55 protein-coding genes and 1 rRNA gene (1 of these 56 running past the window's edge) are annotated in these 57671 nt (G+C 38.6%); 29 read left to right on the forward strand and 27 right to left on the reverse strand.

Features of this window, described 5'->3' with window-relative positions; all coding sequences use genetic code 11:
• Nucleotides 1-544 (reverse strand): 16S ribosomal RNA (locus FJR09_RS24700); the annotation flags it as partial.
• A 309-nt stretch (nucleotides 545-853) separates the two neighbouring features.
• Here FJR09_RS24700 and glyQ point away from each other — a divergent pair.
• The 3 genes from glyQ to FJR09_RS13365 all read left to right on the forward strand — a co-directional run bounded on the left by glyQ (nucleotide 854) and on the right by FJR09_RS13365 (nucleotide 4883).
• Nucleotides 854-1732: a glycine--tRNA ligase subunit alpha gene (glyQ, locus tag FJR09_RS13355; protein WP_015079475.1), complete on the forward strand. Its 879-nt coding sequence runs from the start codon at nucleotides 854-856 to the stop codon at nucleotides 1730-1732.
• A gap of 204 nt (nucleotides 1733-1936) precedes the next feature.
• Nucleotides 1937-2422 carry a DUF4079 domain-containing protein gene (locus FJR09_RS13360; RefSeq protein ID WP_015079476.1) on the forward strand — a complete coding sequence of 162 codons (486 nt, stop codon included), beginning with the start codon at nucleotides 1937-1939 and terminating at the stop codon, nucleotides 2420-2422.
• Between the two features lie 106 nt (nucleotides 2423-2528).
• Nucleotides 2529-4883 (forward strand): ComEC/Rec2 family competence protein, encoded by a 2355-nt coding sequence (locus FJR09_RS13365; RefSeq protein ID WP_015079477.1) that lies wholly within the window; start codon nucleotides 2529-2531, stop codon nucleotides 4881-4883.
• A 119-nt stretch (nucleotides 4884-5002) separates the two neighbouring features.
• Here the strand turns inward: FJR09_RS13365 and FJR09_RS13370 are convergent, their stop codons facing one another.
• A complete protein-coding gene (locus tag FJR09_RS13370; protein WP_015079478.1) occupies nucleotides 5003-5476 on the reverse strand; it encodes a TspO/MBR family protein in 474 nt (157 codons plus the stop codon).
• A gap of 157 nt (nucleotides 5477-5633) precedes the next feature.
• Here FJR09_RS13370 and FJR09_RS13375 point away from each other — a divergent pair, with 157 nt between their 5' ends.
• Nucleotides 5634-6920 carry a glycosyltransferase gene (locus FJR09_RS13375; RefSeq protein ID WP_015079479.1) on the forward strand — a complete coding sequence of 429 codons (1287 nt, stop codon included), beginning with the start codon at nucleotides 5634-5636 and terminating at the stop codon, nucleotides 6918-6920.
• Nucleotides 6921-7158: 238 nt separating this feature from the next.
• On the opposite strand, the gene FJR09_RS13380 is transcribed toward FJR09_RS13375, so the two are convergent.
• The gene (locus tag FJR09_RS13380) at nucleotides 7159-8544 is read right to left on the reverse strand and encodes a cytochrome P450 (protein WP_168653156.1); all 1386 of its coding nucleotides are present in this window, start codon (nucleotides 8542-8544) and stop codon (nucleotides 7159-7161) included.
• Nucleotides 8545-8618: 74 nt separating this feature from the next.
• Nucleotides 8619-9407: a TIGR01548 family HAD-type hydrolase gene (locus tag FJR09_RS13385; RefSeq protein WP_168653157.1), complete on the reverse strand. Its 789-nt coding sequence runs from the start codon at nucleotides 9405-9407 to the stop codon at nucleotides 8619-8621.
• 144 nt (nucleotides 9408-9551) lie between these two features.
• Here FJR09_RS13385 and FJR09_RS13390 point away from each other — a divergent pair, with 144 nt between their 5' ends.
• From FJR09_RS13390 to FJR09_RS24450, 3 genes are all read left to right on the forward strand, one after another.
• Nucleotides 9552-9905: a hypothetical protein gene (locus FJR09_RS13390; protein ID WP_235081973.1), complete on the forward strand. Its 354-nt coding sequence runs from the start codon at nucleotides 9552-9554 to the stop codon at nucleotides 9903-9905.
• A gap of 20 nt (nucleotides 9906-9925) precedes the next feature.
• The gene (locus FJR09_RS13395) at nucleotides 9926-10162 is read left to right on the forward strand and encodes a DNA-directed RNA polymerase subunit omega (protein ID WP_015079483.1); all 237 of its coding nucleotides are present in this window, start codon (nucleotides 9926-9928) and stop codon (nucleotides 10160-10162) included.
• Between the two features lie 113 nt (nucleotides 10163-10275).
• Nucleotides 10276-10644 (forward strand): hypothetical protein, encoded by a 369-nt coding sequence (locus FJR09_RS24450; RefSeq protein ID WP_015079484.1) that lies wholly within the window; start codon nucleotides 10276-10278, stop codon nucleotides 10642-10644.
• A gap of 87 nt (nucleotides 10645-10731) precedes the next feature.
• Here FJR09_RS24450 and FJR09_RS13405 read toward each other — a convergent pair whose 3' ends face one another.
• A complete protein-coding gene (locus FJR09_RS13405; protein ID WP_168653158.1) occupies nucleotides 10732-11634 on the reverse strand; it encodes an alpha/beta hydrolase in 903 nt (300 codons plus the stop codon).
• Nucleotides 11635-12000: 366 nt separating this feature from the next.
• Between FJR09_RS13405 and FJR09_RS13410 the strand changes: the two genes are divergently transcribed.
• Nucleotides 12001-13497, forward strand: coding sequence for an HlyD family efflux transporter periplasmic adaptor subunit (locus FJR09_RS13410; protein WP_015079486.1), 1497 nt, complete (start codon nucleotides 12001-12003; stop codon nucleotides 13495-13497).
• Between the two features lie 86 nt (nucleotides 13498-13583).
• Here FJR09_RS13410 and FJR09_RS13415 read toward each other — a convergent pair whose 3' ends face one another.
• Nucleotides 13584-15029, reverse strand: a complete 1446-nt coding sequence (locus tag FJR09_RS13415; RefSeq protein WP_168652368.1) for a serine/threonine-protein kinase — start codon at nucleotides 15027-15029, stop codon at nucleotides 13584-13586.
• A 33-nt stretch (nucleotides 15030-15062) separates the two neighbouring features.
• Nucleotides 15063-16472 carry an ankyrin repeat domain-containing protein gene (locus tag FJR09_RS13420; RefSeq protein ID WP_168654099.1) on the reverse strand — a complete coding sequence of 470 codons (1410 nt, stop codon included), beginning with the start codon at nucleotides 16470-16472 and terminating at the stop codon, nucleotides 15063-15065.
• A 92-nt stretch (nucleotides 16473-16564) separates the two neighbouring features.
• Between FJR09_RS13420 and FJR09_RS13425 the strand changes: the two genes are divergently transcribed.
• Nucleotides 16565-17395 (forward strand): alpha/beta hydrolase, encoded by an 831-nt coding sequence (locus tag FJR09_RS13425; protein WP_168653159.1) that lies wholly within the window; start codon nucleotides 16565-16567, stop codon nucleotides 17393-17395.
• 82 nt (nucleotides 17396-17477) lie between these two features.
• On the opposite strand, the gene FJR09_RS13430 is transcribed toward FJR09_RS13425, so the two are convergent.
• Nucleotides 17478-18857 carry a carotenoid oxygenase family protein gene (locus FJR09_RS13430; protein WP_174783304.1) on the reverse strand — a complete coding sequence of 460 codons (1380 nt, stop codon included), beginning with the start codon at nucleotides 18855-18857 and terminating at the stop codon, nucleotides 17478-17480.
• Between the two features lie 176 nt (nucleotides 18858-19033).
• Between FJR09_RS13430 and era the strand changes: the two genes are divergently transcribed.
• Nucleotides 19034-20008 carry a GTPase Era gene (gene era / locus FJR09_RS13435; RefSeq protein WP_168633172.1) on the forward strand — a complete coding sequence of 325 codons (975 nt, stop codon included), beginning with the start codon at nucleotides 19034-19036 and terminating at the stop codon, nucleotides 20006-20008.
• Nucleotides 20009-20024: 16 nt separating this feature from the next.
• On the forward strand, nucleotides 20025-20531 hold the full coding sequence (locus FJR09_RS13440; RefSeq protein ID WP_168653160.1) for a dihydrofolate reductase: 507 nt from the start codon (nucleotides 20025-20027) through the stop codon (nucleotides 20529-20531).
• 28 nt (nucleotides 20532-20559) lie between these two features.
• Here FJR09_RS13440 and FJR09_RS13445 read toward each other — a convergent pair whose 3' ends face one another.
• Entirely contained in the window at nucleotides 20560-21360 is an 801-nt protein-coding gene (locus tag FJR09_RS13445) for a tetratricopeptide repeat protein (RefSeq protein WP_168653161.1), read from the reverse strand.
• 160 nt (nucleotides 21361-21520) lie between these two features.
• On the opposite strand from FJR09_RS13445, the gene FJR09_RS13450 reads away from it, so the two are divergent.
• Nucleotides 21521-21820, forward strand: coding sequence for a 30S ribosomal protein PSRP-3 (locus FJR09_RS13450; protein ID WP_015079494.1), 300 nt, complete (start codon nucleotides 21521-21523; stop codon nucleotides 21818-21820).
• Nucleotides 21821-21872: 52 nt separating this feature from the next.
• Here the strand turns inward: FJR09_RS13450 and FJR09_RS13455 are convergent, their stop codons facing one another.
• Both FJR09_RS13455 and FJR09_RS13460 read right to left on the reverse strand, forming a co-directional pair.
• Nucleotides 21873-23615 (reverse strand): WD40 repeat domain-containing serine/threonine-protein kinase, encoded by a 1743-nt coding sequence (locus FJR09_RS13455; RefSeq protein WP_015079495.1) that lies wholly within the window; start codon nucleotides 23613-23615, stop codon nucleotides 21873-21875.
• Between the two features lie 895 nt (nucleotides 23616-24510).
• Nucleotides 24511-27174: a DUF3536 domain-containing protein gene (locus FJR09_RS13460; protein WP_168654100.1), complete on the reverse strand. Its 2664-nt coding sequence runs from the start codon at nucleotides 27172-27174 to the stop codon at nucleotides 24511-24513.
• Between the two features lie 251 nt (nucleotides 27175-27425).
• On the opposite strand from FJR09_RS13460, the gene cax reads away from it, so the two are divergent.
• Together cax and FJR09_RS13470 are read left to right on the forward strand one after the other, a co-directional pair.
• Nucleotides 27426-28523 carry a calcium/proton exchanger gene (gene cax / locus FJR09_RS13465; RefSeq protein ID WP_015079498.1) on the forward strand — a complete coding sequence of 366 codons (1098 nt, stop codon included), beginning with the start codon at nucleotides 27426-27428 and terminating at the stop codon, nucleotides 28521-28523.
• 339 nt (nucleotides 28524-28862) lie between these two features.
• A complete protein-coding gene (locus FJR09_RS13470) occupies nucleotides 28863-29423 on the forward strand; it encodes a peptidoglycan-binding protein (protein WP_254433109.1) in 561 nt (186 codons plus the stop codon).
• A gap of 100 nt (nucleotides 29424-29523) precedes the next feature.
• Here the strand turns inward: FJR09_RS13470 and map are convergent, their stop codons facing one another.
• From map to FJR09_RS13500, 6 genes are all read right to left on the reverse strand, one after another.
• The gene (map, locus tag FJR09_RS13475; protein WP_168654110.1) at nucleotides 29524-30351 is read right to left on the reverse strand and encodes a type I methionyl aminopeptidase; all 828 of its coding nucleotides are present in this window, start codon (nucleotides 30349-30351) and stop codon (nucleotides 29524-29526) included.
• Nucleotides 30352-30525: 174 nt separating this feature from the next.
• A complete protein-coding gene (locus tag FJR09_RS13480; RefSeq protein ID WP_371416408.1) occupies nucleotides 30526-30924 on the reverse strand; it encodes a cupredoxin domain-containing protein in 399 nt (132 codons plus the stop codon).
• Between the two features lie 104 nt (nucleotides 30925-31028).
• Nucleotides 31029-33884: a pitrilysin family protein gene (locus FJR09_RS13485; RefSeq protein ID WP_168653163.1), complete on the reverse strand. Its 2856-nt coding sequence runs from the start codon at nucleotides 33882-33884 to the stop codon at nucleotides 31029-31031.
• Between the two features lie 151 nt (nucleotides 33885-34035).
• Complete coding sequence (locus tag FJR09_RS13490) at nucleotides 34036-34458, reverse strand: VOC family protein (RefSeq protein ID WP_041458305.1); 423 nt, start codon at nucleotides 34456-34458, stop codon at nucleotides 34036-34038.
• A 115-nt stretch (nucleotides 34459-34573) separates the two neighbouring features.
• Nucleotides 34574-34717 carry a hypothetical protein gene (locus tag FJR09_RS25245; protein WP_235082058.1) on the reverse strand — a complete coding sequence of 48 codons (144 nt, stop codon included), beginning with the start codon at nucleotides 34715-34717 and terminating at the stop codon, nucleotides 34574-34576.
• A 78-nt stretch (nucleotides 34718-34795) separates the two neighbouring features.
• Nucleotides 34796-35311, reverse strand: coding sequence for a TIGR02652 family protein (locus FJR09_RS13500; protein WP_041457824.1), 516 nt, complete (start codon nucleotides 35309-35311; stop codon nucleotides 34796-34798).
• 238 nt (nucleotides 35312-35549) lie between these two features.
• Here FJR09_RS13500 and FJR09_RS13505 point away from each other — a divergent pair, with 238 nt between their 5' ends.
• The 3 genes from FJR09_RS13505 (at nucleotide 35550) to FJR09_RS13515 (ending at nucleotide 37746) form a co-directional block, all read left to right on the forward strand.
• Nucleotides 35550-36053 (forward strand): gamma carbonic anhydrase family protein, encoded by a 504-nt coding sequence (locus FJR09_RS13505; RefSeq protein WP_041457827.1) that lies wholly within the window; start codon nucleotides 35550-35552, stop codon nucleotides 36051-36053.
• A gap of 228 nt (nucleotides 36054-36281) precedes the next feature.
• Nucleotides 36282-36407, forward strand: a complete 126-nt coding sequence (locus FJR09_RS13510; protein ID WP_015079507.1) for a photosystem II protein Y — start codon at nucleotides 36282-36284, stop codon at nucleotides 36405-36407.
• An 85-nt stretch (nucleotides 36408-36492) separates the two neighbouring features.
• A complete protein-coding gene (locus tag FJR09_RS13515) occupies nucleotides 36493-37746 on the forward strand; it encodes a folylpolyglutamate synthase/dihydrofolate synthase family protein (protein WP_041457829.1) in 1254 nt (417 codons plus the stop codon).
• A 102-nt stretch (nucleotides 37747-37848) separates the two neighbouring features.
• Here FJR09_RS13515 and FJR09_RS13520 read toward each other — a convergent pair whose 3' ends face one another.
• Nucleotides 37849-38097: a hypothetical protein gene (locus FJR09_RS13520; RefSeq protein ID WP_168654101.1), complete on the reverse strand. Its 249-nt coding sequence runs from the start codon at nucleotides 38095-38097 to the stop codon at nucleotides 37849-37851.
• Between the two features lie 39 nt (nucleotides 38098-38136).
• The gene (locus FJR09_RS13525) at nucleotides 38137-39435 is read right to left on the reverse strand and encodes a sugar ABC transporter substrate-binding protein (RefSeq protein WP_168633184.1); all 1299 of its coding nucleotides are present in this window, start codon (nucleotides 39433-39435) and stop codon (nucleotides 38137-38139) included.
• Between the two features lie 368 nt (nucleotides 39436-39803).
• On the opposite strand from FJR09_RS13525, the gene pilM reads away from it, so the two are divergent.
• From pilM to FJR09_RS13550, 4 genes are all read left to right on the forward strand, one after another.
• Entirely contained in the window at nucleotides 39804-40889 is a 1086-nt protein-coding gene (gene pilM / locus FJR09_RS13535; RefSeq protein WP_015079511.1) for a type IV pilus assembly protein PilM, read from the forward strand.
• Nucleotides 40890-40893: 4 nt separating this feature from the next.
• Entirely contained in the window at nucleotides 40894-41694 is an 801-nt protein-coding gene (locus FJR09_RS13540) for a PilN domain-containing protein (RefSeq protein WP_015079512.1), read from the forward strand.
• Nucleotides 41691-42458: a hypothetical protein gene (locus FJR09_RS13545; RefSeq protein WP_015079513.1), complete on the forward strand. Its 768-nt coding sequence runs from the start codon at nucleotides 41691-41693 to the stop codon at nucleotides 42456-42458. Before FJR09_RS13540 ends, FJR09_RS13545 begins: the two co-directional genes overlap by 4 nt.
• Nucleotides 42459-42564: 106 nt before the next feature.
• Nucleotides 42565-44853: a type IV pilus secretin family protein gene (locus tag FJR09_RS13550; protein ID WP_168652602.1), complete on the forward strand. Its 2289-nt coding sequence runs from the start codon at nucleotides 42565-42567 to the stop codon at nucleotides 44851-44853.
• Nucleotides 44854-45155: 302 nt separating this feature from the next.
• Here the strand turns inward: FJR09_RS13550 and pyrR are convergent, their stop codons facing one another.
• The 4 genes from pyrR to FJR09_RS24705 form a co-directional block, all read right to left on the reverse strand.
• Nucleotides 45156-45692: a bifunctional pyr operon transcriptional regulator/uracil phosphoribosyltransferase PyrR gene (gene pyrR / locus FJR09_RS13555; protein ID WP_015079515.1), complete on the reverse strand. Its 537-nt coding sequence runs from the start codon at nucleotides 45690-45692 to the stop codon at nucleotides 45156-45158.
• 173 nt (nucleotides 45693-45865) lie between these two features.
• A complete protein-coding gene (gene cbiB / locus FJR09_RS13560; RefSeq protein WP_168652601.1) occupies nucleotides 45866-46816 on the reverse strand; it encodes an adenosylcobinamide-phosphate synthase CbiB in 951 nt (316 codons plus the stop codon).
• Between the two features lie 63 nt (nucleotides 46817-46879).
• The gene (locus tag FJR09_RS13565) at nucleotides 46880-47323 is read right to left on the reverse strand and encodes an RrF2 family transcriptional regulator (RefSeq protein ID WP_015079517.1); all 444 of its coding nucleotides are present in this window, start codon (nucleotides 47321-47323) and stop codon (nucleotides 46880-46882) included.
• 66 nt (nucleotides 47324-47389) lie between these two features.
• Nucleotides 47390-47590: a hypothetical protein gene (locus FJR09_RS24705; protein WP_217361122.1), complete on the reverse strand. Its 201-nt coding sequence runs from the start codon at nucleotides 47588-47590 to the stop codon at nucleotides 47390-47392.
• Between the two features lie 36 nt (nucleotides 47591-47626).
• Between FJR09_RS24705 and FJR09_RS13570 the strand changes: the two genes are divergently transcribed.
• A complete protein-coding gene (locus tag FJR09_RS13570) occupies nucleotides 47627-48037 on the forward strand; it encodes an AbrB family transcriptional regulator (protein ID WP_015079519.1) in 411 nt (136 codons plus the stop codon).
• Nucleotides 48038-48055: 18 nt separating this feature from the next.
• Here FJR09_RS13570 and FJR09_RS24710 read toward each other — a convergent pair whose 3' ends face one another.
• Both FJR09_RS24710 and FJR09_RS13575 read right to left on the reverse strand, forming a co-directional pair.
• The gene (locus FJR09_RS24710; protein WP_015079520.1) at nucleotides 48056-48220 is read right to left on the reverse strand and encodes a hypothetical protein; all 165 of its coding nucleotides are present in this window, start codon (nucleotides 48218-48220) and stop codon (nucleotides 48056-48058) included.
• Nucleotides 48221-48277: 57 nt separating this feature from the next.
• Nucleotides 48278-50194: a chloride channel protein gene (locus FJR09_RS13575; RefSeq protein ID WP_015079521.1), complete on the reverse strand. Its 1917-nt coding sequence runs from the start codon at nucleotides 50192-50194 to the stop codon at nucleotides 48278-48280.
• A gap of 415 nt (nucleotides 50195-50609) precedes the next feature.
• Here FJR09_RS13575 and FJR09_RS13580 point away from each other — a divergent pair, with 415 nt between their 5' ends.
• Nucleotides 50610-50987 carry a hypothetical protein gene (locus tag FJR09_RS13580; protein WP_015079522.1) on the forward strand — a complete coding sequence of 126 codons (378 nt, stop codon included), beginning with the start codon at nucleotides 50610-50612 and terminating at the stop codon, nucleotides 50985-50987.
• A 150-nt stretch (nucleotides 50988-51137) separates the two neighbouring features.
• Here the strand turns inward: FJR09_RS13580 and FJR09_RS13585 are convergent, their stop codons facing one another.
• Nucleotides 51138-52751 (reverse strand): glycosyltransferase family 39 protein, encoded by a 1614-nt coding sequence (locus FJR09_RS13585; RefSeq protein ID WP_168652600.1) that lies wholly within the window; start codon nucleotides 52749-52751, stop codon nucleotides 51138-51140.
• Between the two features lie 258 nt (nucleotides 52752-53009).
• Here FJR09_RS13585 and FJR09_RS13590 point away from each other — a divergent pair, with 258 nt between their 5' ends.
• The 6 genes from FJR09_RS13590 to FJR09_RS25875 all read left to right on the forward strand — a co-directional run bounded on the left by FJR09_RS13590 (nucleotide 53010) and on the right by FJR09_RS25875 (nucleotide 56719).
• Nucleotides 53010-54536: a hypothetical protein gene (locus tag FJR09_RS13590; protein ID WP_168652599.1), complete on the forward strand. Its 1527-nt coding sequence runs from the start codon at nucleotides 53010-53012 to the stop codon at nucleotides 54534-54536.
• A 331-nt stretch (nucleotides 54537-54867) separates the two neighbouring features.
• Nucleotides 54868-56241, forward strand: a complete 1374-nt coding sequence (locus FJR09_RS13595) for an MFS transporter (RefSeq protein WP_148761686.1) — start codon at nucleotides 54868-54870, stop codon at nucleotides 56239-56241.
• 88 nt (nucleotides 56242-56329) lie between these two features.
• Nucleotides 56330-56473 (forward strand): hypothetical protein, encoded by a 144-nt coding sequence (locus tag FJR09_RS13600; protein ID WP_158310545.1) that lies wholly within the window; start codon nucleotides 56330-56332, stop codon nucleotides 56471-56473.
• Entirely contained in the window at nucleotides 56418-56561 is a 144-nt protein-coding gene (locus FJR09_RS25250) for a hypothetical protein (protein ID WP_168694533.1), read from the forward strand. Before FJR09_RS13600 ends, FJR09_RS25250 begins: the two co-directional genes overlap by 56 nt.
• Nucleotides 56506-56649 carry a hypothetical protein gene (locus FJR09_RS25255; RefSeq protein ID WP_254433110.1) on the forward strand — a complete coding sequence of 48 codons (144 nt, stop codon included), beginning with the start codon at nucleotides 56506-56508 and terminating at the stop codon, nucleotides 56647-56649. Before FJR09_RS25250 ends, FJR09_RS25255 begins: the two co-directional genes overlap by 56 nt.
• Entirely contained in the window at nucleotides 56594-56719 is a 126-nt protein-coding gene (locus FJR09_RS25875) for a hypothetical protein (protein WP_256370255.1), read from the forward strand. The genes FJR09_RS25255 and FJR09_RS25875 overlap by 56 nt, the downstream gene beginning before the upstream one ends.
• Before the next feature lie 35 nt (nucleotides 56720-56754).
• Here the strand turns inward: FJR09_RS25875 and accD are convergent, their stop codons facing one another.
• Nucleotides 56755-57671: the 3' portion of an acetyl-CoA carboxylase, carboxyltransferase subunit beta gene (accD, locus tag FJR09_RS13610; RefSeq protein ID WP_168653108.1), read on the reverse strand. Its footprint extends 37 nt past the window's final position; 917 of the gene's 954 nt are visible here — the last part of the coding sequence; its start codon lies off the right edge, out of view; it ends in the stop codon at nucleotides 56755-56757.

Here is a 57671-nt window from a genome sequence, read left to right on the forward strand (position 1 = left end):
ATACAATGCCACCTGCGGACCCTTTACGCCCAATCATTCCGGATAACGCTTGCATCCTCCGTATTACCGCGGCTGCTGGCACGGAGTTAGCCGATGCTTATTCCTCAGGTACCGTCATTTTTTTTCTTCCCTGAGAAAAGAGGTTTACAACCCAAGAGCCTTCCTCCCTCACGCGGTATTGCTCCGTCAGGCTTTCGCCCATTGCGGAAAATTCCCCACTGCTGCCTCCCGTAGGAGTCTGGGCCGTGTCTCAGTCCCAGTGTGGCTGATCATCCTCTCAGACCAGCTACTGATCGTCGCCTTGGTAGGCTCTTACCCCACCAACTAGCTAATCAGACGCAAGCTCTTCTTCAGGCAGCAAGCCTTTCACCTCTCGGCACATTCGGTATTAGCCACCGTTTCCAGTGGTTGTCCCCAACCTGAAGGTAGATTCTTACGCGTTACTCACCCGTCCGCCACTAAATCCCTAAAGATTCCGTTCGACTTGCATGTGTTAAGCATACCGCCAGCGTTCATCCTGAGCCAGGATCAAACTCTCCATTTTGGTTCGTCTGTAGCTCTTTCTTAACCGTTTTTACAACCACGGTCAGGTTATTTTCTTTTTCTGACGCAGGGTACTTGTTGTATTCTGGCTTTCAAACTATAATATTTTCAAGGTTCGGTGCGACTTAGGCGCGGCGTTTGTTTCGCTTCGCTTCAGGCACTTATTTAATATATCGAACCTGCTTTGGTTTGTCAACTACTTTTTCAAACTATTTTGGAATTTGTTTTTTCGTTCTGTCTGAAAACTGCTTACTATGCTGGGTTTAGTCCACAATAGGTTAGGAATTGTTGACTCAAGGAAGAGTAGATAGTGAATTTTCAGTCGGTAATAGCGGTATTGCATCAGTTTTGGGGACAGCGTGGCTGCTTGATTGCCCAGCCCTATGATATGGAGAAGGGCGCGGGTACTAAGAATCCCCATACTTTTTTGAGGGCTTTGGGTCCTGAACCTTGGGCTGTGGCTTATGTTGAACCTTGTCGTCGTCCTACTGATGGACGTTATGGCGAAAATCCGAATCGGTTTCAGCATTATTATCAATATCAGGTTTTGATTAAGCCTTCACCGGATGATATTCAGGAAATTTATCTGGATTCTTTACGGGCATTAGGGATTCGTCCTGAAGACCACGATATTCGGTTTGTGGAGGATAATTGGGAAGATGCGACGGTGGGGGCTTGGGGTACTGGCTGGGAAGTTTGGTTAGATGGGATGGAAATTACTCAATTTACCTATTTCCAGCAATGTGGCGGTATTGATTGCCGTCCTGTATCTATTGAGATTACTTATGGGTTGGAGCGATTGGTGATGTATCTCCAGCAGGTAGAGGCTATTACTAAGATTCAGTGGACCGATAACATTACTTATGGTGATGTTCATCTTCAGGGTGAGATTGAACAGTGTACTTATAATTTTGAAGCGTCGAATCCTGAGATGTTGCTGACTTTGTTTGGCTTATATGAGCAGGAAGCTACTCAATTAACAGAGCGAGGATTGGTTTTACCTAGCTTGGACTATGTAATTAAGTGTTCTCATGCTTTTAATTTGCTGGATGCCAGAGGGGTAATTTCGGTGACGGAACGGACTCGTTACATTACCAGGATTCGACATTTGGCTAGAAAGGTGGCTCATTTATATGTTGAGCAAAGGGAAAAGTTGGGTTTTCCGTTGCTGAAAGATACCGTAAGATAAGATTTTTGGCGTTGCCTAATTGAAGTATGAATAAGCTCACGCAAAGGCGCAAAGTCGCAAAGGTAAGAGTTTTAAACATGAAAGCCAAAGAATTCATATTTAAATATGGCTTCGTCACGCAGGCTATCAGCAACGCCAAATTTTTCACCCCTCCAGTGTAGGAGGGTTGCAGATGTTGATGTTAACAATTGTGGTGTGTGTCAGATGATAAATGTAAGTGAAGTTTTAGAACCGATTGCGGGTTGGTTTCGTTCTCTAGGTGTTCCTGAAGCGGTTGTGCATTGGGGACATCCAGCGATGATGGGAATTGTGATTTTTGTGGTAGGGACTTTTGTGGGGGTGACGGGTTGGCGCGGAAAGTTGCTGGAGGGGAAGGATAAGGATGCAGCTATTCAAAGCCGTAATGCTCATCGTCAATTAGCTCCTTGGTTGTTTGTATTTTTGGCAGGTGGCTATACTGGTGGGATTTTATCTTTAGTGATGCAGCAAAAACCACTGTTTGAAAGTCCTCATTTTTGGACGGGTTCACTGGTACTAATACTGTTGTTAATTAATGGTGTAATTTCTCTAAGTGGATTTTTTGGAAATAAAGCTGGTTTGCGTGCAGTTCATGCTTATTTAGGGTCTACAACTCTTTTGATTATGTTTGTTCATGCTGTATTAGGGTTAAATTTAGGCATTTCTTTGTGATGTTATTATTGCCAAAGTCACCAAAGATAAATTATATCTTTCCAAAGCAAGTTAAATATTGATGCTATATTTTCTGGTTTGGGCGCTTTGGCAATTATTTTGATTTATGATGCAGACGAGTGGAATAATTATCTGTCTTAGTTATATTTTGGGTTTGCTATTTACCGCAATTCCCTGGGGCGGTATATGGATTTTGCTATTGGGTGTGGTGGGAGCGGTTTTGTTTCGCCGCATATATGCTAATTTGCGGCAATTTGCTCTCAAAAAAGAAAATGCCGTTGCGAAACAGAAAACAGTAGTTAATAACTGGGCAGGTACTCCCCATCCTAGAATATGGTTAATAGCTGGTGTGGTGGGTTTTTTGGCTACTGTTTATTTACAATTCCGAGTCCCTCAACCGGGAATCAAAGATATTAGTCAATTTGCGGCTGGGGATAATAGTAATCTTGAACAATTGGTAATTGTACGCGGTTTGGTGGATAGTAATCCCCGGATAACTCGTAGTCAACGGGGACAATTTTGGTTAGCAGTGACTCAGTTGGATGAAGTTAAGAGTGTTACAGGATCTCTAGGGAGTAGCAAGGGGGTGACGGGTAGGTTATATGTGACTGTACCGATACTCCAATCTACTGGGTTATATCCTGGACAACAAATTGCGGTGACTGGATTTTTGTATAAACCGACTGCGGCTTCCAATCCTGGTGGGTTTGATTTTCAGAAATATCTGCGGCAGGAGGGGACCTTTGCGGGTTTAATTGGTAGACAGATTAATATTCTTGATGATGAACGTCCTTGGGGATGGTGGCAAGTTCGTGAGAAAATTGGGCGATCGCAAGCTCGTTTATTAGGTGTTCCTGAAGGTCCCCTTGTCAGTGCAATGGTTTTAGGTAGTAAAGCCGTTGATTTACCTTATGATATCCGGGATTTATTTGTCAGGACTGGTTTAGCTCCTGCTTTGGCTGCATCTGGGTTTCAAACTTCTCTAATTTTAGGTGTAGTTTTACAGCTAACAAGACGTACAAATAAAGCGACGCAGATTACCCTGGGTGGCTTGAGTTTAATTGTGTTTTTGTTTTTAGTAGGTTTTGAACCTGCGGTGTTAAGAGCGGAAATTATGGGTTTTGCGGCTTTGCTGGGTTTGGCTTTGGAAAGAAATGTTAAGCAGTTGGGGTCTTTGTTAATAGCGGCTACTTTATTATTGTTGTTTAATCCTTTGTGGATTTGGAATTTAGGTTTTCAATTGAGTTTTTTAGCGACTTTGGGATTGGTTGTCACTGCATCATCTATTACTCAACGTTTAGATTGGCTACCTCCTGCGATCGCTTCTTTAATTTCTGTACCTTTAGCAGCTACAATTTGGACTTTACCTCGATTGCTGGATTTTGCTTGTGTGATTATAGTTTATAGTGTGCCTCTCAATATTTTGACGACACCATTTATTTCTGTGATTAGTATTGGGGGAATGATTAGCGGTTTGGTAAGTTTAATTTCACCAGAGTTAGGTGGCACTTTAGCCAGTTTTTTATATTATCCCACCCATTGGTTAATTCAAATGGTGGAATTTTTCGATCATTTACCAGGAAGCCAGATACCAGTTGGTAGTATATCAATTTGGCAAATGTTGACTATCTATCTTTTAATTATTTTAGTTTGGTTAGTTAAATGGTGGCAAAAACGTTGGTGGTTTGCAGGTTTAATTGCAGTTGGTTTGATACTTGTTCCTAGTTGGCATTCTGCTAATAATTTGGTGAGAATTACTTTGTTAGATACTAAAAATGAACCTGTTTTAGTAATTCAAGATCGGGGGAATATTACGGTCATTAATGGGGGGAATGAAGGGACTGGTAGATTTACTATTTTACCATTTTTAAGGCAGCAAGGAATAAATCAGATTAATTGGGCGATCGCTAGTAAGTTTCCTGGTTATACCAATGATGCTTGGTTGGAAATTATGCAAAGTTTACCAATTAAGAATTTATACGAATATACTCCTAAGTTAGCAGACAATATTACAACTCAATTACTACAAAAGGAACTGCAAAAACAGCAAGGAATCTATCAAAATTTAGCAGTTGGTCAATCTATAAATAATCCGACAATTACAGCACAATTAATTAATGATGAAGTACCGATTTTAAAGTTACAGATTTTTAATCAGAATTGGTTATTGGTAGGAAATATTAAGTCTCAACAAATTGCAGAATTGATTAAGAGTGGGGATTTATCTTCTCCCCAGGTGTTATGGTGTCCATCAGAATCTTTGCAGGATTTAGTTTTAGCACTCAAACCACAAATAGCGATTGCTCCTGCTAATAATCTAGATAGTAAAGTATTATCTTCTTTGAGTAAAGGAGAAACAAAACTTTTCTCGACTGGCAAAGATGGTGCAATTCAATGGACACCCAATGGGAATTTTCAAACTTTCATTCAGACGACAGAAAATAAATCTTCTGTTTTGTAATAAATCTTGATTTTGTTTCGCGCAAAGACGCTAAGGAGCAAAGACGCAAAGGAAGAAAGAGATATAATCTATTATCAAAAGTTGAAAGTCAAACACAAAGAGACTTTCAACTTTTCTGCTTAAGCATCTTGGGGATTAAGACGACTCATTTGCCATGTGGTGTATGTACCTATGGGACTCCAAAGTAAATAGGGCAATAATAGTAATGCTGCCCAGAAGGATACTGATAAGACTGCAAGTGTGATTAACAGACAAATGAGTAATCCTGTACCACCGAGGATTGTACCAGCGATGAGACTGCGAAAACGTAACATTACAGGGCTGTAAGCTATAGTAAATATCTCTAGTAGTAGGTACAAACCCATCATTAAACGGGTTATATCAGTATTTGGGCTGTGTTCCCAAATGATGTAAGCTGACCAAGCACCACAGATAAAAATTATAGTCCAAATCAGGGGAATTACTGATTCAAAGGTTAACCATTTGGGTCTTTGTAAATGCCGAAACCATTGGCTCTGGTTGGGTGTAATCCAGTTACCGATAAAGCCTACTAAGAATGCGATACTGCCAATTATCATCCAAGATTTAATCATTATTTCCTTAGTGTTGACTTCGGGGAAAGTCTGACGCAATGATATTACACTAGTAAAGTATTATGAACATAGATCCAAACCTACTACAGTGATCTGCGTTGAATCTATGGGGCAGTTTTCTGGTATATATCATTATAAATAAGGAGAAAACACGATTATGACTCATTATGGCTTAATGTGTCCCGCCTCAACTGGACATTGGAACACAATACTACCTCTGGGAAAAGAACTACAACAGCGTGGACATCGTGTTACCTTAATTGGTATTCCTGATGCCCAATCCAAAGCACAAGCAGCCGGTTTAGAATTTCAAGTTATTGGTGAATCTGAATGTCCCCTGGGTTCAGCAAAAGCATCTTTTGATAAATTAGGAGAATTAAGCGGACAGAAAGCACTAAAATATACCATCTCTATTTTTAGAGATATTACTAATGTTACCTTCAGGGATGCCCCAACAGCTATCAAAGACGCAGGTATAGAAGCACTATTAATAGATCAAACTATGTCCTATGGAGGGACTATTGCAGATGTTTCTGGTCTTCCCTTTATTACTGTTTGTAGTGCTGTAGTTTTAAATCGAGAGCCAAGTGTTCCCCCCTTCATGACAAATTGGTCTTATAGTCCAGCTTTGTGGGCAAAACTGCGTAATAAATTAGGTTATAAATTATTAAATCGGGCTACTCGACCTATCACAGAATTAATAGAAAGCTATCGTCGAGATAAAAATTTACCTGCATACTTTGACCCAAATCAACGTTATTCTCAACTAGCTCAAATTAGTCAACAACCTGCTGAATTAGAATTTCCTCGACAAAATTTACCTAATTGCTTTCATTTTACCGGACCATATCATAGTGCAACTGGTAGGGAAGTTGCTGATTTTCCCTTTGATAAATTAACAGGACAACCCTTAATTTATGCTTCAATGGGAACTTTACAAAATCGGTTGTTACCAGTTTTCCAGAATATTGCCGCAGCTTGTCAAGAGTTAGATGCACAATTAGTAATTTCTTTGGGTGGTTCGGCTAATCCTGAAGTTCTCGAAGGAATAGCAGGAAATCCTTTAGTGGTTCGTTATGCACCACAATTACAATTATTAGAAAAAGCAGATTTAACTATTACTCATGCAGGAATGAATACCACATTGGAATGTTTAACGAATGGTGTACCAATGGTAGCTATTCCCATTGCTAATGACCAACCAGGAGTAGCTTCGCGGATAGTTTGGTCAGGATGTGGGGAAGCTATTCCTGTGAAGAAAGTTAATGTTAATAATTTGCGGACTGCTATTAAAAAGGTGTTGACGGAAGATTCTTATCAAAAGAATGCTGCTAGGTTGCAAGCAGCAATTCAGAAATCAGGGGGAACAAAGCGAGCAATTGATATTGTCGAACAGGCTGTATCTACTGGTAAGCCTGTTTTAGCGACAATAAAGGAATCTTGATCTAATTCCAAGTATCTGCCCTAATTCTTTGAATATCTTCAAACAAAGCTGACTTGAATTCTAATCCAAGTCAGTAAGTACCATTGATCTAGCTTCTTCTGCCTGCGTTGGGCTTAACACATCAGGAATGAGAACATAACCATTTCCTTCTATAATTTCGTATGTCAAACTTAAAACGTCTTTCATGGTAAATGCTTCCCTAACAACAGGTTATTTTACTAAAAAACTCTACCCTGAACTAACGCGCTTTTTGCAAAATAGGCTGATTTTTCTCTCTTTTCCCCTTCACAATCATTTTCACACCCCCACATGGACCCAATAAAGCCCCCTTCCGTGCCGGTTGTACTGGTTGAGTATCAGCCAATTCTAGATTCCAATTAGATAGCACATTTGCCAAGACAAGTTTCATTTCAAATAAAGCAAAAGCCATGCCAATACAGCGACGATTTCCACCACCAAAAGGTACAAACTCAGTAGGAGAAAATTGCCGTTCTAAAAAACGCTCTGGTTTAAACTGTTGAGAATCAGGATATAAATCTTCTCGATGATGAGTGAGATAAATACAAGGAATAACAATAGTTCCTGCTTCTAAATTATAACCCATCAACTCAAAGGGTGATTTTACCAATCTATTTAAAGCCAACATGGCCACCGGATATATTCGCAATGTTTCTGAACAAACAGCATTTAAATAGGGTAATTTAAAAATCTCATTTGCATCTGGATTTTCACCTAAATTATCCAATTCTTGCAATAATTTTGCTCGTACCTGTGGGACATGATTAATCCAATAAAGCGCCCATGTTAAAGAAGTTGCAGTAGTTTCATGACCAGCTATCAATAAAGTAATCAATTCATCTCGTAATTCAACATCACTCATAGGTTGACCATTTTCATCTCTAGCAGCCATCATCAAAGATAATATATCACTGCGAGATGAATCGGGTTTTTCTTGACGTTCCTTAATTTCCGCATAGATAACTTCGTCAATTTCAGCTTTTAACTGTAAGAATTTGTGCCAAGGACTCCACGCACCTAAATCCTTTTGCAAGAATGGAAAAACTAACATCATGGCTCGCAAAAAAGGTTTTTCAGGATTGAGAATCTTTAATAATAATGTCTTCAATTGCTCATAACGTGAGCCATCCTGTAAACCAAATACAGCTTTTAAAATCACTTCAAAAGAGATTTCTTGCATAGAATAAAGGATATTAAATGTTTGTCCAATTTGCCATTTATTAGTAACTTGCTGAGTAATTTCGCTAATTAAATCACCATAAGCCAACATTCTTTCTCCATGTAAAGGAGGAGTTAATAATTTACGTTGACGTTGATGAGGTTTCCCTTCTAATGCTAATAAAGATTGTCTTCCCAATAAAGGGGCTTTAACTCCTGCTGGTTCACCAGAATCTAACTGTTTGGTATCTGTGGTGAAAATCTGTTGAATTGCTTGAGGATTGCTAATAAATATCTGCGGAGTGAAAACTGGACCAACTCTCAAAGTAAAAATATCACCATAGTTTTTAGCACATTCTTCCATATATCCCAAAGGATCTTTTAACCATTGATATGTCTGTATCCAAGGGTGGGTTTTTGGTCCATCAGGTAGTTTGAAATTAGACATTTTGATGAATTTCCTATGATTACAAATTAAATGAATATCGGGTAAGTAATGAAAAAAAATCTCATTGAATGAGATCACAATTCTAATTTAGAAATTGTCCTAATTGTTAATTCTTGGACATTATTCAATACTATCTTTGCCCCAGCTTGTATTAGCTTCTGTGTATAAGCTTCACATCCTTCCACTGTTTCCTGAACATGGGGAGGTAAAACTCCTACACCTAACCAAGTCCGAGAATTATCTACAGCTTTTGCTTTTTCCACAGTGTGCATATCTGCTACCGTATCACCTACATATACAACTGTTGGTTTTTGATTACTACCATTTTCTAATATATTAATAGTAGCAAAAAGTCCAGTCGGATCTGGTTTACCAGGTGCGTCTTCCATAGCAATTAAAACAGGAGATTGTAAACCCAAACGTTTTTCTAAAATGTAGTTAGCACTCAAACGAGTAGCACCACTAAAAAAACCCCAAGCAATACCAGATTTTGTTAACTCTTCAAAATAACTCGGCTGTGCTAATAAAGGTTCATGACAAATATAGCCATTCCAATTTTTGGTATCTGTACCGCGATAACGGCTTTGAAAATAAGTAACTATGTTGGCATAATCTAATTGTATTTCTTGTCGCTGCTGTCCTTGACTGATAAAATGACGGTAAATTAATTCCTGGGAGGCTTCCCAATCGTTATTCCAAATTCCTTCAGATTTGAGGTTATCAATGTCTACAGGTGTGGGACGATAGGCTTGGGTAGTGAAATACTCTACTGTATCGGAGATAGCGCGACGATATGAACCGCTCACGTCACGGATAACCCCGTCTATATCAAATATAACTATTGCTTTTGTGTTTTCGGTCATGGAAGAAATTGGCAAAGGATAATTATAAAATTCTATAGTAATCCTATTTGATTTTTTCAGCAGCGTCATGCCTCAAAATAAAAAAGATCCCCAGATAAAAAGTGACAATGCTGATATAATAGACCTACAATTTTGATTAAATCAGTGGCAAACAACATAAAAATGGTAACTATCGTTGTCCTGATTAATATCCTTATTTCCCTCATGCTCCTTTATCTAGCTCAACAATTACGAAAAGCAAAAGATACTTTAGCATTTATAACAGATACATTTAATCAATATGAACGTGCTAGTTATGCAGCCCTACATACAGTACCAGATAATATTTATATCGGTAAAGAAAAAATTCGCAATCTCCGATTAGAGAACCAAATACTTAAACAGCAAATTCAACAAATGCGCCAAATTCTTAGTTTGATTCTCTTAGTTAGGCAAATTTCCCAAGGATCATTTTCCTTTCCATCTCTAAAATTGAAAAATCCGAGTAAACTGGGATAGAATCTCCAGAGTTATCAATTATGCTTAAACGTTCTAAGTTCGAGACAACTCAGTCTCAAATCATGCACCGTGCAGAAGAATTAATTAGTGCTGCATCAAATCGCTATCGCATTACGGTACAAGTTGCAAATCGTGCTAAACGGCGACGTTATGAAGATTTTGAAAATAACGAAGATTCCATAATGAAGCCTGTTCTCAGAGCAATTATCGAAATGTCTGATGAATTAAATCAGCCAGAAATTATTGGGGAACTATAAAAGGTAAACTAATCACCGTCATACCTGTAAAGGGTTTGGCGGTATTTTGGATAATGAAGAAAATACTAATTTATTTTGAGTCTTCATGATTAAAATATTTTACTTTACTAGATATGGCGGATAAAAATTTAGAAGCTTTAATCGTCAAAATTGTCAAAAAGGTAATTAGAAAAGAGATCAAAAATCAAAATCAGGATAATTTGCCAATTGTCTTGGCTGATTCTAATTCTCCATTAGATAATTGGCAAAATGCAAATGCTACAGAAGAATTGATTGATGATTTAGAGATTAGTCCTTATACCAGATTACCTGATAAAGAAGATATAGAGCTTGAGCGTAAATTACGAGAACTCAAGTTTAAACAAGAATTGAGAAAAGATTGGATTTCCTTTTTAGTGAAAGATGTAATTGTTTATTCTGCAACTACGATTTTCATTTTTACACTTGCTGGCTTTTATCTATTTCGTATTCCTAGCCATTAGACATCTATGAAATATCAATGTGTATTTTTTGAAATTCTTATAGAGACGTTATTTGGAACATCTCTATTTTAAATTATTTACCGCCTATTATTGATTATTCACTGATTTTAATGGTACTACCACAGCAGGTAAATGTTTATCCATCCAATTAACTAAATCAGTGATTACCTCAACATAATTAATATCGTAGTGTAAATCATGATAGCCTCCAGGGTACTCAATTCTTAACTTGTCTGGATAGGTAACATTTTGATAAAAAGTTGCACTTCCTGCTGGTAAAGCGATTCTATCAGCACCACCATGTAAAATTAATAGAGGTATTTGCCATTTTTCAGCGTGAGTATGAATCCAATCTACTGTAGTAAAAAACTCTGTAGATAACCTAGCAGTAGCGAGAGTATGGCGTAATTTATCTTGAGTATAGGAATTTAAAATTTTCTGATCTCGTGAACCTGCGCTAAAATCCAAACCAATATTCAAGGAAAAACGCGGCCACACCTGGGAGAGTAACTTACCTAAAACTACACGACTCAGCGGTACTCCTACTTGACCAATACTGGGTGCAAAAGCAATCACACCTGACAACTCAGATTTATTTTGTACATAATGAAGAGTATAATCTAATGCAATCACTCCCCCCATACTATGTCCCAATAGAAAAATTGGGCATCCTGGTTGTTGTTGTTGAATCAAATTGAGGAAACTTTGCAAGTCATTACGAAATTCTGCCCAGGTATTAATATAACCTCTTTGACCAGATGAACGTCCGTGACCACGTAAATCAAAACCATAGATAGCATATTCTTTCGGTAACAAATGCTCAACTATGGTCTTGTAAAGTCCGCTGTGTCCTCCGAGTCCATGGACAATGGCTAAGATTCCTTTAACTTCACCTCCAGGATGCCAGCTTTGGTAATACAAATCAAGTCCACCCACACCTGGAAATTTGCCTTCTTGACGAGATGCAATTGTGTCGCTGTGATCAATCATAAAGTTAATTTTTACTTCCTTCGCCAGTAAGCTACTAGCTCATTAACGTATATTGTAGATAAAATTGCTTCTAACTGTAGGAAGAAATACAGATAATTTCTCTAAAAACTATTATGTATAGAATAGATCCCCGACTTCTTGAAGAAGTCGGGGATCTGGATAAAGTAGTGACTTACATGACAATATTTGATATTGAAATAGATTAATATTAAACATTTAGTAATTAGTTATTGCTCATATTAATTCTTAATGCAGCTTCACAAAATTACCAGATTAAGCCTTTTTTCCTTGAGAAATTAGTTTTATCAGGCTTACATGAAATTGGGATCACTCAATAAAAAAAACAACTAACAAAACTGACAAATTATGAAATTTTCCCTAGCTGCAAATGCTGTGCAAGCGCGTCAAACGAAAGAGAGATTTGCTAAACCAGAAGAACAATTATCCTATGAATTGGGTAAAGCTGTACAGGAATTACCACCGCTTTACACAAGATTATTAGCGGGAACAATGAGTTTTGTGATATTTGGAACAATTTCCTGGGCGCATTTTTCAGAAATTGATGAAGTAGCGACAGCAACAGGAGAATTAATTGCTTCTACTCAAGTTAGACCAGTGACAGCTTTGGGTAATGGTTCTATTTTAGCAGTGAAAGTGAAAGAAGGCGATCGCGTGACTAAAGATCAAATTCTCATTCAACGTGACCCCAATTTTCAACAAACTGATGTTAACCGTCTAGCTAAATCTAGTAAATTAATTGAAGATGATTTACAAAGATTACAAGCTGAACGTTCTGGAGGAAAAACTGCGGGAACAATTTTGCAAGATGAACTTTTAAACTCCCGGTTATTAGACTATAAAGCCAAACAAGCAGCAGCAGCAGCAGAAGCCAAACGTCAACAATCAATACTTAATCAAGCCAAAGTTCGGTTGAGTCGCTTACAAGAAAATTTGGCAAATGCTAAAGTCAGTTTTACCAATGTTCAAAAAAACTTAGAGAATGTCAAAAGTCTCCGTTCTATGTTAGATAATAATTTATCTATTGCTCAACAACGAGAAGAAAATCTTCGTACCTTGGTTGAACCAGGGGCTTTAACGAGAGTTGATTATCTGGATGCTAAAGAAAGATTAAATCGTGCCAATGCAGATATTATCAGAAATTCCGATGAAATTACTAAAAATCAAAATAATTTAACAGAAGCGAAAGATAAAATTGCTTCTTTAGAAAAAGACGCGGCTGCTCAATTTCAAGAAATTAATCAAGCAGAACAGGCTTATCAAACAGCGCGTAATCAAAATATCCGGTTAACCTCAGAACGTCAAAGCGAAATTCTCACCCAAATCAACAAACGCAAAGAAGAATTAACTACTGTTGCTGGTCAATTAGAACAAGCTAGACAACAAAAAGACGGAGAAACTATCAAAGCCCCTGTTGCCGGCACAATTTACAAAATTAAAGCTACCAAAGGTCCAGTCCAATCTGGAGAAGAACTACTATCAATTTTACCAGAAGGAGAAGAAATGCTCCTAGAAGTAAAAGTTCTTAACCGTGATATTGGTTTTATTAACCAGGGAATGAAAGCAAAAGTCAAAATCGCCACTTTTCCCTTTCAAGAATTTGGTGTAGTTGAAGGTGAAGTATTACAAATCAGTCCCAATGCCGTAATTGATAAAGACTTAGGTTTGGTTTTTCCGACAAGGATTAAGTTAAGTAAACATTCTTTGAATGTGCGCGGACAAGAGGTAGAATTTAATCCAGGTATGGCTGCTAATGCCGAAATTGTCACCCGGCAAAAATCAGTTTTGACATTCATTATTGAACCAATTACTCGACGGTTTAGCGAGGCATTTTCTGTGAGATAATTGACTGAAAACAGTAATTAATTTTGAATTTTGTAGGGTGGGCTTCTAGTCTGCCCTATTCAACAAATGTTAAAATCTCTAAATTCTTAATTTAAGGTATTTTTTATCTCCCATACTAGCCATTCTTTCTCTTGTTGTGTCAAAAATGCACCAAATCGAAAATGTCTCTTTTTTTCAAAAGTTTGAATATTTTCTCCATTTTTATCTGAAGAATAGGATCTGACAATATAAAGAATTAGAAGATTAGAAAATTTATAACCCATCATACCATTGAATCCCACACTAATAATATCTGACTTGGGAATTTTTATTTCCGGAATACACCAACCAAGTAACCATATTTCTATGCTGATATAGTCCTGATCAATTTGTAGCAGTGTAGTTGATACAGAATTCATAAAAGAAGTAATGAAAAGAGATAAAGGTTTGGAGAAGATTAGTTTATATAATAATTTTATGACAGGGATGATTAATCCAGGTATCACAAATAATGGGACTAATAATAATGATAGTAATATTAATAATCCCCACCCACCGAGATAATCAACAACTATAATCCAATAAATTAGCACAAAAACACTATAAAAAATTATAGAAAAAAATAAAAATAGAAAACTGTAATTGTTGTAAAAACACCCTGGAGGAATAGTTATAATTAAACTATTCTCCGTTTTACTCAAAACTACATTACTTTTCTTTGGTTGCCGAGGTATGAGTGCTATTTGACCTAATAATGTTGCTAAGGCTGCCGCCGCTGAAGAAAAACGGTCAGCACTGACTGGTTCTAACATTTGTTCTAACCAGTTGGCAAAATCTTTAGAAATATCAACGTAGGGACGAAAATCAATTTTGAGTTGACGCTGTGGTAAATCAGTGGGTGATTTTCCCGTTAACAAAAATAGCAATGTTGTTGCTAAACCATATAAATCAGTAGACGGAAAAGCTTGTCCACGGAACTGTTCAGGAGCCATATAACCGAAAGTTCCTACTACTGTACTGCCGCCAGTCACAGTATTATGATATGTGTCCGCTACTGCTCCGAAATCTACTAAGAATAACTTCTTTTTATCATGGCTTAAAATAATATTTTGTGGCTTAATATCACGATGAATAACTGGCGGTGTTAGAGAATGTAAATAAATCAAAATTTCTAACATTTGAATAGCTATTTGTTTGATTTTTCCTTCATCAGGAAGCCAACCATTTTCTACTAACGTTGCCAGAGAATTTCCAGGTGCTAATTGTTGAACAATATAAAAGGAACGGTCAGAGTTAGTATCTATTTGAAAATAATCCAAGTAGTGAGGAATTGCTGAATGGTTAAGTTGAGATAGAATTTTTGCTTCTCTTTCAAATAACTCTATCTTTTTCCAGTCACTCATGCGGCGTAATGATAAAACTTTCAGAGCTACTTCTTCGCTGTTTTCTAAGTCAATAGCTGCATAGGTAATCCCAACTCCACCCTGTCCCAATATACGTAGAATGCGATATCGTTGATTGATAATTTCTCCAGCTTGGTGCAATACTTCCATATTTTTGTTTGTGGTATTTCGTTAGATTGATCATTACTTTACAGTTTTGTTCCTCGCACGTTCTATCGCACGTTCTCCTCTTTCTTGCTCTGGAGTGTTACCATTGTGGTTTTTGGCATTGACATCAGCACCCCTAGCGACCAGCAGTTCTACTATGTCTAGTCGGTCTACCAAGTGTAATGGAGTGTTACCATCGTTATTCGTGGAATGGATATCAGCACCCTTAGCAATCAGAAGTTCTACTGTGTCCCTATTATCTTTTTGTGCTGCCAAATGCAGAGGAGTGTTACCATCGTTATTCGTGGAATGGATATCAGCACCCTTAGCAATCAGAAGTTCTACTGTGTCCCTATTATCGTTTTGTGCTGCCAAATGCAGAGGAGTGTTACCATCGTTATTCGTGGAATGGATATCAGCACCTTGCTCAAGCTGCTGTTTTACTATCTCCTTGTTACCTTGTTTTGCTGCTATGTGAAGTATATTCCCGCCAGCAATATCCGTAAATCTAATGCTGCTTAAAATATCCCACTTATATAAATTTAACAGCGTAACAGCAGTAACAGCAGTAATACCAACTCCAATTATTTTTTTCCACTGAAGAGAAATAGAGTCATTCGATTTTACAGTCAGCTTACCCTTACCCTGCAATACTTCCAAAGCATTCTGTGCCGAAGAAAAACGATCTTCTGTATCTGGCTCTAACATTTTCTCTAGCCAGTCGGCAAATTCTTCACTAATCTGCACATGGGGACGGAAATTAATTTTTAATCCATCACTCTCCAAATCTGCGGGGGAGCGGTGTGTTAAAAGAAATAATAAAGTTGCTCCTAAAGCATACAAATCAGTGGCAGGTACAGCTTGTGATCGAAACTGTTCGGGAGCCATATAACCATAAGTTCCTACTACTGTACTTCCACGCATAAAAGTGGTGTAATAGGTATGTTGTACAGCCCCAAAATCCACCAAAAACACCTGCCCATTGTCACCACGAATAATATTATGTGGCTTGATATCTCGATGAACTACAGGAGGCTTGAGGGAGTGCAAATACACTAAAATTTCTAATATTTGGATAGCAATGCGCCGCACCTCATCTTCACTGGTGCGCCACCCACTCTCTACCAACCCCGCCAGTGTCTTACCTTCTGCCAGTTGCTGGGCAATGTAAAAATAACGGTCTTCGGGGGTTTCTACTTGAAAATATCCTAAATATTGAGGAATACCTGGATGATTGAGTTGGGAGAGAATTTTTGCTTCTCGCTCAAACAATTCCATCATTTTCCAGTCAGTCATGCGGTGGAGCGATAAGGCTTTGAGAGCCACTTGTTTAGTGCTTTCTAACTCTTCAGCAAGGTATGTCGTCCCACTTCCACCTTGTCCCAAGGTATCTAGAATGCGATACTGATGGGCAATGATGTCTTCTTTTTGGTGCAGCAGTTCCATTCAGCTTCAATTTTGGGTTGAGGGTATTGATAAGTATATACAATAATACATTTGTGGATTCCGGTTTTCTTACTCGCCCTTGTTTAGCAGTTATGGATAAACAAAAATTAAAAAAACTACTTATTGGTGATTTAACCTGGAAGCGAATGTTAAAATCTCTAATTTTTATTTACGCATTTTTTGCTGTCTATGTTTATTTTCGTGCTGACAGCATGATTTTTGTGCCTCAACCATCTAGTTATCAAGATAATCAAGATATTCTCAAAATAAAAACCGCAGCTAATAAAAATATTTCGGCAATTTATTTACGAAATCCTCAAGCTAAATACACTATTCTTTATGCTCATGGTAATGCTGAAGATTTGGGATATATTAAATCACGGTTAGAAAAAATCCGAGATTTGGGTTTTAGTGTCTTTGCTTATGATTATCGGGGTTATGGAACAAGTGAAGGAACTCCTACAGAAAAAGCTGCTTATCAAGACATTAATACTGCTTACAATTATTTAACTCAAACTTTAAAAGTTTCCCCCCAAAAAATTATAGTATTTGGGCGTTCCATTGGTGGTGGTTCAGCCGTAGATTTAGCATCAAAAAAACCTGTAGGTGGGTTAATAGTTGAAAGTAGCTTTACTTCTATTTTTCGGGTAGTTGTTCCTGTGCCACTTCTACCTTTTGATAAGTTTACTAATCTCGACAAAATCAAAAAAGTCAAATGTCCAGTTTTGATAATTCATGGTAAAACTGACGAAATTATTCCTTTTAGTCATGGAGAAAAATTATTTACTGCTGTATCATCTCTCAAACTTTCTTTTTGGGTAGAAAAAGCCAGCCATAATGATTTATCTTTTGTTGCGGGAGAAAAGTATTGGGAAATATTAAAAAAGTTTGCTGATTTAGTTGAGAAAAATCCTACCAAGTAGGTTGGGTTCAGCGACAGCGCAACCCAACAAAAGAATTGATAATGACAATGTTGGGTAACATACGTCAACCCAACCTACTCAATTAGGAAATCCAAATACCGTGGAATCCATAGGGTACACGTTGAGGAATCATTACCCGCGCTATAGGTTCGCTGGTGATATCTTGCGCGTTGATAACTACGAGTTCTGATGTTTGGGAATTTTCATCATAAATAAATGTTACCAGCCATCCTTTGTCTTCTACTGTAGAATTAGGATCTGGTGCAAATACTGCTTCTCCCCCATAACGATTTTTGCCAAATTCATGGGTTTGGGATTTACCATTTTCAAAATCGTATTTGATTAGACCATCAAATAAGGGATTTGGATTATTTGCCATTTTTCCCACATAGCCATATTGGGTTTTTCTTCCTAACAGTTTTTCATTGACACGGGGAAATTCTCCCGGTACATCATCTAGTTGTTCTTCTGTAACTACACCTGTGCTAAGGTTAAAACGCCAACGGTGTAAAAAAGGAATGTCTCCTTTGGGATCACTGTGTGTATCCTGGGAAATCAGGACATTAGTGGAATTCATGCGACAAGCGATAAGAATCACTTCGTCTCCCGCTTCATAAGCATTGAGGGTGTGAAAAACGTAGCAAGGAGGACATTCAAACCAGCGAATATTGCTGCTGTCACCATGACGAGGCATTATACCAAACCGACTGGGGCGATCGCTCTCAAACATCATCATCGGTTCTCCCCGCATCATTCGTTCCGCACTAAATGTCAGGGGTAAATCCATGAAAATGGTATAATTTTCCGTAATGGCGAAATCGTGCATCATTACCGCTGTGGGTATTTCTATGGGTACTGTTCGTAATAACTCACCTTGGGCGGAAACTACGCCATATTGTAGATAAGGTGGTCTAAAACCGTAACCAAAAAACATCATTTCCCCCGTAACTGGATCTACCTTGGGATGGGCGGTAAAGGCGGAAACTAGTTTATCATTATAGGTATGTTCCCCAATAGTCGCTAAGTCAGCAGTGTTGATGTGATGAGGCGCACCTCCTTCCCATAATGCTAAAAGCTGTTGATTGTGCCATACGAGGGCTGTATTAGCGGTATTTTTCCCCGGTCCGTGGGGGTTGTCCATTTGCGGTGGTTCTAAAAGTCCACTCCACACAGCTTTACCAGCTTCATGTTCAATATTCCAGCCCCTAGTTCTCACATAGCGATTGTGATAAGTGGCTTTACCGTCGTTGATTTGTACACCATGTAACATTCCATCGCCATCAAACCAGTGATATTGACCAATGGGACTCCATTGTGGGTTCGGTCCATTGCGGACAAACATCCCTGATAATTCTGGAGGGATTTCTCCGATAACTTCCAAGTTGTCAGTGCTGACTTCTGTGTTTATGGGGGCAAAATTGCCTGCTAAATAAGGATTTACTGCGGTTGAGGCTATGGTCATAGTCAGTGAGCTAGATAAAGATACTGTACTTAATATAATTATGGTTTGCGATTTGTGCTAGGGAAGACAATTTTTATCATTTCCATAAATATGCAATAATTAATGTATCTTGGTGCTTAGTCTCAAAGAAAATTTCCATCTAAGTCAAAATAATCTATTAATCATAACTGTAAACAATGCAAGTAGAATCACAAGTCTCTAATATTGATAATAATATTTTTACTGATTTCGGTGGGGTAATGATTCCTCAAGCACCGGATGGGTTTAAATCAGGTTTTATTGGCATTATCGGCCGGACTAATGTGGGTAAATCCACTTTAATGAATGAATTAGTCGGACAAAAAATAGCCATTACTTCCCCAGTATCCCAAACTACTCGCAATCGGTTAAAGGGGATTGTAACTACAGAAACAGCCCAGTTAATTTTTGTAGATACACCGGGTATTCACAAACCCCATCATCAATTGGGAGAAGTGCTGGTAAAAAATGCGAAAATTGCCATTGAATCGGTAGATGTGATATTATTTGTAGTTGATGGCACTGTTGCTTGTGGTCCAGGCGATCGCTATGTGGCAGAACTACTAATTAATAGTCAAACACCTGTAATTCTGGGGATTAATAAAATTGATGAACAACCAGAAGATTATCAAAAAATAGATGATAGTTATATTCAATTAGCTAATAGCTATCAATGGCAAAGTGTGAAATTTTCTGCTAAAACTGGGGCGGAATTATCGCAACTCCAAGATTTATTAATTAGTCATCTCCAACCAGGACCATTTTACTATCCACCCGATTTAGTTACAGACCAACCAGAACGGTTTATCATGGGTGAATTGATTCGAGAACAAATATTATTATTAACCCGTCAAGAAGTTCCCCACTCCGTAGCGATCGCCATTGATTTAGTCGAAGAAGCTCCAAAAATTACCCGTGTTCTTGCCACAATCCATGTTGAGAGAGATTCTCAAAAAGGGATTCTCATCGGCAAAGGGGGAACAATGCTCAAAGCCATTGGTAGTGAAGCTAGACAACAAATTCAAAAGCTAATTGCTGGGAAAGTTTATCTAGAATTATTTGTCAAAGTTCAACCTAAATGGCGACATTCACGAGTGCGGTTAGCAGAACTGGGTTATCGGGTAGAAGAATAATAAATAGGGGTAAATTATGCCTTTGATTAGTCTCATTGCTGCCATTTCTGAAAATCGAATTTTATCAGACTCGACAAGAAAACATATTCGTTCGGGTAGTCCCTGGAATATTCCCAGTGATGAACTTTATTATCGGCAAAAGATCCGGAGACATCCGGTAATTATCGGGCGCAAAAGTTATTCTACCTTAACTAAACCATTTCCCAATTGTACAACTATTATTCTTACCAGAGATCCCAATTTTCAAGCCTTTGGTTGTGTAGTTTTGCATTCATTACCAGAAGCAATTGCATGGGCGAAAATGAGTGAAACAGAAGAAATATTTATCGCTGGTGGTGGACAGATTTATACTGAAGCAATCAAATTTGCTGATAAGCTCTATTTAACCATTGTTGAAGGTAATTTTGTGGGAGACATATACTTTCCTGAATTTGCCGATTTTGGGAAAGTCACTAAAGAGAAGAAAATGCAGGAAAATGGCTTTAAGTTTAATTTTGTGGAAATTGAAAAGTGCGTTAATTAGGTAACGCCACCTTCAATAATTGGCTAATTTATTGTAATTTCAAAAATCTATCTAAAGCTACTACCATACTTGGTGGCCAGCGACGGATATTCGTTACCCAATTCATATCCTTATAACGGGTATCTAGTCCATAGGCTGCTACCCAATTACTTTCCGCTTCTCCTTTATTTCCTGTCACCCAATAAGCGGCTGTTAAAGCGGCACGCATATCAGCAAATCGAGGATATTTACGGACTATATTCCGCATCTCGCGGATAGCTTTTTCCCTTTGACTGGTTTCATATAAAGCCAGGGCATAATTAGCTCTAGCAAAGGCAAAATTGGGGGTAATTTCTGTGGCTTTTTGGAAATCTAAAATCGCTTCTTGCCATTTCCCTAAACCTGTTTTAGCATTACCACGATTATTATAAGCCATAGCATCTTGAGGATCTAATTCTAATACACGATTATAATCAGCGATCGCATCCTCCCATCTTCCCAAACCCTCCAACGCCGTCCCCCGATTCAAATAAGGATCTGTCACATTAGGCGCAAGTTCTACAGCTTTGTTATAATCCATCAATGCGGATTGTAACTTATTCTGACTGACACGAGAATTACCGCGATTACTCCATGCTCCCGCATTGGTAGGAAATTTTTCAATAATTTCTGTCCAATAAGCCTCCGCTTTCACAAAATCACCCTGATTTGTGGCTGCAAAAGCCTTAGTCGCTAATTCATCCCCTGCTTGCAACTCCTCGGCGGTAATGGGTTGAGATTCTGCCATAACTGGTGTATTCCAGCCAAAAACCAGCAACAGACTCAGGAAAATACTAATTAGTTTAATCATCTAACTCTGACGTGATAGGCAACAAAATTAATCATATAGCAACAGCTAACAAAGAAGATTCCCAAATTTCTTCATTCATTGGTCAATTAGTCAAAGATTGAGTTAAAATAAGGGGTCGCAAACTTAGTAAGTAAAACCCGGATATTCCCCGGAGGTGTAATTGACCAAGTTCATTTTAAAAATTCTCTGGTTAGACGAAAACGTCGCCCTAGCAGTTGATCAGGTTGTTGGTAAAGGATCTAGCCCCTTAACCAAATACTTTTTTTGGCCCAGAAATGATGCCTGGGAAGAGCTAAAAAAAGAGTTAGAATCCAAACACTGGATTACAGATGTTGATCGGGTGGAGTTACTCAACAAAGCCACAGAAGTGATTAACTACTGGCAAGAAGAAGGCAGAAAACGCCCAATGGCAGAAGCACAGTTGAAATTTCCAGAGGTTGCCTTCACAGGTAGCGCCTGATTATTTTAAGTTGGTAATTGGTAGTTGGTAATTGGTGATTGGTAATGGGTAATTAAGTAAAATTATCACCTATCACCAGTCCCCTTTGCCACAATTTGATTGTCTTGTCCTTACTACCACTGGCAATCAATTTTGCATCATGACTCATAGCAACGCTAGATACTGAGTCTGTATGACCTACAAGACTAGCAATTTCTTTTTTTGTGCTGATTTGCCAAATTTTTACCGTTTTATCCCAACTGCCACTAATCAGCGTTTCTCCGTCAGCACTAAAAGCTACAGCCACCACTGACCAAGAATGACCTGAAAGTGTGCTAATTAATTCACCAGTGCCAACATCCCATAATTTAATTGTATTATCACCGCTACCCGTTGCCAAAATTTGACCATTGGGACTAAAAGCAACTGTTAAAACTGCCCAAGTATGACCGGAAAGAGTTGTTAATAAGTTAAATTTTCCGTCTTCTAATTGCCAGATGCGAACTGTGCGATCATAACTAGCACTTGCTAAAAGTCGTCCTTGGGGACTAAAAGCTACAGCATTTATTTGTAATTTATGCCCAGTTAAAGTATTCAGTCCTAAACCTGTATTCACATCCCAAATTTTAATAGTTTTATCCCAACTTCCACTAGCTAAAATTTGCCCTTGGGGATGAAATGCTAGAGATTTAACAGCGTGTGAATGTCCAGTCAGAAGATGAATTTTTGCTAATGTCTTCACATCCCACAAATTCATAGTTTGATCATCACTAGCTGTGGCTAAAATTGTATCATTGTGATTAAAAATAACTGATGTTATAGCTTGAGTATGTCCGAAAAAATTTGCTATTAATTGCCGATTGTTTAAATCCCATAATTTAATACTTTTATTATCTTCTCCACTGGCTAATATTTTACCATCATGACTTAATGCCACAGTATTAATAGAACTATTGATTTGATTTTCAAGAGGATAGGAAAGTTGCCATAAAGGATGATTAATTGGGGATAATAAAGGCAAATAATGATCTTTAATTCCCAAAGTATAAATAAGTTGATCTGCTGATTGCCAGCGTTCTTGTAAATTATATTTTATAAGTTTATCAAGGGTTTGTCCTAGATGTTCGCTAATTTGATTGGTGAGATAATCTCGCCATATCCAGCTATTATTAGTAATATCAAATAATTCAAAAGGTGGTATTTGAGTTAGTAGATAAATACAAGTTATACCTAAACTATAAAGATCACTGACAAAAACAGCTTTACCTTGTATTTGTTCTGGCGAAATATATTCTGGACTACCAACTAAATCATCTTTAGATTCATTGATATTGACAAATTTCATTGCAGCAAAATCAACTAAAACTAGATTATCTAATAAATCTTGACTTTGATTTACAGTCCGCAAAATAATATTTTTTGGTTGAATATTCTGGTGAATAATTTGATGATCATGAATAAACTTGAGAACTGGTAATAAACTTTTTAAAACTTGCCAAATCTGAGTTTCATTAAAAACACCTTGCTTTGCTAATAAACTAGCTAAATTATCACCTTCAATAAATTCTTGAATTAAATAGTAATATTCATTTTCTTTAAAATGTGTGATTAGGGAAGGAATTTGCGGATGTTTACCTAATTCCGTTAATTTCTCTACCTGATATTGAAAATTTTCCAGTGTTTGATATTGAGATGAAAATTGGTGAATAACACAAGGAATTGGCGGAAATTGACTTTCATCTACAGCAAGAAATGTTTGACAAAATCCCCTTTTACTAATCTGCTTGATTAAATGATAATCTTCTTTAATTAACACAATTTATTTTCTAGATTCCTTTTTCTGTTTCTGGATGATAAAAATAGTTCCCATTGTAATAAGTAGGTGAACGGAAAAAAACCGTAGACGCGAAGCGGCTTCTCGAAGAGTAATATGTAACGAAAAGTAAAATCTCCCAAACCCTCTTGCCTCTTGCCTCTTGCCTTGCCATAGCGACGATTTTCAATGCTAACCTACTTACTCGTTAGGTTAAGGAAATGTAGGTTGGGTTGAGTGATAGCAAAACCCAACATTATCAAGAGTTTTGTTGGGTTTCCTTCTGCCAGCCCAACCTACGACATAACTATTTTTAACCTTAACCTAATCAAAACCATATTTTGATTTTTAAGCTATAATAGACATCTTTAAGCTATAATAGACATTGGGTTTACCACTTCTATGCCTAAAAAAATCAATTTTCAGTCCCGCAAATTTCCTAAAGCTGTAACTTTTTCTTTGTATCTCTTCGGTGTTATGGCTGTTCTGATAGTGTCTTTTCCTTGGCTTTATGAAATCAAAACAAAAGCCGGAATTAATATCTCAAAAAAGTACAATACTGGATCTTTTTTAGAAAAACATACTCATGGACTCTTTAAATGTCAGTGGCTGTATCCGTACCATTGTAAACCTCCCCAAGATTAAACTGTAAGATTAGGGTGGACATTGCCCACCCTACAAATTTAAATCAATTTATCTAAATAGGGCTTGCTGAATAAACCGAAAACCTAGATAGATTAAGAGTTTCCCGGTTAAAAAAGTGAATTAGGTGCAAGGAATAAGGATTGAAACCATTAAAAACCTATCACTTTCTGAAATTTGAGACTATTCTTCTCTCCTTCTAATTCTTCCTCCTGACTCCTGACTCGGTGACTCCTGACTCGGTGACTCCTAGCCCTCACGAAAAGACTTTTTCAGCAAGCCCTAAATAAGGACTGACATCAACCGCTAATTTTTGTCCTAATTTTAGCAATTGACGACATTGAATAGTTTCGGCTTCATTATCAATACTGGTAATTCGTGGCAATATTTGACTGTGTAAACAACTCCAGTAAAGTTCTTGAGAATGGTTTAAATTAATGCCAAGATGTAATTTATGACCAACATCAATCAATCGTTCTAAACGTTGGATATCTGTATCTATTTTGCTATTGGCATCATACAATAATTGCCACAATAACCGGACTATCAATTGTTCTAGAATTTGATTACCATCGGGGATATTTAATTGACAACGGAGATGTTTGGCTTCAGTAGCGATCGCTTCTAATTCTACAATCAGATTCCAGCTTAATTGTAGTTCGCTAATATCTTGTTCTAGGGATTTTAAAGCTGTTAAACAACGATAACCCAAAGCAATCTCCGCTGCTACCTGTAATTCTCGTGGTACTTCCAATTCATCCCGATGAAAGGCCATAATTACACCGTAATTATCCCTATAGGCTTGAGTATATAACTGGTCTAATCGTGCCAGTGTTTCCTGACTCAACAACCGCATAATGCGGTGACGTTCTTCCGCAAATAAAGTTTGCAAACTAAAGGCTTCATCACCAAATAGTTGAGTCATCACCAAAATAACATGAGCGATACTAGCCTGTTGCAAGGCTGCAAACAGCTTTTCCTTGATTTGACTATAGTTACGTCGTCCGGCAAACTGCTGAATACAGCAATGAAAATCCCAACCACCCAAATGCAAAACCGCAAATACTAAATTTTCACTTTCCCAAGTAATATCTGACACTAGCTGCAAATGCCCCACTGCCATAGTTAATGGTCCCAGGCTTTGCTTATGATAATCTAGCTCATGGGCATCATAACAATAAACACGCTGATGATGATTATGAGGGTGTTTATCTGTCTCTTGTCCAGGGGCAGTATTTTGGTGATGATTAAATAGGGAAGTAATGGCGTAATGGGCAGCAACTTGTTTAAAGCCAATTTGGGCAGTTAGCACCAACCGACGATATATCTCAGCCCCATGTTTAAACTCCTCTACATTGCTAGGAGCTAAACCTAAACGTTTAAGAAAATCCTTTTCTAATTGGATACCTGCCACATCTCCGGCTAATTCTAAAGCACGGGAGGCATAACGCAAAATTTGTGTTCCCTCTGGGCGAGAAATTTCCTCAAAAAACCAGCCGCAACTGGTAAACATCAGTAAAGAGTGACGCTGCATTTCCAACAAGCGTAAAGCTTCTACCTGTTCAACCGCTTGGAGTTTGCGAGTTTGATGGCGGGACAGAAACCGGTTAATATTAGCGGGAGTGCGATCGCCCATGACATGAACATATTCGTCCCGCGCTTGCCAAGGATCACGAAATAATGCACTGCCATATTCTTCATAAACATCAATTAACTGATCCCGCAGCCAATTTAAAGCATTTCTTAACGGCCGTCGCCATTTTTGATGCCACACGCCTCCTTCACCACCACAACCACAATCATCTTGCCATCTATCCACACCATGGGCGCAACTCCAAGCCGTCACAGACTTGATTTTTACTTCCCAAGAGGGAGGATTTAAACTCAAATAATGGGCAAAATTGGTGACAGTCCAACCATGACGGGGAAACTCACCAATAAAAGCATAGGCTAAAGTCTTTTCTGTGCCTTTTTTGTGATGTCCAAAGGTTTCCCCATCTGTAGCTACAGAAATTAATTGGGACTGACGATGATCCCCGCGAATAGCTGCCCCAATGCGTCCCGCAAAATGATGGGAATTGTAGACAACATCACTAAAACCCATATCCCGCGAAATCGGACCATCATAGAAAAAGATATCAATATAGGCAGTTGATTTGTTTGCAGATTCATCGCTATCTAAATAACAGCGATAAGGACGAGTAGGATCAATCTGATTACCCCCCACCTCATGCCATTGACCACCAGAATCATCTCCTGTGGGGATTAGACGACAACGCTGGGCTTGAGAAGGGGCTAAAATGATAAATTTAATGCCTTCCGCTACCAAGGCTTCTAAAGTGGCATAATCTACGGCTGTTTCTGCCAACCACATTCCTTCAGGATCACGGCCAAAGCGAGAACGGAAATCTTCCTTACCCCAGCGAATTTGTGTATGTTTATCTCGTTCATTGGCTAGGGGGAGGATAATGTGATTATAGACTTGAGCGATCGCATTCCCATGACCATTTAGGCGATCGCAGCTTTTAGCATCAGCCTCCAAAATCCGCTGATAAACGGACCCATCGTAGCGTTCTAACCACGACATCAGCGTTGGACCAATGTTAAAGCTCATGTATTCATAATTATTCACAATCTTCACAATTTCACCTCGGTCATTTAAGACTCTAGCAAAGGCATTAGGACGATAGCACTCCCAATGAATGCGCTCATTCCAGTCATGAAAAGGACTAGCACTGGGTTGACGTTCAATCGCATCAAGATAAGGATTTTCTCTAGGAGGTTGATAAAAATGACCATGAACCGTGACATAAACACCCTGAGCAGTTTTCAGGGGATCATGTTCAGGACTGGATTTAGGCTCTTGATCTAATGGTAATATTGAGCCAGAACTACTGGGTTTTTCCGCTGCCAAAGTCATATATTTTTATCCAAATAAATGTGTAATTTTGCAGAATATTCTTACTATATCTACATTTCTACAATTGTTTTCTCATAAAATCAGTTATAAATAACACCTCTAAATTTTAATAGAAGTCAGGAGAAAAAAGGGGAATAATATCGAACCCCAATTACCAATTACCAATCACCATCCTTGACAGATATGATAGGTGTTCAAATGCACATAATGTTTTAGTCCCTGTGCAGATATCCCCTGAACTAAAGGTAAAAATGTCAATCAAGAACATTATTTTCAGCGTGCTGCTGTTGTTTATACCCATATCTCTAACAGCCCACTTTTTAGGATGGGGAGACTTGATAGTTTTCATCACCGCTGCATTAGCTATACTCCCCCTAGCAGCTTGGATGGGTACAGCTACGGAAGAAATAGCTGTAGTTGTTGGACCAGGAATAGGCGGATTTTTAAACGCGACTTTTGGCAATGCCACAGAATTGATTATTGCCTTAGTTGCCCTGAATGCGGGCTTAATTGATGTCGTCAAAGCCAGTATAACTGGATCAATTATCAGTAATTTACTCTTAGTCATGGGTTTATCCATGTTATTAGGCGGAATTCGTTACAAAGAACAAACATTTGAATCAGTTATAGCTCGTGTAAATGCTTCTTCTATGAATTTGGCGGTAATTGCCATTTTGTTACCAACAGCAATGAACTATACCTCCATAGGGATTAGTGAAAAAACCGTACAGAATCTTTCCCTAGCTGTAGCTGTCGTCTTAATTCTAGTTTACGGCTTAACACTGCTATTTTCCATGAAAACTCATGCTTATTTGTATGATGTTGGTGTGGCAGATATTGAAGAGGAAGCAGAAGCAGTTGTCCATAAAAAACCAAATGTTTGGTTATGGAGTGGTGTCCTTTTAGTTTGCACCCTGTTAGTTGCCTTTGAGTCAGAACTACTAGTTGGTTCATTGGAAGTCGCTACATCTCAACTAGGTTTAAGCGCCCTATTTACCGGGGTAATTTTAGTTCCTATTATCGGTAATGCTGCTGAACACGCTACCGCAGTTACCGTAGCCATGAAGAACAAAATGGATTTGGCTATGTCTGTCGCTGTGGGTTCAAGTATGCAAATTGCCCTGTTTGTGGCCCCGGTTTTAGTAATTGCCGGTTGGGTAATTGGCCAACCAATGGATTTAGATTTTAACCCCTTTGAATTAGTCGCTGTTGCTGTATCAGTTTTAATTGCTAATAGCATTAGTTCTGATGGTAAATCTAATTGGTTAGAAGGGACATTACTCCTAGCTGCTTATACTGTCTTGGGTTTTGCCTTCTACTTCCATCCAGTTGCCAACAGTATCGGTTAAAATATCTTACCTGATCAAAAGTCTAAAATTCCCGATCTCATAAATTGGGAATTTTTCTCTTCTACCAAGTCCTAAATATTTTTTTAATGATTTTAACTCCCTTAAGATAGATGAATGAAATCAATAATTCTTATAGTGTCAAATCAGATCATTCTTTTGATATCAACCTATAGATTTATGATACATCAATATCCCTAAATATTTTTTACTATTTGATCATAGTAATTACATATATAGGACTAATATTTGATTTTTCAAAAAACTCAGTGCCAGTTTATATCCGTTCTTCTCTGCTTTTGCCATTTCCCATTTTATAAATAAATACAATTATAAAAGACAATGAATGAAATCGGACTGCTGATGATGGGTGTATTTAATCAGAAATCACTAACTATACCCCATTTTCCATTAAACCAAACCTTGTTTCACCTAGAAAATGGTGTACAGCTAACAAATCATCAATCAAATAAGTTAGTTTCTTCTGCTCAAATTACACCACCAGAATTTATCCACATAAATGAAACTTCCCCAAGTAATCTCTCAATTCTCTCATTCCGACGATACCAAATATTTAAGCAAATCACACAAAAACAGACATCCAGCAGTTCTTTTGAATTAGCTGATGCTGGGAATATCCCTATGACCAATAAAAAAGGTGTTCAATTATCAACAGGATATCGCACAACCCAGAATAAACCTATGCCCGTAATTGGTTTTGGTAATTCAGGCATATCTGTGAAAGTTTTACAAAAATTGTTAATGTCTAATGGTTATGGACTACCTATTGATGGAGTTTTTGGACCAGTTACCGAAACTGCTGTCAAAGCCTTTCAAAATCGTCGAAGTCTATCAACAGATGGTGTGGTTGGTCAAAAAACTTGGTGGGAACTAACAATTTAATTTGTCATTTGTCATTTGTCGTTTGTTAGTTGTCATTTGTCATTTGTCATTTGTCATTTGTCATTTGTCATATAAATCATCTAAATCAAAAGAATCATAGTTAAAGATGATTTCTATCAGTCAAAATTTCATAACCACTATCTGTCACTAATACAGTATGCTCAAACTGAGCAGATAAAGCATTATCAACTGTTACCGCAGTCCATCTATCAGCTAAAATTCTGGTATTTTTAGAACCAGCATTTAAAATTGGTTCAATTGCTAAAGTCATTCCTGAACGCAATTTCACATTCGGTATTTCACGAGTTCGATAGTTAAAAACCGCTGGTTCTTCGTGTAAATTTCTACCCACACCATGACCAGTAAATTGTTCCACCACTGTAAAACCATTGGCTTTGACATGATCTTCAATTGCACCGGCGATTTCCTCCAAATGTACACCAGCTTTTACTTGTTCAATCCCTTTATATAGAGATTCCTCCGCTATTTTAATCAGTCTTGCGGCTTCACTCGTCACACTACCCACAGCGATAGTAATGCAGGAATCACCATGAAAACCTTGATAATAAGCACCTGTATCAACTTTTAATACATCTCCTGTGTGAATTACCTTTTTATGGCTAGGAATTCCATGGACAACTTCATGATTAATGCTAGAGCAGATAGAAGCGGGAAACCCATGATATCCTTTAAAGCTAGGAGTTGCATCCATTTCGCGGATGCGTTTTTCCGCATAAGCATCTAAATCGGCCGTGGTCATTCCTGGCTGAACTAGGTCAGAAATTTCCTTGAGAACAGTTGCCACAATCTTCGCTGATTGTCGCATAATTTCGATTTCACGGGTTGATTTAATTTCAATCCCTCCGCGTTGTCGTTTTTCGGGTTTTGGCTGGGCTGGTTGAGAAAGTAAGTTAGCGAAAATATTCATCATGAAGTTTAGGAATTAGGGGTGCTTTTACCGGTTAGCTGTGAAGTTGTTGAGATTTATTGGCAAAAAATATCTATATTTAAGTTAACTTATTTTGCGCTTCTAGAGAAACACAGATATTCATCCTGTAAATCCACAAATCCTGTAAATCCTGATTCTGACAGTGAAAAATGATCACCTAATCACAATTTCTCCTTTCATTCCTGCTTCTGCGTGTCCAGCTATAGTACATCCTAAAGCATATTTACCTGGTTTCATCGGGACAAATACCCATTCTGCTTCTGCACCAGGTTTAAGTTCTAATTCGTGAATATTCCCTTTAATTTCTACATTGCCGGCTTCGACTTTTTGAGTCCAAATTGCATCAGCAAAGTCTTTAGCGGTAAAATAATGTTTTTGTGAGCTAGGATTATTTAACTTGAGATTGTAGCGTTTACCAGAGGTAAATTCTAAATGATTTGGCTCAAATTTTAATTCATTAGCAACATTACCCAAGCTAACTGTAATCTCTATTGGTGGTTGTTTGAGGAGATTACTAGATAGATTCTCTGCTGTTGCTGGAGAAGTACCCATTATTACTATACTCATTAGCAGAGAGAATAAACAAATCAAAAAGTTACTCATGGCTCAATGGATAATTGTCAATCACACCTGTTCCCATTATCCATGAACCACATTCATTTAATCTTTTTATGTGCCAGAATTTGTGGCCCTGCGGTGACAACAACAATTTTATCAGGGTGAAGTAATTCACGAGCGGTTTGATTGACTTGATTGAGATTGACTTGTTCTATTTTGCTGATAAATGAGCGCAATTCTATCTGATTCAACCCGTAAACTTCATTCATCACCATTCTCTGGCTTAACTGTTCGGGATTGGCCAAAGAAATATTATAATTGCTGATTAAATTGCGTTTAGCTGTTTCTACTTCCTGTGCTGTCACACCTTGTTGATGAACTTGCTTCAGGAGGTTGCGGGTACTGGAAATTGCTTTGCGTGCGTCTTCTGGACTGGTTTGCATTTCAATGAGAAATGTACCAACATTCTTACCTGTGATGAAATTGCTATAAATTCCGTAGGTTAGGCCTTGGCGATCGCGCACTTCTGCCCCTAGTCTACTCGATAATGTATCACCGCCGAGAATTTGATTCAAGATCATCGCCGCATAAAATCGTTTATCTTGACGGTTAATGCCGGTGTAACCCATGTAAGTTATCGCTTGGGGTTTACCAGGGACAACAGGATTAACATTAATTACATTTTTTGGCATCCCCACATTGGGATATTTTACCGTTGGTGGTTTGCCGTTTACTTGCCAATTTCCTAATTTTGCTTGAATGAGCGATCGCACTTTGGTAACATCAAAATCGCCGACGATTGCTAAAACTGTGGTATCAGGACGATAATGTTGGGCTTTAAAAGCCATTAGATCTTGACGTTGAATTTGTTCAATACTTTTCGCAGTTGGGAAGGTATGTAATGGGTGTTTTTTCGGATAAATAGACTGCACAAAGATACGATTTGCAACCTTATCAGGATCATCTAAATCTGAATCTAGGGAAGTTAAAGCTTGTTGACGTGAAAGTGCAAACTCTTTTTCTGGGAATGTACTATCTCTAATTACATCCGTCAATGTCCCCAGCAAAATTGGTAAATCCACCGCTAAACTACTACCTTTAATCCGTACACCTTCACGAGAAGCTTCAAAGTCCAAATTTGCGCCTTTTGCATCTAATCCTTGGGCAATAGTTCGCATATCTTTGGTTTTCGTGCCATTCATCAGATTTGCTGCCACTAAAGACGCTAATCCTCCTTGATTATCTGCCTCAAATTCTGTTCCCGCTTTGATATATCCGCTCAAAGTCACTGTTGGTGTAGTTTTGTCTGGTAACAGTAACACGCGTAACCCATTAGCAAGCTGTAACTGTTGGGGGATTTGTCTTTGTTGGGTTTTGGGTAATATATCTAGAGGTGGTAAATACTTCTTGACTTCCGCTGGAACTACAGCCACATCAACAGCAAAATTATCTTCTGTTTGCGTTGAGTAAGATGAACTTTGGTTGTTGAGCGAAGTCGAAACACGGGTAGTTTCTGCTTGCTGAGTAGGTTCAAAAAATCCGACTTTTCGGGCTGCTGGTTGTAGATATTTATTGATGACATTCATCACATCAGCAACTTGGACTTTCCGAATATTTACTAAGTGCTTTTCTGTATATTGATAATTATCCGTCGTGATTTGATCATTACCCAATTGCATGGCTTGATTGGTAATATCACGGTTATTTAAAATAACTGAAGCTGTTAATTGAGTTTTTGCTCTTTCTATCTGTTCTTCTGTCACAGCGACTTTGGCAAGTTTTCCTAACGCCTTTATTACCGCTGCATCAATTTTATTTAAGTCCTGATTTCCTGAACCTGTTACTAATATTTCATACCAACCACCCCCACGTAAACTAGCAACATTTCCCGAAACATTATTAGCTAAACCCGATTCTACTAATTCCTGATACAAGTAAGCATTTTTACCCGCAGTCAAGATATAATCCATAACTTCCAAAGCGGGAATATCTGGTTGATTGATTTGGGGAAGTGGGTAAATTAGTTGGAGTAATGGATTTCCCCCCGGTTCTTGTAATTTAATTGCAGGTGTAGGAGTAGCGGCAGGTAATGGAGTTATGAGATGATGGGGTGAATATTGGCGTTTGGGGATTTTCCCGAACACAGTTTGCACAGTTTTCAAAGTTGGTGCGGTGTCAAAATCTCCCGCAATTACCAAAACAGCATTGTCAGGACTATAGAATTTTTGATAATATTCTCGCACTTGCTCAACTGTGAATTTCTCCACATCAGCCTTAGTTCCCCCAATAGGTAATCCATAGGGATGATCTGGAAAAACAGACAGCATCACAGCGCGATTTAAACGATATTCGGGGCTATTTTCATAACCTTGTAATTCAGAAATAACTACTCGCTTCTCACTAGCTAACTGTTGAGGATCAATCAGCGAGTTTTTCATTCTATCTGCTTCTAGCGTCAACAGAGCCGTGAGTTTATCCCGTTCCGCAGTATTGTAATATGCGGTTTGGTCATAACTGGTAAAAGCATTAGAATCACTGCCCAAAGCACTAAATAACCGCCCAAATTGGATAGGACGATTGCTAGTACCTTTAAACATGATATGTTCTAATTGATGGGCAATACCATTTACCCCAGATGCTTCCTGACCTGATCCAAATTTGTACCATAATTGCACTGTCACCACAGGAGCATTATGAACCTCCTTAGTGATCACAGTTAAACCATTATCAAGGACTGTTTTCTGAACATTTGCTGTAATAGCGAGATTTGGTGTTTCTTTAGCGACTAATGTTTTCTGAGATTTTTCTGGGTTGGAGTTGTGGGAAGAGGTGGAAAAATCCGCCCTTTCTCCGCTAAAAGCAGCATCTTGATTTAACACAAAAACGGCTATGATCCAGATACTCAAGATGACTAAAGAAAAGCGATGTCGTTGGGCGATAGAGAAAAAAGACATATCTTTGGCGAATAGATATATGTAATTTAAGTTACATATATTGAGTGACTAAAAAATTGGGCAAATGTTTCTGTACCTCATGGAAACTAGAAATGTACCTGAAAAGGAAAAATATTGTATCACCCCAAGGGCATAAATACTAATTTACAGCCTATTTATGCAAAAACCGTAAAAATTCTAGAGGTAATCCGTCAAAATCAGCGATAAATGCGACTTCTAAGATTTTATCGCCAATTTGCTGCTGTGTAGGTTCTAAAAGAATTTTCAGAGGTGGTAAATTTTCTATTGTCGCTAACCGTGTTTTTAAGCTTTCCAACCAAGTTGGTAAATCTGGTGTGATCTGAGTCACATCAAAAGCAAGATGATAATAGCCGACATAATGTTCATCATTAAAAGCATCTGGGGCTGGTTTGGGTTGAGGAATTTGGATGAGTTCAATTCTCCCGCCCAAACCTTCCATCCAGCAAGCTAGAGTATAACCGGTGGTGAAGCGATCGCCCACCGTAAACCCTATCTGCTCATAAAAAGCGATCGCTAGATGGATATTTGCCGTTCTAATGGAAGCATGGTGCATAATTTTGTCAGTTGTCAGTTGTCGGTTGTCGGTTGCTAGTTCTTTATTACCACAAACCACAAACCACTGTACGGGCGAAGCATTTGGAGAACTATTTTTGGCAATGACCGATAATTTATCTTCCAAATGCTTCGCCCCTACTGACCACTGACCACTGTACGGGCGAAGCATTTGGAGAACTATTTTTGGTAATGACCGATAATTTATCTTCCAAATGCTTCGCCCCTACTGACCACTGACCACTGTACGGGCGAAGCATTTGGAGAACTATTTTTGGTAATGACCGATAATTTATCTTCCAAATGCTTCGCCCCTACTGACCACTGACCACTGACTATTACTCAAACAACCGGAAATATGGGTAACGCACTGGTACACCAGGTTCTTTATCCAAATCAAAGTTAATCACTTCCCAGCAAGGTTCTGTGGCTGAATCAGGGCTAAACTCTACAGGTAAACCATATAACCGCGCCCCCGTAGCAACTTCCCCTTGTCCAGAACGCCAAGGTGTACTCCGTTCCAAATAGCCACTCATTAACTCCTGATAACGGTTAGCGACAATTATCCTCGTAGCCCGATAACCTTGAGTATAAAGCTTGTCTAAAGCTTCGTGAATTTCAAACCGAATCCCATCAGGATGAGTATGTTGACGATACCATTCACCATCCCATCTGCGCCAATGACGACCAGACTGTAAATGGACTAACTCCCCAGTTTTGGGTTCAGCTTCAAATGCGCCATGACGAGGACATAGATAAGTATCCGTCAATGTTAAAGCCGAAATAATTTGGCGACAGTGAGGACACTGTATTTCAGGGCCAAATATCGGGTACTGAAAGCCTGGATTTATCATGAAGTGCGTATAAACATAGTATTGTTTTTTGCCAGCACCAGTAGGTTTAAGATTACACTCCTGCTCCACTACTTTAGATAACTTGCTCACTGCTACATAAAAATGAAGATAGTGCCTGAGAACAAGTTTCACAACCGTCTGATGATAGAAGTCCAACGCTGTGATATTCTGGTTTGGCAACCAGCCCTAAAGGTTGGAGTTTCTCCAGTGTTCCTGGGTACCATATCCATATTCTATCGTGTCTATCTCTTGTGACTGGAAATCTGCTGAATTTTCTCAAGCTGCTTTTGTGGCAGCCAACGCTGTAATCATTGGTTCTGTAAGCATAGCAGCCAGAGCCAGCGTTTGGTATGGATCTGTGGTTAGAGGTGATGTAGAACGAATTGAAATTGGCGAATGTACAAATATCCAAGACGGCGCAATTCTCCATGGTGATCCAGGCGTACCCACAATCTTAGAAGATCATGTCACTGTCGGCCATCGCGCTGTGGTACATTCTGCTCACATTGAAAGTGGTAGTTTAATTGGTATTGGTGCTATTATCCTAAATGGTGTAAGGGTCGGTACAGGCAGCATTATCGGCGCAGGTGCAGTAGTCACTAAAAATGTCCCTCCCGGTTCTCTAGTCATGGGTGTTCCCGGTAAAGTAGTCCGTCAACTCTCAGACACAGAAATCACCGAACTCATAGAACACGCTGAAAAATACTATCAATTAGCCCTGCTTCATGCTGCTAATGGGTGATTGGTGATTGGTGATTGGTGATTGGTCATTGGTGATTGGTCATTGGTCATTGGTCATTGGAATAAACTTCTTACCTGCTCCCTGTAACCTGTCACCTGTCACCTTTTCCCTGACTTTTAATCAAACTTTACATAGAAGCTTGAAAAAATTCCCCACTTCAGATCACAATAAAAGTTGAGAACTGTTGATAAAACTTAAGATTTTTGAATTTAGAGAGGATTTCTCGATATGGACTTTGATAATCGTGTATTAATTGTTCTAGCACCTGTAGCGATCGCTGCTGGTTGGGCTGTTTTCAATATCGGTGCTGCTGCTCTTAGACAAGTCCAAAACTTTTTGAGCAGAGAAGCATAATTTTAGGTAATGGGTAATAGGTGATTGGTAATGGGTAATAGGGAACAGGGAAGTTATTTATCCAAAATACCAATCACTAATCACCATGAACGTAGATTCTTTACTCCGACCTTTTCAGCATTTTGGTGTGAATTTGGGGTTATCCCGGATTGTCGATTTATTGGCAAAGCTGGGAAATCCCCATCACCAAGTACCAATTATTCATGTCGCTGGGACTAACGGAAAAGGTTCTGTTTGTGCTTACCTGTCTGCGGTACTTACTGAGGCTGGTTATCAAACTGGACGCTACACCTCTCCCCACTTGATTGATTGGACAGAAAGAATCTGTGTTAACGAACAACCAATTGATAGTAATGAACTGTGTGAATTAATACTACAAGTTCAAGCAGCTATTAACCCAAAGGAAGAATCACCTACCCAATTTGAAGTAATTACCGCTGCGGCTTGGTTATATTTTGCCCAGAAACAAGTTGATATTGCCATCATTGAAGTAGGATTAGGAGGGCGTTTAGATGCCACCAATGTCTGTGATAATCCTTTGATAACAGTTATTACTTCTATTAGTCGAGAACATTGGCAACAACTTGGACCCACTTTAGCCCATATTGCCAAAGAAAAAGCGGGAATTATCAAACCAGGATGTCCTGTGGTTATGGGTTCATTGCCAGCCGATGCCGAGAAAGTCATGCAATCGCGTATTCTAGAATTACAATGCCCAATTTTTACCCCGCCACCATCTCGACAAATTAATCAAAATTGGGCAGAATATCAAAAAATAGAAAGTTCTGAATTTATAAAATATCCATTACCATTACAGGGACAAATTCAATTACATAATTCAGCTTTAGCATTAGCAGCTTTGGAAATATTGCAAAAACAAAATTGGCAAATTTCTGAACAAGCTATTATTCAAGGAATGGCTAAAACCAAGTGGCCAGGGAGAATGCAATGGATAACTTGGAAAAGTCATAAACTCCTCATTGACGGCGCACACAACCCAGCTTCAGCCACAGTTTTACGTAATTATGTAGATAGTCTCAACACCAAAAATATAACTTGGGTAATGGGAATGTTAACCACTAAAGATCATGGTGAGATTTTTCATGAACTTCTTAAACCAGGAGATAAATTATATTTAGTTCCCGTACCAGATAGTAATTCAGCAGATTTAGCAGAATTAGCTAAGTTAGCAACATCAATTTGTCCAAATTTAAATTTTTGTCACACCTATTCAGATGTGTTGTCAGCCTTAGATGCTGCTTTTATTGCTACAGATAATCAAGTTGTATTATGTGGTTCTTTGTATTTAATTGGTTATTTTTTGGCAAATGGAATTTAAAAAAAGAAAGTAAGCGATTTTTTTGTCAGAATCAGGATGTCCAGGATTTGAGGATGTACAGGATTGTAATTTATGAATTTTTTGATTGATATTTTCTATCATTCAATCTTTCCTGTCAGAATCAGGATGTCCAGGATTTGAGGATGTACAGGATTGTAATTTATGAATTTTTTGATTGATATTTTCTATCATTAAAAAATCCCTATTTCCAATAGTCTCATCAACAATAATATCCTGTAAATCCTTTAACTTACCTTTGGGGTTAAAGTCCCCTGCTTCTACAAGCAGCGGGTTTTGCGTCGGGGTAAAATCCCCGTTGCAAAACGTAATTCTAAATTCTAAATTCTGCATTCTTTTAATCCTGGTTATCCTGATTCTGAGAATTACCGATTACCGATTATCCCACTGCTGGGCAGCATCTTCCACAGCTTTATCTACAGTTTTTTGTCCTAACATTGCCGCTTGTAAATTTTCGTAAATTGATTTTTGCAAAACTTTAAAATCTTTGAGTTTGGGGGTTAATACCTCAGCCTGTTTTAATTGTGTCGCACTAATTACCCGCCCCTTTTCCGTCGTCGTAGCATTAGCGGGAACTTCCTTAAAGTAAGTATCCGACAAAGCCTTAATTGTCGAAGGTAGGACGTTAGCAGCTTTAGCAAAGGCTAATTGGTTTTCGTCATTCGTAACAAATAAGGCAAATTTAACCGCTTCATCAGGATATTTACTATCACGAGGAATCACGATATTCATCACAGCAACATTTTTCTTACCTGTATCACCCGTAATTTGTGGGGCAATTGCGGAAGCTTGGGCAACCTTGGGGGCATTATTAGCAATGGTTTTCAGAAACTCAGGCCCAGAAGCTAAAAAAGCCGTTTCTCCAGATTGGTATAAATCTATGGCATGACGATGCCCTTGGGTTAAAGATTCTTTCGGTAACAAACCTTTTTTATACAAATCTACCCAGTATTGAAAAGCAGCTTTTCCTTTATCCGTATTAAAACCAGCTTTACCTTCAGCATTAACTAGGGTGACACCCATTTGTACCAAGGATTCCAACACCTCACCAGAGTCTTGGGGAACAAAGGTAGCGAAGAAAGCATACTTACCAGTTTTATCTTTAATTTGTTGCGCTGCTTGCCCTAATTCTGCATAAGTGGCAGAAGGTTTCGTAATACCCGCTTGTTTTAGTAAATCGGTGTTATAAATAGTTAGTCGCGTGGTGAGATACCAAGGAATGCCAAAACTCTTACCATTGAGGCTACTTGCTTGCCAAATATTTGGCAAATAGGTGGAACGGACTTGACTGGGAATTTTGGCATCCAAATCTAACCAAGCATTTTTACCCGCAAGTTGGGAAGCAAAGTCAGGATTAAGGTTAACAACATCTGGTGGGGTTTTTGCGGAGACTGCTGTTAAAATCTTATTCTCCATTGCCGACCAAGGCACATCTACCCATTTAACTTTTATACTTGGGTTTTGTGATTCAAAAGTCGTAATTAGACTTTGAAAGTAGTTGGTAAATTGCGGTTGGAGTTGCATTGTCCAAAACTCAATCGTGACAACTCCAGTTTTAGCAGGTTTGGGATTATTGCCAACATTACCTATGCCGCAGCTAACCAGCCAACTAGTAAATAAGCCCAGTAATGCCCAACAAACCAGTTGTTTAAATTTTTGCAATCGAATCATCGTAGTAGGTGATAGTATTTTTAGAATTAATCTGGGTAAGAAAAAGGATAGTGAATTGTGGAGACTATAGGATATATCAATTTTGGTAATGGATAATAGGTAATGGATAATAGGTAATGGTGGTAATGGTTAAAAATTCTTGCCTGACAACTGACAACTGTACGGGCGAAGCATTTGGAGAACTATTTTTTGGCAATGACCGATAATTTATCTTCCAAATGCTTCGCCCCTACTGACAACTGACAACTGTACGGGCGAAGCATTTGGAGAACTATTTTTGGCAATGACCGATAATTTATCTTCCAAATGCTTCGCCCCTACTGACAACTAACCTTAATATTTTTCTTTGTAATCTAGCGGGTAAAACTATGGTTAAAGCCTTCACTAGTTTCTTTGGTAAATCCAGTAAAGGTATTGGTATTGAACTAGCGCCGGAACGGGTAAACGTAGTCCAACTACGTAAACACCGCCAAAACTTAAAAATCGAATCCTTGACAACAGTACCAGTACCAGAAGGTATATTTATTGATGGTCAAATTGCTGATTCTGTGGGAATGTCCGAAATTATTCAGCAAGCGATCGCTGAAAGCAAAACTAAAGCTACCCGTGTTGCTACTTGTATCCCAGGACGATACTCCATTGTTCGGTTGATTCCTGTCCCATCTGAATTAGATGACAAGGAGTTGCGGGACATGATACTCAACCATGAAGCAGCTTTATATTTACCCTATCCCAGAGAAGAAGCTGATGTTGATTATCAAAAACTTGGGTACTTTATGGACGAAGACGGCATTGAGAAGGTGCAGGTTTTGTTAGTTGCGACTCGTAAAGATATCACGCAAACCTATTTGAATACCTTTGAACAGGCAGGATTAACAGTTGATATCTTAGAAATTAACAGCTTTGCCCTGATTCGCACTGTTCGTGATCAACTGCGGCTATTTGGACCAGAAGAAGCAGCGGTCTTAGTTGATATTGAGTTTGATAGTACAGAAATAGCCATCATTATCAATGGTGTCCCAGAATTTTCTCGAACAGTACCGATTGGCACTTATCAACTCCAAACTGCATTGTCAAGGGCTATGAAGTTACCAGCATCACGGGATATGGATATGTTGGAGAGTATGACTATTCCCAATAGTGGGGTGACAGGTAGTAATCCAGGGATGGCTTCTATGTTGAGAGTTCTCGAAGAATTAGTTGATGAATTGCGTCGTTCCATTGATTTTTACCTCAATCAAAGTAAAAATCTGGAAGTCGCGCAGATTCTTTTAGCCGGTCCTGGAGGAGGATTACCACAAATTGATGAGTTTTTCACTCAAAGATTGAGTTTACCAACTACCCAAATAGATCCAATTACTTCTTTGTCTTTGGAGGTAGATGCTGAAAAATATCCTTTAATTAAACGTCCTGGGTTGGGTATTGTCCTGGGTTTAGGAATGCGAGGGTTGTAACAAAATGTATAGTCTAGATATTAACTTCCTTAAAGATCGGCCAGAATATCAAAGTAAAAGTGTTCAAAGACCATCTATTCAACTAGGGAATTTAATCCCAGTTTATATAGGAGTAGGAGTAGGTTTAGTATTCCCAGCTTTGGTATTTATTGGTTTATCAATCTTAGAAGGGAAAACCGCGGAAGTAACCCAAGAAATCGGAAAACTAGAGGAGGAAGGTAAGAGTTTAGAGAGCATAATAGTCAATCTTAATAAAATTAAGGCGGAAACAGCCGGCATTAATAGCCAAACGAAAGCTTTAGTAACGGTGTTTGATCAAATACGTCCTTGGTCAGCAATGTTACAGGATTTGCGCGATCGCATTCCTAGTAAAGTGCAAATCGAAACTATTAAGCAAATTGCCGCTCCTCTTCCTAGCAGAGAAGTTGTAGCTGCCACCCCCAGTAAAACCAATACTAATACCAATACCGCTGGATTCTTAGAAATTTCTGGTTTTGCTATTTCCTATGCCTTAGTCAACGATTTTGCCTTAAGTTTAGGACAATCTAAATTTTTAAATCCAGAAGAAACCAAAATTATCACAGCAGAATTAGTAGATGCACCAACCGTTACAGGTTTTCTTCCCCCAAAGGGTGGTAAATCTAATGAAAAAATTAAACCTATTCAAGTAGTTAAATACACCATTAAAACAGGCTTGAGTAGTGTGCCAGCATCTGATTTAATTCAAGAGTTAGAGAAAAAAGGCACAGTCGGACTAGTAGATAGACTTCGTAATATCAAAAAAGTAGGAGTCATTGCCCAATGACATTTAGTGATGATTTAAATTTTGCCAATCAAGATACAGATACTCAAGATTCTGGTCCTGTTGTTTTTGGTGTCACCTTAACACCAACTATTATTGGTGGTGTAGTCGCAGTTTTAGGTTTATTAGGTGCAAGTTATATGCTATTTAACATGGCAATGCCCGCTTGGGATAACTATCAAGAACTACAAACTAAACGTGAGCAACTACAAACAGAAGTTAATCAAAAGAAAATCCAAGCCCAACAAATCGGTAAAATAGAAGCAGATTTGGCTGAAGCTAAACAACAACAACAACAAGTTTTAGCTTTATTTGCAGATGAAAAAAGTTTAGATACCCTATTACTAGATACCAGTCGCTTGATAGATTCTAGCAATGGAAAAGCTTTTGGTAATGCCATTAGAGCCAAGATGAAAAGATTTGTTCCAGCTTCGGAAAAACCTGTTGTGGTAGATGATGGCAGTTTTGGGGTAGAAGTTAACAACAAACTTAAACGCAGTATTGTCAATGTAGAAATTGAGGGGAATTTTGAACAAACCCGATTAATTATGCGAAACATTGAACGATTACAACCTTTATTGTTAGTTAAAAACTATGACTCCAAATTGTCTCCACCAGAGATGTCAGACAATAAAGATAACCCTGTGCAAATTGGTATCGGTAAACTGACAACAACTTTTGCATTAGAGGCTTTAATGCCACTAACTTCTGAAGAAACGGCAGATTTAGCCGCTAAAACAGCAGCAGCTAAAGCACCGGAAAAATAATCAAATTTGAGGCAACAGGCAACAGGCAAAATAAAATATTCTCCCTATTCCCTATTCCCTGTTATACGTTACGATTTAGACTTTTATTTTATGTGAGGAATGAACTGTGAAACAGCTTCATAATAGTGTTTTCGGATCAAGTGTGGCAGCTTTTGTACTCTTAGCAGCCCAACCAGTGTTAGCAAAGATTACACAAATTACTGATGTTGAACTCAGTCCCATTGCTGGGGGAGTTAGTGTAATTTTAAAAACTGCGGCGGGAGATCGTCCCCAAGTATTTACCACTAAAAAGGACAAGTCCTTAGTTGCGGATGTAATTAATACCCAACTCCGTTTACCCAAGGGTAATAACTTCCTGCAAAAAAACCCCGCACCAGGAATTGCATCTATTGAAGTTAAACAATTAGACGCTAATAGCATTCGGGTAACAGTTACAGGTATTGATGATGCACCGAGCAATCAGCCCGTCATGGGAAAGGATAATAATATTACCCTGGGCTTTACCGCTACCACAAATTCAACAGCATCAACCGCCACTAAGCCTACAGAAAAGGTAGCAGTAACACCAGCTACTACCAAGCCTACGGAAAAGGTAGCAGTAACACCAGCTACCACATTTGAATATAAACCAGATGAACCAGGTAAACAGCCGGATGTTCTAGTTCCTAACCCCCAAGTTACAATTGACGGGAAAATTACCCAAACCCCAAATCCTGGTCAAGCTTATAAGCAAAGTCCTGTTTTTTTACCTAAGGCTGTCGCCCCACCTGTAGGAGATATTACTCAATCTAATATTGATACATCTCCTGTGGTGATTAATTTAGGTACAAAAGAACGAGTTCGTCGGTTGGTGTTGCGTGATGCACCTGTAAGAGAGGTTTTATCTTTATTAGCTCGTGCTGCTGGGCTGAATTTGGCTTATATAGGTGGGGAAGCAGAAAAACCGCAAGATGCTGAAAATGTAACTAAAACATCTCAGAAGATTTCCTTGGATATAGAAAATGAACCCGTACAAGATGTTTTTAATTACGTCCTGCGTTTGAGTGGTTTGGAAGCTAACCGCAGTGGACGGACAATTTTTGTTGGGACTCAATTACCTAATTCTAGTCGTAATCTTGTGATGCGTAATCTCCGACTAAATCAGGTAACGGTGGATGTGGCGTTAAATTTCTTAGTAGCTTTGGGTGCGGAAAGTGCGGTCAGCCGGGAACGACTAGTTACTAGTGTTAATGCTGTACCTGTGGGTGGTGCTGCTAACACCGCAGTTACTCAAACTCAAACGACGACAGAAACAAAAATTGAGACTCAACGGATTACATATACAGATTCAACACCTATACTCAGAGGGTTGCAAGCTTCAGGAGACGAGCGGACAAATTCTGTTACATTAATTGGTAGTCCTAAGATGGTTGAGATGGCAGTATCTCAATTAACACAGCTTGATATCCGTCGTCGTCAAGTGGTGGTGAATGTCAAAATTATTGATGTCAACCTGACAGGTACTCAAGATTACAATACCAGTTTTTCTTTTGGGGTTGGTAACAACTTCTTTGTTAATGATGGTGGTGCAGCATCTTTAAATTTTGGTGGTTCTCGACCAGCTAATTCTAATGAAGTAAACAATACTGTGACTGAAACACCAGTTACAAATAATCCACTTCAGGCTGTAGTTACGGGGTCTGCTGCTGGTATTAATCGAGATCCCACAATTCAAGGAAACAAAACGGGAGGTATACCAACTTTATACCAATTCCCTAGACGGCTTCTTACGAGTTTACAAGCTCAAGTTACCAAGGGCAACGCTAAGATTCTCACAGATCCTACCTTAATTGTTCAGGAAGGACAAAATGCAGTAGTTAAGTTAACTACAGAGGTATATGCTGGATTAGACATTTTATCCCAAGGTACAGGAACTACATCATCAACCACTTTCAGCAAACCTATCATCAAGGAAGCAGGTCTATCCTTGAATGTGAAGGTAGAAAGAATTGATGATAACGGTTTTGTATCTTTGTCCGTTGCCCCTACTGTATCTGCTCCGGGTGGTACAGCACAAGTCGGCGGTGGTAATGGTACAATAACTCTTTTATCCGCAAGAACTCTTACATCTGGTGTATTGCGTCTGCGGGATAGTCAAACGCTTATTCTTTCCGGTATTATTCAAGACACAGATCGAACAAGTGTTTCTAAATTACCTATTTTGGGTGATATTCCCCTGCTGGGTGCGCTGTTTAGGAAAACAAACAAACAGAACGAACGTAGAGAGGTAATCATTTTACTGACACCGCAAATAATGGATGATTCCCAGGGTTCTGGCTATGGTTATAATTATACACCCAGTCCCACAGCGCGGGAAATGTTGGAACGTCGGGGGGTGAAGCTGCAACCGCGTTAGTTAGTTCTTAGAGGGTGTTTGAAAAGTTATGGTTGATGTATCAAATATTTTTTACCCCACCCTAACCCTCCCCTTGTAAAGGGGAGGGAACTGGATTTTTATTGTTTCCCCCCTTGTAAAGGGGGGACTAAGGGGGGTAGCAATGTGATGAAAATTACGGAATACCACTTTTCAAACATCCTCTTAGTTCTTGTTTTCCAAATACCCGATTTATGGGAGAAGTAAATAATGTAGAGACGTTACATGGAACGTCTCTACAACTAGAAAATATACTTTTGAGTTTAAGTCTAAAAAAGGAAATTTCAATTACTAATTAACTCCACACCATCTCGTCCATCACTATCCTGTAAATAAACTTTAACAATTTCCTCCTTAGCTGTGGGTAACTTTTTACCGATGAAATCTGGATGGATTGGTAACTCTCTATGACCTCTATCTACTAATATAGCTAAACGAATTACCTCTGGTCTACCATATTCATTCACGGCATTTAAAGCAGCCCGAATAGTTCTCCCTTTAAAAATGACATCATCTACAAGTACCACCGTTTTTCCGGTCAAATCAAAGGGAATATCCGTTTTCTCTGGAGTTCTCAAGCCGATTTTATCAAGATCATCACGATAAAATGTAATATCCAAAGAGCCTACAGAAACATTAACATCTTCCAGAATTTCTATTTGACGGGCTAATGAATAAGCTAATGGGACTCCTCTAGTATGAATACCCAGAAGTAACAATTGAGATAAATCTCGCGTTCTTTCCACAATCTGAGAAGCCATACGAGTTAATGTCCGACGCAGTTCTTCTGATGAGAGAATTTCAACTACTTTGGTAGACATAAGATAGGTAATTGGTGATTGGTAATTGGTGTCAACTTAAGCTACAGATGTCTTATTTTTTTCTCGTTCCCATACTCTGTATGGGAATGAATGCTAGAAGGCTCTGCCTTCAATCACACTGGAGGCAGAGCCTCTTTGATAGCATTCCCAGTCAGAGACTGGGAACGAGATAACTAACGAATTAAAAATATTGCTAGTCCTAACCATAGTAAAAACGCATATCGGGTTAATTGTAAAGCTTGATCAATGGAATCTGGGGTAATGGGATAAATAGCATCTCCTAAAAGTGGTTTCTCTTTAGCTACTCCACGATACCAATTTATTCCTCCCATTTGCACACCTAAAACCGCAGCATAAGCGCATTCACTCCAACCAGAATTGGGACTGGGATCTTTAATTGCGTCGCGGCGACAAATTCGCCAAACATTTAAGGGTTTTAAGGATAGTAATGATAAAGTGATCACTGTTAACCGACAGGGCAACCAAGTAAAACCATCTTCCCACCGCGCACTAAACCAACCAAGATAAGTATAAGGTAGTTCTTTATAACCGACCATTGAATCTAAAGTGCTACTAGCTTTATATGCTAAAGCCAAAGGGACAGCACCAATAACAGGGATAAATGCACCAACAATAGTATAAAAAAGAGGAGCCATTACGCCATCAGTGGCATTTTCTGTAACGGTTTCTAACACTGCTCTGAGAATTTCCGCTGGGGAAAGATTGGCTGTGTCTCTCCCGACGTAATTACTTAAAACCTGTCGCGCTGATTCTAATTCTCCATTTTTTAAAGGTTGGAGAACTTCCACTGCTGCATTTCGTAAACTTTTGAAAGCAAAACAACTAGCTAGAAGAATACTTTCTACAGCAATTCCTAACAATGGATGTACCCACTTGGCACTTTGAACTATTATCCAACCTACCAAGCCACTACCAGTAATTACAATCACACCTAGGAAAATTCCTGCAAGCCTCTGAGAAAGAGGATTTTGGCAATATTGCAGAGCTAATTTACTCAAGTGGGAAATTACCCATCCCATGACTCGCACCGGATGAGGCCAACCCCAAGGATCTCCGATTAAGTAATCTAACAATGCAGCCAAAACCAAAACAGTAGATGTCATTTTTTATTGATTGTTGATTATTTATTCTTCTTTCTTGCTTTTTCCTTTCTTCTGACTCGGTGACTAAACCACAAAATTGGCTTCTTCCCCTTGAGATGCTTGCCAACTGCGAGCATCATAATAAAGGTCTGCCAGGGTAATATTGTACAAGGCTTCTTTGAGCTTTTGGTTGAGTCTGTTCCAGAGACTGGATGTCACCCAATCTGCTGTTTGAGCGGGTGTGGGATTATTTAGAGGTAAGTTAGTGATATTTTCACCAACAGCCTCTAAAATTTGGCCAATAGATATTTGTGCCGGTTTTTTTGCTAATTTATATCCACCGACGCTACCACGAATTGAAGTTACTAAGCCGGCACGACGCATTTCTATGAGCAGCTTTTCTAGATAGGGAGCAGGAATATCTTGACGTTTAGCGATCGCTCTGACCGATTCAGGTCCATACTTGGGCTGTAAACTCAAATCTAGCAATGCTTTCACGCTGTAATGTCCTCTCGTAGTTAGTTTCATATAGCAGTTATGATTAATTTGATTTCCCCAATCGTTCTGCCCTCATCCCTCTTAATCTGCCTATCTTTAATAATTTAAAGAATCAAAACCGGATTCCTCTCTATAGTAGCTATCAGCATCATTGTAATTATATTTCATATAATTTTTTAAGAATATTGATAATAATGCAACAATTTTGTCTATGAGTGTAATATACTTGGCTAGGCTGATCCCAAAACTCAAGAATTCTGTTCTTATTAGTTCAATGTCAGCTAAAATAAAATCCACTTGACAACAAACAACATTCATTTTCGACCTAAGTTGATGCCTAAACAAAAAAAAATTGAACTCCTAGTCGGTGACGAACTGCTCAAAAAAGTTAAAGAGCTAGAAGCCATCAGCAAAGACGAAAAAGCTAAACAGTGTGGCTACTATACTGTTACCAAAAATGGTATAGAGCGCGTCAATATGATGAAATTCTTGAATGCCCTAATTGATGCTGAGGGTATTCAGTTGGATAGTTCACCCAGTGCGAATGGACGTGGTGGACGCAGTGCCAGCTATAGAATTGGTGTGCAGTCAAACGGCAACTTATTAATCGGTGCAGCTTACACAAAACAGATGAATCTTCAACCTGGTGATGAGTTTGTCATCACTTTAGGCAAAAAGCACATTCGACTCCGACAAGTAGATTCGGAATCTATAGAAGATGTGGAAGTAGAAGCTACAGCTTAATGAATATTCATTAGTCAGTTATGGGTTGTCAGTTGTCAGTGGTTTTGTTTTACCCCTGACTGCTGCATAACTAATAACTGACCAATTACCAAAATTTAGAGAACAAGGAATAGGGAACAGGGAACAGGGAACAGGCAATAAGAAGATATTTGCCACTGACAACCAACAACTAACAACTAACAACTAACAACTAACAACTAACAACTGACCAATCACCAATCACCAATCACCAATCACCAATCACCAATTCCCAATTTCCTCTATATATTCAGTGGTTGTAATCACTGGTAGATATTGATGTAGTACCTTAGTGATTGCCGTTAAATTACAAGTTAATTCAATTTGTTCTCTTTCTAATAAACCCAGAATAAAATCAGGATTGTCTTTAGCTACCACTGGTAATTGATGTAACCCACGTAATGCCATGCGGTCTAAGGCTTCAGATAAAGGTTCATCTTCCCAAGCATAGAGAATATCCGTAGTACAAATATCTATAAGTTTTTGACTAGATAAATATTCCTGAATTTCAGTAGATGAATTAGAAAGATTTTGCCATAGAGCCAGAGTCCGTTTAATATCTTCTAAGGACAGAATTCCCACCAACTTGCCAGCATCATCATCAATTATCAACGCACTGCGAATTCGTTCCCGTGTCATTGCTACCGCAGCTTCTAATACTCCCAGAGTAGCTGATAATTTTTTGGGGTAAGCGTGCATAGCATCTGCGACTAACATTTGCTGCCAAAGTTCTACTTTTTCATCTTTCAATTCTGGCAAACCAATCTGTTGCAGATTAGCATTAGCATCTAAAGTTGGTTTAATTCGTTCTACTAACCAAACACTTAAACCCACCGCTGCCATTAAAGGTAAAACAATCCGATAATCGCGGGTTAATTCAAATAACATTAAAATTGCTGTCAATGGCGCTCTGACACTACCTGCCAAAACCGCTGCCATACCTACCATTGCATAAGCTGGAGGAGCAGCCATATAGTCTCCAATTCCTGGTGCTACCAAAGCCAAAAATTTAGCATAAGCGGACCCAAAGGACGCACCTAAAAACATCGCTGGTGCAAATAATCCACCGACAAAACCACTCCCTGAACTTACCGCTGTCATCAGCAATTTTAACACCAGTAATATTAGTAACAGGTTCAGCGAAAAATCCTCATCCTGGAGCATAGCTTCTACGGTTTCATAGCCAATCCCCAAAATTTGCGGGTAGCGCCAACCGACTATACCAATGATTACACCACCGAGAATAGGCTGAATTGATTGAGGAATTTTACCTAGTAATTTCAACCCTGGTAAATTACCAGCAAAGGCGGATTTGGCTAACCGAATTGATTCAGTATAGGTGAGAGAAATTAAACTTGCACCTAAACCTAAACCCAGATAAAGAGGTAATTCTAGGTAACTGCGAACTTGATAAGCAGGTAAAGCAAAAGCCGGTTGTGAACCTAAACCAATTTGAGCAATTAAGGCGGCGACAACGGCGGCAAGTAACACCACACTTACCGCAGAAGTAGCAAAATATGTAGTTCCCATGACTACTTCTAAGGCAAAAAATACGCCAGCAATGGGGGCATTAAAACCAGCAGCTAAACCAGCCGCCGCCCCAGCACCTAAGAGCAACCGCTGACGTTCTTGAGAAACTTGTAATATATCAGACAATAAAACTCCGAAATTAGTCCCAATTTCTACACTTGGACCTTCGGGACCCAAGGATGCACCACTGCCGATAGAAACAGCCGCAGCGATCATTTTTGTGACCGGTCGGAGGGGTTTCTTGGCTTCTTTGCCTTGAGCAACAGCTATGAGAGAAGAAAGTCCTGGACCAAAATCCTGAGTGCGCCAACGCATGAGGCCAACAATGATACCACCCAAAGTGGGAACAGCAGCTAAAGTCCAAGCACCCCAGATCCCAATTTGTCCCATGAGATTTTCCAGCATGAAGTTGTTAATTAGCTGGATTAAATAGTGAAAGGTGACTATCCCCATAGCTGTACTACCGCCAATTAGCACGGCCAAAAAAAGCACTACTGTTTCTGAGGAGGGCTGAAAACGATTAATTAACTGAGTGAACCGCATGGAAGGTGGGGAAAAAGTATCGGATTCCGTGACCTTCGTCTGCGAAGTCGGAGGCAAGAGAGTCATTGATAACCGAGGTAAATGTCAGAAAAAACGATTTTTTATCTGTTATTTCTTATTGTGGTTTATTATGGGAAAAACTGCCTGCTCAATAATTAATTAGCAAAAATCACAAAATATTTAGAAAAAAATAATTCCGTCCTGCGGTGCTAGCAACTTGAGTTAGTATATAAGGGAGTATGTCCTTAGGTCAATTTCATTCTTAAAGTCTACATAGTAGGGAGCAGGGAATAGGCAACAGAGTTGAAAGTCTTTTGGTGTTTCAGTTTTAGGTAAATTTTGGATCTCATGCAATTGCATATCGCTATCATAGTATTTTGCCAATAACTATCAGTGACTATGGCATAACCGCTGGATTTTCAGTAAAATTCAATACAGATATTGTTATAAATAGAATCAAGGGAATAGGCGGACGAGGTAGATGAGTACAAATACTTTTCATGATCATTATGTTACTTGCCCAATTTGCCAAAGAAATAACAGAACCACGCCAATAAAATCCTATATTGGTTTGTTTTCCTGTCCTTATTGCCAAGAAAAGTTAGTTGTTTGTCAAAGCGGACATTATGTCCGTGACCCATTTATTTGGAAACAAATGATGATCTCTTCAGCTTTACGTCGTCAAAGCCGACCTTTGGCGCGGATAATCAGAGATTTTATCTTCATTAAGCGTCCTTTTTTGTCTTTGGTTGTGGGAAGTGCGATTTTTTTCGGGATTGTGACTATGACTCAAGATAATATGAGTCATGATGGCCAAGAAATTCCCCAAATTGAAAGAATGAACAAGGGTGAAAAATAGATTTCTTGTGGAACCTTAAAAAATACTTTCGCCAAATTGAAAAAAGCCTGAATTCCCAGGTTGGGTTGTATTACAGGAAAGACAACATCAGCGTTGGATTTTGCTTCGCTCAACCCAACCTCCGAAACAATAAAAATGGCGAAGGTATTGTTAAAATGAGTTATTTTCTTTGGTAATTAATTGCCAATCTTCTACTTGATCTATGACTTTGATAGAGTTGAATTGGAGGTTTTCTAAGGTAGATATATTGAGGAGAAAATAAGGTTGGCTATCATACTGCCAGTAATATTGTAACTCACCAATAGAAGCAGGAATAATAGTGCGATCGCTATAAAAATCCAAAGAAGCACGATGGTAGGGAAAAGATGTATAGATTTCCTTAATTGCTGGATTTATTTTAGTGATCATTGCTGCTACTGGTTTAACAGGATAAGCTGTATTTAATTCCCAAACCCAGTAATGAGATTTCATTAATAACAATAGAGAAATATAACTTCCCCAAATTAAAATTTTTAGAAATTGTCTATCACCTCGCTCGGCTAAAATTGCCGCTAAAGTCATGGTTAAAGCCACTGCTGCAAAAATTATCTGTAATTCTACTTTGTCTAAAGTTCTCCAACTAAAATAAATACTGCCCGCAGAAGCCACCACAGCCAATATTGCTAAACTCGTTACCCAAGCGCGGGGATAGCCAGAAACTACAGGCACATTTTCTATTTCTGCTAATTGAAACCCCAAAGCTAAAGCTAAACTTGGATAAATAGGAACTATATACCAGGGAAGTTTAAAGCTAATGAGGGAAATAATTAATAGATAAACACCACACCAAACAATAATCAATTTTGCCCAACTTAAATTATTATTCTCCCAGGTAATGCGGATAGTTTGGGGGAGAAATATCAACCAAGGCCATGTCCACTTGGCGATTTCTAAAAGATAATACCAAGGTGCTTGGAAACTGCCATTAGTAATAGTTTGGATATGGTTTAAAGATGTATTCACATCAATATTGAAGGGATAGCCATAGTGCCATACTTGAAATCCGTACCAACAGCATACAGGTAGACAACCGATGAAAATACCTGTCCAGAAATAATAACTTGCGAGTAGTCTAGGTGTATCCCAGTAAAGAAAGACTAAAACAACTGCACCTAAATAAACACCCATCACGCCTTGAGTTAGACAAATTAACCCGAAACTAATGCCTACACCTAAGCAGTAACGCAAATCCCGGCGCGATCGCAAGACAAACCACATCATCAAAATCAAAAAACTGGCAACTGCCCCATCTAACACTGCTAACCTGCCATAACGCACCACTGGCAGCATTGTTAGATAAATTAAGGAACTATAAATAGCTGCCCAACGGTGCCGAAATATCTCTCTCCCCATGCAATACAACAAAGGTACAGAAGTTGCCATCAAAATTGCACTAGGTAGGCGAGTTGTCCATTCATTAACACCACCCAGAGCATAAGCCCCAGCAATTAACCAGTGCATCAGCGGTGGTGTGTGGTGATATGGTTCACCGCCCAAAGTGGGGTAAAGCCAGCGCATTGAATCTGCTGGAGCTTGCCAAATTTCCCGCGCTACCCTGGCTACAGTTGCCTCATCCCCATCTTGTAAGGGCAAACCGCCAAGATTGATGCTAAACAAGATCACCGCTGCCAATAACAAGAGGATTAGCCATAGCCAATCAATCTTTCTTTCAACCACACGGTGCTGTTTTTCTAGATGAGTCCAAATAAAGCTTCCTTCTTGCATATTCTATGCGAATCTTATAATTGTTAGGTTTAATCACATAGAGATCAAAGCGAATCTCCTATGTTGCCATCCGGGAACAATCTATTTTTAAAAGCAATGGCTAGATCCCAAATTAGCTCAGTTTCTTAGGAACAGAGATAATTTTTTGGCGAAGATTTTCTGATTAATTTTTTTCAGGAAGTTTACAGGCATCCTGCCGATTAAATGATATAAATACTACCATTAGCATTTGCTCAATTACCCTGAAGGAGAATGTCAATGAACCTACCTTTTATTTTAGATGTGGCACTGGGTTTAATTTTTATTTACTTAATTTTAAGTTTACTGGCTTCAGAAATTCAAGAACTATTGACAACTGTACTGCAATGGCGGGCTGAACACTTGAGAAGATCAATTGAAATTCTTTTAGCTGGTGATGCTCAAAACTCAGAAAAACCGGAAGTAATTCAACTAGTTAATAAAATTTATGGCAATCCTTTAATTCAAAGTATTAATCAAGAGGCTAAAGGTTTATTAGCAACTTTACCTCGGCAAGCAACTTGGGCAATTGGCTCATTCTTTAGTCTGTTTAGAAAGTCTACTTCTAGATTTAGAAAAGAAACTGTTTTTGGTGATCAAAAACGCAGTGCGCCTTCCTATATTGGTGGTGAAAATTTTGCTAATACTTTTATGGATACACTCCAACTGCCAGTATTGGTCAAAAAATTAACTGAAATCAGACTAGAACAATTCAAAAATGAACGTTTAGATGATATCAGACAAATTTTAATTCAGTTGCAGGTTTACATTAATAATCAAGAGTTATCTAGTGAATTTGCTACTGATATTGCCACAGATTATAAACAGTTAGAATTAGAGTATAACCGCATTACTGATGAGTTTAATAAGGATAAATATGATATCTACATGGCGATAAATAGGATGAGAGATAGCCTAGATAAATATATAGATAGTTTCCAAGCAAACATAGGCAATCATGAAGATATTTTAGATAAACCTTTGCGGGAACTAAAATTCGTCAGACAAGATATTTTTGCAGATGCAGAAAAAGCCATAGTGCTAGGAGGATTAAAACCTAATATCAATGAAATTGTCAAATCTATTAAAAAAGGTAGTGATATTCATGGTGAAGTTATAGCAGCTATTCAAGATAAAGATAGTGAAACCTATAAAAAAGTTCAAGAACTAATTGATATTCTGCCAGATTCTGTTGTTGATAGTATTGAAACTATGGCAAAACGCGCCCAAATGAGAGCTAAAAGCACGGAAGAAGGGATTATTCTTTTACGGAAAGAAATTGAAAATAGTTTTGATAGCTCTATGGAAAGAGCCGGTGGTGTTTACAAACGTAATGCTAAGGGAGTAGCAATTATCATTGGCATAACTTTAGCTATTACAGCCAATGCCGATACTTTTCATATCATTAATCGCTTATCTAAGGATTCTTTATTACGAGAAATAATTATTAATAAGGCTGTACAAGTAGTACCACAAGGATCTAATCCTTCAGATATGAGTAAAGTAGATCCTAACGAGATTTTAAAGGAAGTTGAATTACCAATTGGTTGGACAAGTGCTAACGTACAACAGCAAATTAACGGCACAAAATATAGAATTAATGGGTTGCCTGTTTTCAGTGTTTTGAGTATGATTTCTGGTTGGCTTGTGAGTGGTATTGCTATTGCTATGGGTGCGCCTTTTTGGTTTGATTTACTGGGTAAAGTCATGAATGTGCGGAATGCAGGTAAAAAAGGCAAACAAGCTCCTAGAAATCAAGATGAATAATTCAGATCCCCGACTTCTCTCAGAAGTCGGGGATCTGGTGTTATCGTTTCGTTTTCCCAAATCTTCATAAATTTTATCTACTTCCCAACCCCAGTCATTTTGGTTGGGAACAGTATCTAGTAATGGATCAGTATAAATATAAACAATTATTTTCATAAAGAGAAATGGGGAAGAATTGGATCTTTTCCTCAATTATTAATTGCAAAAGCTTGATTAATCTCCTAATTATGAAATACTGATGACATTTTTTCAGGTGTTTTATAGACTGTGAGTCTGCAAACTGATATTGAAAAATATAAGAACAAAAGATAGCTCTGTAATTTATGATAATATGAATTCCCTTCCGGTTGACACAGTTGAAGCACTGGATATTCAAACTCCCAATCTTGACTCTTTACTAACTAAACAGTTTCCTCAGCAATTTACTAAAAAAGATATTCGTACCAGTTTACAAGCTTCTACCATAGATGCTGTTTTTGCATCTATTTTTGGTCTGAGTACCGGGGGAATTTTAGTCAGTAATTTGTTAGTCGAGTTGGATGCTACTCCGGTGATCTTTGGAATGTTATCCTCAATTCCCATGCTGGTAAATTTTATTCAACCTGTGGGGGCTTACATTTCTGAACAAACTACCAGTAGATTTCAATATTCTCTATTAACTTTTGGAACTTCTCGGTTATTGTGGTTAATTCTAGTTATTGGCATTTTTGCTAACAATTCCAGTTTACTAGATTCTCAACAATTGGTAGTATTAACACTGTCAATTGTTCTTTTTAGTCATCTTCTCGGAGGATTAGGAAGTGCATCTTGGCTAAGTTGGTTAGCAATTATTGTTCCCCGCAGGTTACGAGGGAGATATTTTGGTATTCGGAATAGTGCTTGTAATCTGACGAATTTAATATGTGTACCTTTAGCGGGATTAGTAATATCAAATTGGCATGGTGGAACTATCGAAGGTTATGGATTAGTTCTATCTTTAGGAACTATTTGTGGGATTATTAGTTTGTGTTGTCAATATTTTCAAGCAGACGTAAATCCGCAATTACAAAATCAGCATAGTTTGAATTTTTGTGAAAATCCTCCTCAAGATATTTGCAAAGAAGAAATTAATTGGACTACTATTATTGGGCAGAACTCTAAATTTTTACTATTTCTGCTTTATTTCAGTATCTGGATGTTGGCTGTGCATTTGAGCGCACCTTTTTTCAACTTCTATTTATTAGATACTTTAGATTTAGATGTGACTTTAGTAACTATTTATAGCAGTCTTCAGACCGGGGCAAATCTGTTAGTGTTGATTATATGGGGGAAATTAGCCGATAGAATCGGTAATCGTCCTATTCTTATCTGTGTGGGTATTTTAGTCGCAATTACGCCATTATTATGGTTAGGAATTGGTCATCATCAACTTGATTTTTGGTTATGGTTGCCGCTTTTACATATTTTTACTGGCATCACTTGGGCAGGAGTTGATTTATGTAGCACTAATATGTATTTAGGAATTGCCCCCGTGAGAAATAAATCTATCTATTTTGCCATTGTTGCGGCTGTCGGGGGCGTGAGTGGAGCTTTAGGGACAACTATCGGCGGTTTTATTGCCCAAAATCAGGAATTTGGCGGTTTATTAGGCTTATTTGCGCTATCTAGCCTATGCAGACTACTAGGGCTAATTCCGCTAATTTTTGTCCAAGAACCGGGTAAGTAGAAGGAGTCAGTTGTCAGTTGTCCGTTGTTAGTAGGGGCGAAGCATTTGGAAGATAAATTATCGCTCATTGCCAAAAATAGTTCTCCAAATGCTTCGCCCGTACAGTTGTCAGTTGTTAGTAGGGGCGAAGCATTTGGAAGATAAATTATCGGTCATTGCCAAAAATAGTTCTCCAAATGCTTCGCCCGTACAGTTGTCAGTTGTCAGTAGGGGCGAAGCATTTGGAAGATAAATTATCGGTCATTGCCAAAAATAGTTCTCCAAATGCTTCGCCCGTACAGTTGTCCGTTGTTAGTAGGGGCGAAGCATTTGGAAGATAAATTATCGGTCATTGCCAAAAATAGTTCTCCAAATGCTTCGCCCGTACAGTTGTCAGTTGTCAGTAGGGGCGAAGCATTTGGAAGATAAATTATCGGTCATTGCCAAAAATAGTTCTCCAAATGCTTCGCCCGTACAGTTGTCCGTTGTTAGTTGTTGAAGGAAGAAGGAAATTTCTTCCCTCATTTCCGTTTTTTATTCAACAGTAGCGGAACTTAATTTCATTGTTTCCCACAAAACCATACTTGGTGTCGTTGTGGGGAGAGGTTGATGTAGCGCAATTAATTGTGTCAAAGTAGTTTTTAATTGGGTACGGGAGACGATATCATCAACAAATCCGTGTTTAAGTAAGTCCTCAGCGGTTTGAAAATCTTCAGGGAGTTTTTCTCTGAGAGTTTGTTCAATTACCCGTCTCCCCGCAAAACCAATAGTTGCTTTGGGTTCAGCGATGATAATATCACCCAACATGGCGAAACTAGCGGTAACACCTCCGGTAGTTGGGTTGGTTAAAACAGGAATATATAATAGTTTAGAATCTCGGTGACGTTGGAGGGCGGCGGAAATTTTCGCCATTTGCATTAAAGACAGCATTCCTTCCTGCATTCTCGCACCACCTGATGTGCAAATAATGACGACAGGATAACGCCGTTGGGTGGCTTGTTCAATCATGCGGGTGAGTTTTTCCCCGACAACAGAACCCATGCTTCCACCCATAAACCGGAAATCCATGACTCCTAAAGCTATGGGTAAGCTGTTAATTTGACCTAATCCAGTTTTGACAGCATCTACCAGTCCTAGTTTTTCCTGTGTTTCTCGTAAGCGATCGCTATATAGTTTACGATCACGGAATTGTAAGGGATCAGTGGGGCGCAAATGCTCATCCAATGGATTCCAGGTATTAGCATCAATTAATTGGCGAATTCGTTCATCACTATCAACGCGATTATGATGACCACAATCAACGCAAACCATTTGATTAGCTTTTAAATCTTTTGTATAGCTAAGAACACCACATTTAGGGCATTTATGCCATAAACCATCAGCAATTTCCCGTTCTTGGCGTTCTGAATTGGGACTTCCTGATTTACGCCGATTTGCGAACCAATCAAATA

Source organism: Dolichospermum sp. UHCC 0406 (assembly GCF_009712025.1).
Lineage (GTDB): Bacteria > Cyanobacteriota > Cyanobacteriia > Cyanobacteriales > Nostocaceae > Dolichospermum > Dolichospermum lemmermannii.

Excerpts from the sequence above, each read along its gene's own strand:
- FJR09_RS13360 (WP_015079476.1), top strand. The coding sequence starts at position 1,937 with ATGATAAATGTAAGTGAAGTTTTAGAACCGATTGCGGGTTGGTTTCGT.
- FJR09_RS13365 (WP_015079477.1), top strand. The coding sequence starts at position 2,529 with ATGATGCAGACGAGTGGAATAATTATCTGTCTTAGTTATATTTTGGGT.
- FJR09_RS13370 (WP_015079478.1), bottom strand. The coding sequence starts at position 5,476 with ATGATTAAATCTTGGATGATAATTGGCAGTATCGCATTCTTAGTAGGC.
- FJR09_RS13375 (WP_015079479.1), top strand. The coding sequence starts at position 5,634 with ATGACTCATTATGGCTTAATGTGTCCCGCCTCAACTGGACATTGGAAC.
- FJR09_RS13380 (WP_168653156.1), bottom strand. The coding sequence starts at position 8,544 with ATGTCTAATTTCAAACTACCTGATGGACCAAAAACCCACCCTTGGATA.
- FJR09_RS13385 (WP_168653157.1), bottom strand. The coding sequence starts at position 9,407 with ATGACCGAAAACACAAAAGCAATAGTTATATTTGATATAGACGGGGTT.
- FJR09_RS13395 (WP_015079483.1), top strand. The coding sequence starts at position 9,926 with ATGCTTAAACGTTCTAAGTTCGAGACAACTCAGTCTCAAATCATGCAC.
- FJR09_RS24450 (WP_015079484.1), top strand. The coding sequence starts at position 10,276 with ATGGCGGATAAAAATTTAGAAGCTTTAATCGTCAAAATTGTCAAAAAG.
- FJR09_RS13405 (WP_168653158.1), bottom strand. The coding sequence starts at position 11,634 with ATGATTGATCACAGCGACACAATTGCATCTCGTCAAGAAGGCAAATTT.
- FJR09_RS13410 (WP_015079486.1), top strand. The coding sequence starts at position 12,001 with ATGAAATTTTCCCTAGCTGCAAATGCTGTGCAAGCGCGTCAAACGAAA.
- FJR09_RS13415 (WP_168652368.1), bottom strand. The coding sequence starts at position 15,029 with ATGGAAGTATTGCACCAAGCTGGAGAAATTATCAATCAACGATATCGC.
- FJR09_RS13420 (WP_168654099.1), bottom strand. The coding sequence starts at position 16,472 with ATGGAACTGCTGCACCAAAAAGAAGACATCATTGCCCATCAGTATCGC.
- FJR09_RS13425 (WP_168653159.1), top strand. The coding sequence starts at position 16,565 with ATGGATAAACAAAAATTAAAAAAACTACTTATTGGTGATTTAACCTGG.
- FJR09_RS13430 (WP_174783304.1), bottom strand. The coding sequence starts at position 18,857 with ATGACCATAGCCTCAACCGCAGTAAATCCTTATTTAGCAGGCAATTTT.
- era (WP_168633172.1), top strand. The coding sequence starts at position 19,034 with ATGCAAGTAGAATCACAAGTCTCTAATATTGATAATAATATTTTTACT.
- FJR09_RS13440 (WP_168653160.1), top strand. The coding sequence starts at position 20,025 with ATGCCTTTGATTAGTCTCATTGCTGCCATTTCTGAAAATCGAATTTTA.
- FJR09_RS13445 (WP_168653161.1), bottom strand. The coding sequence starts at position 21,360 with ATGATTAAACTAATTAGTATTTTCCTGAGTCTGTTGCTGGTTTTTGGC.
- FJR09_RS13460 (WP_168654100.1), bottom strand. The coding sequence starts at position 27,174 with ATGACTTTGGCAGCGGAAAAACCCAGTAGTTCTGGCTCAATATTACCA.
- cax (WP_015079498.1), top strand. The coding sequence starts at position 27,426 with ATGTCAATCAAGAACATTATTTTCAGCGTGCTGCTGTTGTTTATACCC.
- FJR09_RS13470 (WP_254433109.1), top strand. The coding sequence starts at position 28,863 with ATGAATGAAATCGGACTGCTGATGATGGGTGTATTTAATCAGAAATCA.
- map (WP_168654110.1), bottom strand. The coding sequence starts at position 30,351 with ATGAATATTTTCGCTAACTTACTTTCTCAACCAGCCCAGCCAAAACCC.
- FJR09_RS13480 (WP_371416408.1), bottom strand. The coding sequence starts at position 30,924 with ATGGGTACTTCTCCAGCAACAGCAGAGAATCTATCTAGTAATCTCCTC.
- FJR09_RS13485 (WP_168653163.1), bottom strand. The coding sequence starts at position 33,884 with ATGTCTTTTTTCTCTATCGCCCAACGACATCGCTTTTCTTTAGTCATC.
- FJR09_RS13490 (WP_041458305.1), bottom strand. The coding sequence starts at position 34,458 with ATGCACCATGCTTCCATTAGAACGGCAAATATCCATCTAGCGATCGCT.
- FJR09_RS25245 (WP_235082058.1), bottom strand. The coding sequence starts at position 34,717 with ATGCTTCGCCCGTACAGTGGTCAGTGGTCAGTAGGGGCGAAGCATTTG.
- FJR09_RS13500 (WP_041457824.1), bottom strand. The coding sequence starts at position 35,311 with ATGATAAATCCAGGCTTTCAGTACCCGATATTTGGCCCTGAAATACAG.
- FJR09_RS13510 (WP_015079507.1), top strand. The coding sequence starts at position 36,282 with ATGGACTTTGATAATCGTGTATTAATTGTTCTAGCACCTGTAGCGATC.
- FJR09_RS13515 (WP_041457829.1), top strand. The coding sequence starts at position 36,493 with ATGAACGTAGATTCTTTACTCCGACCTTTTCAGCATTTTGGTGTGAAT.
- FJR09_RS13520 (WP_168654101.1), bottom strand. The coding sequence starts at position 38,097 with ATGCAGAATTTAGAATTTAGAATTACGTTTTGCAACGGGGATTTTACC.
- FJR09_RS13525 (WP_168633184.1), bottom strand. The coding sequence starts at position 39,435 with ATGATTCGATTGCAAAAATTTAAACAACTGGTTTGTTGGGCATTACTG.
- pilM (WP_015079511.1), top strand. The coding sequence starts at position 39,804 with ATGGTTAAAGCCTTCACTAGTTTCTTTGGTAAATCCAGTAAAGGTATT.
- FJR09_RS13540 (WP_015079512.1), top strand. The coding sequence starts at position 40,894 with ATGTATAGTCTAGATATTAACTTCCTTAAAGATCGGCCAGAATATCAA.
- FJR09_RS13545 (WP_015079513.1), top strand. The coding sequence starts at position 41,691 with ATGACATTTAGTGATGATTTAAATTTTGCCAATCAAGATACAGATACT.
- pyrR (WP_015079515.1), bottom strand. The coding sequence starts at position 45,692 with ATGTCTACCAAAGTAGTTGAAATTCTCTCATCAGAAGAACTGCGTCGG.
- cbiB (WP_168652601.1), bottom strand. The coding sequence starts at position 46,816 with ATGACATCTACTGTTTTGGTTTTGGCTGCATTGTTAGATTACTTAATC.
- FJR09_RS13565 (WP_015079517.1), bottom strand. The coding sequence starts at position 47,323 with ATGAAACTAACTACGAGAGGACATTACAGCGTGAAAGCATTGCTAGAT.
- FJR09_RS13570 (WP_015079519.1), top strand. The coding sequence starts at position 47,627 with ATGCCTAAACAAAAAAAAATTGAACTCCTAGTCGGTGACGAACTGCTC.
- FJR09_RS13575 (WP_015079521.1), bottom strand. The coding sequence starts at position 50,194 with ATGACTCTCTTGCCTCCGACTTCGCAGACGAAGGTCACGGAATCCGAT.
- FJR09_RS13580 (WP_015079522.1), top strand. The coding sequence starts at position 50,610 with ATGAGTACAAATACTTTTCATGATCATTATGTTACTTGCCCAATTTGC.
- FJR09_RS13585 (WP_168652600.1), bottom strand. The coding sequence starts at position 52,751 with ATGCAAGAAGGAAGCTTTATTTGGACTCATCTAGAAAAACAGCACCGT.
- FJR09_RS13590 (WP_168652599.1), top strand. The coding sequence starts at position 53,010 with ATGAACCTACCTTTTATTTTAGATGTGGCACTGGGTTTAATTTTTATT.
- FJR09_RS13595 (WP_148761686.1), top strand. The coding sequence starts at position 54,868 with ATGAATTCCCTTCCGGTTGACACAGTTGAAGCACTGGATATTCAAACT.
- FJR09_RS13600 (WP_158310545.1), top strand. The coding sequence starts at position 56,330 with ATGCTTCGCCCGTACAGTTGTCAGTTGTTAGTAGGGGCGAAGCATTTG.
- FJR09_RS25250 (WP_168694533.1), top strand. The coding sequence starts at position 56,418 with ATGCTTCGCCCGTACAGTTGTCAGTTGTCAGTAGGGGCGAAGCATTTG.
- FJR09_RS25255 (WP_254433110.1), top strand. The coding sequence starts at position 56,506 with ATGCTTCGCCCGTACAGTTGTCCGTTGTTAGTAGGGGCGAAGCATTTG.
- FJR09_RS25875 (WP_256370255.1), top strand. The coding sequence starts at position 56,594 with ATGCTTCGCCCGTACAGTTGTCAGTTGTCAGTAGGGGCGAAGCATTTG.